Raw genomic sequence first — 51,271 nt, 5'->3', positions numbered from 1 at the left:
CGGAGTCAACCCCTTTTTTTCAGGGACTTCATCCGGCGACTCAGCTGCCTGAGTCTCCTGAACACCGCATTCCGTAAGCCGTTGTGCCGTGTCAGTGGAGGCGCATTATAGGGAGTTCTTTCTGGCTGACAAGGGCTAATTTCAAAAAAATTATCGTTCGCACTATTTTTCGTCAATTCGCTGTTATTCACGCCGATTTGACGGGATATTGCACAAATTCACGGGCGAAACGCGATACCTGCTGCCAGTCAGTGTACTCCACCTCTTTACGGCTATCGGTTTCTCCGCCGGTCATACGCATAATCAGCTGGATCATCACCCGATCAAACCAGCGATAGCGCGGATAACGCAGCGCGCCGGCAAACACGGCGCAATAGTCGGGCTGCCACGGCGACTGCTGTAAGAACTTACGCGTATAGGCGTTGGTTTGCGGCGAACGCTTTTCCGGCTTGCGCGCGGTCAGGTTCACGCAGAAAAAACCGCTGGCGCGCTGCTGCAGCGCCTGCAGATGCGTCTTAATGAATTTCGCTACGGCGGGATGAAATTTGCCGTAGCGGATCGAGGCACCAATCAACACCCGATCGTACTGCGCCCAGTCAACTGCGTCGGCGTGAAGAATGTTGATCACATCGCACGCCTGCTGCGCCTTTATCTCATTGGCAATATAAGCCGCGATTTCGCGCGTTTGCCCGTCACGGCTGGAAAAGAGAATCAACGCTTTCATCTGTACATCCCGTTGTTGCTTACTCGCGCCAGAAAGTCGGCGTAAAGAGCACTAATAAGGTAAACACTTCAAGACGGCCAAACAGCATAGTGGAGATAAGGATCCATTTTGCGACGTCATTCATTGAAGTGAAGTTGTCCGCCACTACGCCCAGGCCGGGCCCCAGGTTATTCAGGGTTGCGGCCACCGCGGCGAAGGCAGAGAAGTCATCCACGCCGGTGGCGATAATCGCCAGCATGCTGACAAGAAAGACCAGCGCATAGGCGGAGAAGAATCCCCACACCGCTTCCAGAATACGTTCCGGCAGCGCGCGGTTGCCCAGCTTAATGGTATAGACCGCGTTCGGATGCACCAGGCGTTTCAGCTCACGCGATCCCTGCTTGCAGAGCAGCAGAATACGGATCACCTTCAGCCCGCCGCCGGTTGAACCGGCCATGCCGCCGATAAAGGCGGAGCAAAGCAGCAGCACCGGCAAGAACAGCGGCCAGCGTGCGATGCTGTCGGTGGTAAAGCCCGCCGTGGTCGCCATCGACACCACCTGAAAAAAGGCCTGGTTAAGGGTCTGCCAGCCGCTGGCGTAGACGTTGTGAAACCAGAGCACCAGCGTGCAGATCACCACCAGCGTCAGCTGCACGCCGATAAAGGTACGAAACTCGGGATCGCGCCAGTAAACGCGCAGGTTGCGGTTGCTGAGCAGCGAAAAATGCAGGCCGTAGTTACAGCCGGAAATCAGCAAAAAGATGGCGATAATGGTGTTGATGGTGCCGCTGTTGAAATAGCCAATACTGGCATCATGGGTGGAGAAGCCGCCAATGGCGATAGTCGAAAAGCTGTGCCCTATCGCATCGAACAGCGGCATGCCCGCCAGCCAGAGCGCCACCGCGCAGGCCACCGTCAGCAGCACATAGATCAGCCAGAGGGTTTTTGCGGTCTCGGCGATACGCGGCCGCATCTTATTGTCTTTCAGCGGACCCGGCATCTCCGCGCGGTAGAGCTGCATGCCGCCGACGCCCAAAATCGGCAGAATCGCCACCGCCAGCACGATGATCCCCATCCCGCCCAGCCACTGCAGCATCTGCCGGTAGAAGAGAATCGCTTTCGGCATCGAATCGAGCCCCACCAGCGTGGTCGCGCCGGTGGTGGTCAGGCCGGAAAAGGATTCAAAGAACGCGTCGGTAACGGAGAGATGCGGCTGCTCGGCAAAGATAAAAGGCATCGCCCCCACGCTGCCCAGCACCGTCCAGAACAGCACCACAATCAAAAAGCCTTCGCGCGGCTTCAGCTCGGTACGCTGTTTGCGATTGGGCCACCAGAGCAGCGAGCCAATCGCCAGCGCCATCAAAAAGGTCTGGCTGAACGCGCGGCCGGCGCCATCGCGGTAAATCAACGCCACCAGTCCCGGTACAATCATGGTGACGGAAAAGAGAATGACCAGCAGACCGACAATGCGAGTAATGGCGCGAAAATGCATTCAGCCGTTCCTTAGAAGATGAGTATCAGGGTGTTAACGGGTCGAGGCTCAGCGCGCCCCGGCTAAAATCAGACAGCGTCTGTGTGAAAGCGTCGATGCCGGCATAAGGCAGCGCCAGCGTCAGCGCGATACGGTCGAGATAGACAATCTCATCAATGCGGCCGTCAAACCGGGCCAGCAGACGCTCTACGTCGCCAAGCTGCGCATAGTCGCACCTCAGCGTATAGCGCTTCATCGGCACTTTGCGCGCGCGCGCCAGCTGCTTCAACCCCTGCTGAACGCCGCCGCCGTAGGCTTTCACCAGCCCGCCGGTGCCAAGCATAATGCCGCCATAGTAGCGCACCACCACGGCGGTGATCTCGCCGATATTCGCGCCCATCAGCTGCGCCAGCATCGGCTTGCCCGCCGTGCCGGAGGGTTCGCCGTCGTCGGAGAAGCCGAGCTGCTGCGAATCGTGCGGCGCGCCGGCCACCCAGGCCCAGCAGTGGTGACGCGCATCAGGATGTTCGGCTTTCACCTGCTGTACAAAGGCGCGCGCCGCCTCCACGCCGTCGGTATGGGCCAGCAGCGTGATAAAGCGGCTTTTTTTAATCGTCTCCTCGCTGATGCTGATCGTATCAGCGGGAATATCGTAAGCGTCCATCAGGCAAGGTGCAGGTCGCGCGTCATGTTCTCGATACGGTTGGCATGGACGACGACGTTATCCTCAATGCGAATGCCGCCGTATGGCTTCAGCGCATCGATCGCCTGCCAGTTCAGATACTGACTGAACGGCCCCTCGCGCAGCGGTGCCAGCAGCGACTCGATGATATAGAAGCCGGGTTCAATGGTCAGCACCATGCCAGGCTCCAGCACGCGCGTGCAGCGCAGGTAAGGATAGCGCGCCGGCGCCGCCAGATGGGTGCCCGCGTCATCCTGCATAAAACCGGCGACGTCATGCACCTGCAGCCCGAGCGGATGACCGAGACCGTGCGGCATAAAGGGCCCGGTAATGTTTTCCGCCACCAGCGCCTCTTCGCTGATCCCCTGCGCCAGATCGAACGTCAGCAGCAGCTTCGCGATGCGCTGATGCATCTGCAGATGATAGTCGGTGTAGCGCACCCCCGCTTTCAGCGTGCCGATCAGCGCCAGCTCCTCAGCGTTCATCGCCGCCACCATGCTGGCGTACAGCGAATTCTTCTGCGCCGCGTAGCTGCGCGTCAAATCGGCGGCGTAGCCCAGATACTCCGCGCCGGCGTCGATCAAAAAGCTGTGGCGCTTCGCCGGCGGCTGGTGATCGAGCCGGGTGTAGTGCAGCACGGCGGCGTGCTCGTTAAGCGCGATGATATTGCCATAGGGCACGTCAACGTCGCGATGGCCGGTGGCCGTCAGATAAGCCAGGTTGATATCAAACTCGCTCAGGCCGGAGAAAAACGCCTCTTTCGCAGCGCGATGTCCGGCGACGGCCAGCTTCTGCGCCTCGCGCATGCAGGCCAGCTCGTAATCGGTTTTGATGCTGCGGTGGTAGTGCAGGAAATCGATCACCGCTTTCGGGTTGGTATTGGCGGCGCTGATGCCGAGCTGCGCGGCGCGCGAGACCACCGGGCCGATATAGGCGACATTGTCGCGCTGCGCGGGCAGCAGTTCGCCAATATCATCGGCGTTTTTCAGGCCGATAACCTCGACTGCGTCGGTCCAGAAGCTGTTCGGCAGCGGTTCGACGTTATGCCAGTAGTCAACCGGCGAGTAGAACCAGAGTTTCGGCTTGTTGACGCCGTCGATCAGGAGCCAGCAGTTCGGCACCTGCGTCACCGGCACCCAGGCCTTGAACTGCGGATTCACCTTAAAGGGATAGTCATGATCGTCGAGAAAAACCGTCAGCAGCTCGCCGGAATGAATCAACATCGCATCCAGTTTGTTGCGTGCCAGCACCTGCTGCGCCCGCTGTTGCAGCCTAGCGATATGCGTCTGATACAGCGTTTTCAGTGAATCCATTGCTCGCTCTCCCGTGTCGCGAAAATCGCCGCAGTGTAGCACAGCCGCTGGCTGAACGCCGCGTCCGGGAGGCTGTGATCCTGTTAGCAAATAAGCAAACTTTGGTTTGCAAAAAATTAACACCAATCCCACACTCCAGATCATCTGGTATGACCAGATCAACTTTCGCGATCAGGAGACGCACATGCTCTACCAAGGCGATACCCTTTCCCTGCGCTGGCTCGAAGACGGCATCGCTGAGCTGCAGTTCGACGCCCCCGGCTCAGTGAATAAACTCGACACCAAAACCGTCGCCAGCCTCGGCGAAGCGATTGGCGTACTGGAGCAGCAGCCTGCGCTGCGCGGCCTGCTGCTCAGCTCGGCTAAACCCGCCTTTATTGTCGGCGCCGACATCACCGAATTTCTCTCGCTGTTCGACGCGCCAACCGAAAAGCTCAGCCAGTGGCTCGCCTTCGCCAACAGCATCTTTAACCGGCTGGAAGATCTGCCGGTGCCCACTCTCGCCGCGGTTGACGGCTATGCGCTGGGCGGCGGCTGCGAATGCATCCTGGCGACCGATCTGCGCGTCGCCACGCCTGACGCGCGTATCGGCCTGCCGGAAACCCGGCTCGGCATTATGCCAGGCTTTGGCGGCAGCGTGCGTCTGCCGCGCCTGCTCGGCGCCGACGCCGCGCTGGAGATCATCGCCGCCGGTAAAGATGTTGACGGCACCGCGGCGCTGAAGCTCGGGCTGGTTGATGCCGTGGTCAGCCGCGATAAGCTGCGTGACGCCGCGCTGGTGATGCTGAAGGACGCTATCGCACAGGAGAGCTGGCGGACGCGCCGCGCGCCCAAGCTGGCGCCGCTGCGCCTTAGCCCGATTGAGGCCGCGATGAGCTTTACCGTGGCTAAAAACGTCGTGCTGCAAACCGCAGGCAAACACTATCCCGCGCCGCTCGCCGCGGTCAAAACCATTGAAGCCGCCGCCGCGCTGGGACGCGACGACGCGCTGAAGCTGGAAACCGCCGCCTTCGTGCCGCTGGCGCAGAGCGATGAGGCGCGCGCGCTGGTCGGCATCTTCCTGAACGATCAGTACGTCAAAGGGCTGGCGAAGAAACACGCCAGCGCCAGCAGCGCGCCTGAACAGGCGGCGGTGCTGGGCGCGGGTATTATGGGCGGCGGCATCAGCTATCAGTCAGCGTGGAAAGGCGTGCCGGTGAAGATGAAGGATATCCAGCCGCAGGCGCTGACGCTGGGCATGAACGAGGCAGGCAAGCTGCTGAACAAACAGCTGGAGCGCGGCAAGATCGACGGCGGTAAGCTGGCCAGCACCATCGCCATGATCCAGCCGACGCTCGACTATGCCGGCTTCGAGCGCGCCGATATCGTGGTCGAAGCGGTGGTGGAAAACCCGCAGGTCAAAGCGAAAGTGCTGGCGGAAACCGAGCAGCATCTGCGTGCGGATGCGGTGCTCGCCTCTAACACCTCGACGATCCCCATCAGCCAGCTGGCGCAGGCGCTGCAGCGTCCCGAGAATTTCTGCGGCATGCACTTCTTCAATCCGGTGCCGCGCATGCCGCTGGTGGAAGTGGTGCGCGGCGCGCAGAGCAGCGACGCCACTATCGGCAAAGTGGTCGCCTGGGCGAGCAAAATGGGCAAGACGCCGATCGTCGTCAACGACTGCCCCGGCTTCTTCGTCAACCGCGTGCTCTTCCCCTACTTCGCCGCCTTCAGCCTGCTGCTGCGCGACGGCGCCGATTTCCGCCAGATCGACAAGGTGATGGAGAAACAGTTCGGCTGGCCGATGGGTCCGGCGTGGCTGCTGGACGTAGTCGGCATCGACACCGCGCATCACGCGCAGCGCGTTATGGCGGACGGTTTCCCGACGCGCATGAGCAAAGATTATCGCGACGCCATCGACGTGCTGTTCGATGCCGGACGCTACGGCCAGAAAAACGGCAAAGGCTTTTATCGCTGGGAGACGGATCGCAAAGGCAAGGCGAAAAAAGTGCCCGACGCCGAAGTCGAGACGCTGCTTAACCCGATCTGCGCCTCAACGCGGGTTTTCAGCGACGAGGAGATCCTTAACCGCATGATGATCCCGATGCTGAACGAAGTGGTGCGCTGCCTGGAAGAGGGCATCATCGCCTCGCCGGCGGAAGCGGATATGGCGCTGGTCTACGGCCTCGGCTTCCCGCCGTTCCGCGGCGGCGCGCTGCGCTACCTCGACACGCTCGGCAACAGCAACGTCGTCGATCAGGCCAGGCGCTACGACGCGCTCGGCCCGCTCTACCAGCTGCCCGCGCTGCTGCTGCAGAAGGCGCACCAGCATGAAAGCTGGTATCCGGCGGCTCAACCCATCGACGAAGCGGCGCTGCAGAGCGCCTGAGGAGAGAAAATGGAAAATGTGGTGATTATCGATGCGCTCCGCACGCCGATGGGTCGCTCTAAGGGTGGCGCGTTTCGCCAGGTGCGCGCGGAAGATCTCTCCGCCCATTTAATGCGCGAACTGCTGAGCCGCCATCCCGCGCTGGAGGCGGCGAGCCTGGATGATGTGGTGTGGGGCTGCGTGCAGCAGACGCTGGAGCAGGGTTTTAACATTGCGCGCAATGCCGCGCTGCTGGCGGAGATCCCGCATCGCGTGCCGGCGACCACCGTTAACCGCCTGTGCGGCTCATCGATGCAGGCGCTGCACGATGCGGCGCGCGCCATTATGGTTGGCGATGCCCACGCCTGTTTGGTCGGCGGCGTCGAACATATGGGACACGTGCCGATGAGCCACGGTGTCGACTTTCATCCCGGACTGGGTCGCACGGTGGCCAAAGCGGCGGGCATGATGGGCCTGACCGCCGAGATGCTGGCGCATATGCACCATATCAGCCGCGAACAGCAGGACGCTTTCGCGCTGCGCTCGCACCAGCGCGCCTGGGCGGCGACGCAGCGCGGCGACTTCCGGCGGGAAATCGTGCCGACCTACGGCCACGACGCCGACGGCGTGCTAAAACGCTATGACTACGACGAGGTGATCCGCGAGGAGACCAGCCTCGAAGGGCTGGCGGCGCTAAAGCCGGCGTTCGATCCGGTGAACGGCACGGTAACGGCGGGCAGCTCGTCGGCGCTCTCCGACGGCGCGGCGGCGCTGCTGATCATGAGCGAAACCCGCGCGCGCGACCTCGGCCTGACGCCGCGCGCCCGCATTAAAAGCATGGCGGTGATCGGCTGCGATCCGTCGATCATGGGCTACGGCCCGGTGCCCGCCAGCCGGCTGGCGCTGAAGCGCGCCGGATTGAGCATAGAGGATATCGAGGTGGTCGAGCTGAACGAGGCGTTCGCCGCACAGACGCTGCCCTGTATCAAAGATCTCGGTTTGCTGGATCGGCTGGACGACAAGGTGAACCTGAACGGCGGCGCGATTGCGCTCGGTCATCCGCTCGGCTGTTCCGGCGCGCGCATCAGCGCCACGCTGCTGAATATTATGGAACGACGCGACGCCCGCTTTGGCCTTGCCAGCATGTGCATCGGCTTAGGCCAGGGCATCGCAACCGTATTCGAACGTCTGTAATACGTTGGATCACGTTGGCCGTTTCTTCCCGCCCGTCAGGGGCGGGTTTTTTCTGCCTGCCGCGCCTTAGATAAAGGCGAAGGCGTCACCAAACATCTGCGCCTCTTTGGCGCCGCGCTCGGCGCAGAAGCGGTCGCGCGCGATTTTCGCCATTTCAAAACGTCCGGCGATATAGATATCGTGCTCCGCCAGCGTGGCGAAATCCTGCATTACCGCGGTCAGCACCGTGCCGGAACGTCCCTGCCAGCCCGCTTCCGGCTGCTCAACCACCGGCACCACGCGCAGGTTGGGATGTTTCACCGCCAGCGCGTTCAGCTCATCCAGATCGTAGAGGTGCTGCAGTTCGCGGCCGCCCCAGTAGATGGCGATTTCGCGATCCGGCTGCTGTGCCAGCGCGGTCAGCAGAATTGAGCGCGCATAGGAGAAGCCGGTGCCGCCAGCGATCAGCACGATCGGACGGGTGCTCTCTTCGCGCAGCCAGGCGTCGCCGTGGGGAATATCCACGGTGATCTGGCGATCGTCGCGGATGCGGTCCATAACCGCCATGGCGTAGAGATTGAGATCGGAGGCGCCGATATGCAGCTCGATAATCTCTTTTTCCATCGGCGTTGAGGCGAGTGAGAACGGACGCTTGTCGCGCTCGTCCATTACTACCATCAGATATTGCCCGGCGCGAAAGGTGAAATCCGCTTCGGGGATCAGGCGAACGCGATATACGGTGTCGGTAATCGCTTCTACTGAGGTTACTTTACAGCTTAAGGTTGTCATGCGTTCCCTCTGTCGGGTCGTCATTATGGTTATGCGCGCCGTCAGCGCTGCGGCGGCTGAGTAAAGATGCCTAAGTCATCCCAGATTGCGTCGATGCGCGCCGTCACGGCGGGATCCTTCACGATAGGACGTCCCCACTCGCGCTGGGTTTCGCCCGGCCATTTATTGGTGGCGTCCAGTCCCATCTTGGACCCCAGGCCAGAAACCGGCGAGGCAAAATCCAGATAGTCGATGGGCGTGTTCTCCACCAGCACCGTATCGCGCGCCGGATCCATACGCGTGGTAATGGCCCAGATCACGTCGTTCCAGTCACGTGCGTTAACATCGTCATCACACACAATAACAAATTTGGTGTACATGAACTGCCGCAGGAATGACCAGACGCCAAACATCACGCGCTTCGCGTGGCCGGCGTACTGTTTCTTCATCGTCACCACCGCCAGGCGATAGGAGCAGCCCTCCGGCGGCAGATAGAAATCGACAATTTCCGGAAACTGCTTGATCAGGATCGGCACCAGCACTTCGTTCAGCGCCACGCCCAGCACCGCCGGCTCATCCGGCGGACGGCCGGTGTAGGTCGAATGATAGATGGCGTTTTGCCGCTGCGTCACGTGGGTTACGGTGAACACCGGGAAGTTATCCACTTCATTGTAGTAGCCCGTATGATCGCCATAGGGGCCTTCCGGCGCCATATCGCCCGGCTCGATGTAGCCTTCCAGCACGATTTCCGCGCTGGCGGGCACCTCCAGATCGTTGGAGAGGCACTTCACCACTTCGGTTTTATTGCCGCGCAGCAGACCGGCGAAGGCGTACTCCGACAGCGTGTCCGGCACCGGCGTCACCGCGCCGAGGATGGTGGCGGGATCGGCGCCGAGCGCCACCGACACCGGGAAGCGTTCGCCGGGATGGGTCTGGCACCACTCCTGATAGTCGAGCGCGCCGCCGCGATGAGAGAGCCAGCGCATAATCAGGCGGTTTTTGCCGATCACCTGCTGGCGATAGATGCCGAGGTTTTGCCGCTCTTTATGCGGTCCGCGCGTGACGGTCAGCCCCCAGGTGATCAGCGGCGCGGCGTCGTCCGGCCAGCACTTCATCACCGGAATACGCGACAGATCGACCTCGTCGCCGCTGTAGACCACTTCCTGACAGGGCGCGTTGCGCAGCCGTTTAGTCGGCATGTTCAGCACCTGTTTGAACTGCGGCATCTTGTCGAACAGATCGCGGAACCCTTTCGGCGGCTCCGGCTCTTTCAGAAACGCCAGCAGCTTGCCGACCTCGCGCAGGGCGCTGACCTCTTCCTGGCCCATGCCCATCGCCACGCGTTTCGGCGTGCCGAACAGGTTGCACAGCACCGGCATATCATAGCCTTTGGGGTTTTCAAACAGCAGCGCCGGTCCGCCGGCGCGCAGCGTGCGGTCGGCGATCTCTGTCATTTCCAGTTCGGGATCGATCGCCTGGCTAATGCGCTTTAACTCGCCGCGCTGCTCCAGCAGCGCGAGGAAGTCTCGTAAATCGTGATATTTCATGCGGCTTTCGCTTCCAGCCAATGTGAATCGGCCATTATAGGGCCGATTCTTAAGGCGTGTTGGGTTTTATGCGGCAACCTTAGTCGCAGCGAAAGGGAACCAGCGCCTGCAGCGCCGTGGCGTCGCGGCAGGCCTGGGTCGGCCGATCGTGGCGGAAAACTTTAAAATCCTCGCCGCGCACGCTGAAGTAAGCGAGCTGGTTTTCATGCACATGCAGGAAACTGCCCTCGCGCAGCGCAATCACCGACTCCTCGGGATTGACAGCGCAAAACTCCGCCAGCCGTTCGTCGCGCGTTTCGCCCATATGCCCGCTGGCGTGCGCGTCGAGATAGTGCGGGTTGATCTGCACCGGAAACAGGCCCAGCGCCGGCAGCACCACGCTGCTGCGCACCGGCATATCGTTGGTGGTGCGGATCGACGGCGTCGCCACGTTGCAGCCAGCGCTCCAGCCAACGTAGGGCACCTTGCGTTCGCGCACCGCGCGCTGAATCGCCACGATCAGCCCGGTCTCGTGCAGCATCTGATTCAGCAGCCAGCTGTTGCCGCCGCTCACCAGGATCAGCTCCGCCTGCTCAATGGCCGCCACCGGCGTGGCGAAATCCTGCACGCAGCGCACCTCAATGCCCAGCGAGGCGCCTAGCTCGTCGGCGCGCTGCTGACGATCGCCGCGAATAATGGCGTAGGGCACCAGCACCGCCGAACGGATGCCGCGCTGGGCGATCATTGCGTGCAGCTGCGGCAACGCATAGCCGAGCAAAGGGGCGTCGTCGGCCAGCTTACCGTTGCTCAATAAAAACAGTTCCATCAGCAGATCCTTTTCGCAAACGTTATGGGCAACGAGTCTGACCCAGCGCACCGCCACTCGTCAATTCTCCTGCGCGCGCCAGGTGGTTTGCGGAAACCTCAGCCACTTTCCCCGCATCCGCATCTTTCCACGCTGCGATGCGCTATAACTCTGGCAGCAGGTTTGCTATTCTTAGCGTCCATTCAATGGGAGCATTTATGGAATCCTGGTACTTACTCTATTGCAAACGTGGACAGCTGCTGCGCGCGAAAGAGCATCTTGAGCGGCAGGAGGTGCATTGCCTCAGCCCGATGATCGCTCTGGAAAAAGTAGTGCGCGGCAAACGGACCACCGTGAGTGAGCCCCTGTTTCCTAACTACCTGTTTATCGAATTCGATCCGGAAGCGATTCACACCACCACCATCAGCAGCACGCGCGGCGTCAGCCACTTCGTGCGCTTCGGCACCCTGCCGGCGACGGTGCCTTCCGCGGTGATCGAAGCGCTGCAAACCGACGCGCCGCAAACCCTGATCGATCCGGAAACGCCGCAGGTCGGCGATGAGGTGATCATCACCGAAGGCACCTTCGAGGGGCTGCGCGCCATTTTCGCCGAGCCCGACGGCGAGACGCGCTCGATGCTGCTGCTTAACCTGCTCAACAAACAGGTGATGCGCAGCGTCGACAACAAGCAGTTCCGCAAGCTTTAGGCCAGCCGAAACAAGGCGCGCGCGTTGCGATCGACCTGCGCCGCCAGCGCATCCTGCTCCTCTCCACGCCACTTCGCCACCTGCTGCACGATGTGCGGCAAAAAACAGGGTTCGTTGCGACGCGACGTCGGCCGCGGATGCATATCGCGTGGCAGCAGATAAGGCGCGTCCGTCTCCAGCAGCAGCCGCTCTGCGGGAATCAGCGGCAGCATTTCGCGCAGCGCCATGCCGCGACGCTCATCGCATACCCAGCCGGTAATCCCCACCGACAGACCCATCGCCAGACAGGCCTCCAGCTCCTCGCGCGTGCCGGTAAAGCAGTGCACCACCGCGCCCGGCAGCTTCGGCAGCCAGGGCGCCAGCACCGCGGCGAAGCGGTCGTGCGCTTCACGGCAGTGGAGGAACACCGGCATATTCAGCTCGGCGGCCAGCGCCAGCTGCGCGTCGAAGGCGTACTCCTGCTGCTCGTGCGCGGCGAGGTTGCGGTTGAAGTCGAGCCCACATTCGCCGATCGCCACCACCTGCGGCCGCTCCGCCAGGCGGCGCAGCGTGCTGGCCGTCTCGTTCGACCATTCGCTGGCGTGATGCGGATGCACGCCCGCCGTCGACCAGCAGAAATCAGGCTGACGCTCCGCCAGCCGATGCGCCTGCTGGCTCTCCAGCGCGTTGGTCCCGGTGATTAACATGCCGGTGACGCCCGCTTCGCGCGCACGCTTTACCACCTTGTCGCGGTCGGCGGCGAACTGCGTGCTGGTCAGGTTTACACCGATATCAAACATAATTTTTCCCATCGCTTATTAAACAAAAACCGCCCAGAGGGGCGGTTCGGTAAAGGGTCTACCCGCCAGGCGCGGGAAACAGACGGATAACGCGTCAGGAGTCGGTATGCTGTTCTTCTTCCTGCGCCCGCCGTCCCTTCCCGACGTAGTAACGGGAAAAGAATACGCCGACTTCAAACAGGCAGTACATCGGAATAGCGAGCAAAGTTTGCGAGAAAACGTCTGGCGGTGTGAGCAGCATCCCAACAACGAAGGCGCCGACCAGAATATAGGGACGTTTCTTTTTCAGATCTTCCGGGGTGGTAATGCCGGTCCAGCAGATCAGTACAATCGCCACCGGCACTTCAAACGCCACGCCGAACGCCATAAACAGCGTCATCACGAAGTCGAGATAGTTGGTGATGTCGGTGGCGATGGTAACGCCCTGCGGCGCGGTTTTAGCGAAGAAGCCGAACGCCAGCGGGAAGACGATAAAATAGGCGAAGGCGACGCCAACGTAGAACAGCAGCGTGCTGGAAAAGAGCAGCGGCATCACCAGCCTGCGTTCGTGGCGGTAGAGCGCCGGGGCGACGAAGGCCCATACCTGATAGAGAATGACCGGCACCGAGAGAAAGATCGACACGATGATGGTGAGCTTAATCGGGGTGAAAAACGGCGACGCGACGTCGGTGGCGATCATGCTGGCGCCTGCCGGCATCTGGCTGATCAGCGGCGAGGCGACCAGATGATAGATGTCGTTGGCGAAGTAGATCAGCGCCATAAAAATCACGAACACCGAGATAATGCAGTACAGCAGACGCTTACGCAGCTCAATCAAGTGGCTGATAAGCGGTTGGGTATCTTCAACGGCCATGGTTATCGTTCATCACTTGCAGAAGAGGAAGTTGCCGGGCTGCGCGGCGCGGCCGGTTGAGGTTCCCCAACCGGCGCAGCGTGGTTCGCATCGATTTTAGCGCCGTTCGCGGCGTCCGCGACCGGTTCAGGCGCCTGTGCGGGCGCGCTGGCCTGAGCGTGCGCCGTTGCGGGCGTCACAGACTCGGCCGGGCGCTGCTGCGGCGCGTGGATGGTGTTGGCTTCATCCTCGGCTTTCTCAATGTCGATGCTCTGCTGAACCGAGCGCTTCATGGAGTCGGCGGTTTTACGCAGCTCCTCCATCGACTCTTTCAGCTCCGGCGACATGGTGCCGCGACTCGCCTCTTCCACTTTTTTCAGGCTGTCCTGCAGCTCCTGCAGCTTCAGCTCCTGCGCCAGCTCGTGCTGCACGTTGGCAGCCAGCGAGCGCATTGCCCGGATCCAGCCCACTACGGTTTTTACCGCAACCGGTAATCGTTGCGGGCCGAGAACAATCAACCCGATGACGAACACCAATACCAGTTCACTAAAACCAATGTCGAACACGGTTTACACCTGCTTGTCGTTTTTGGATTCTTCTTTGTTAGCTGAAGTCTGTTGTTTTTCCGCCAGGGTTTTGGCGCTGAAATCAGCGTCCTGATGCGAATCAGGCTCATGCTTCTTCTCTTCGTCATCGTTCATGGCTTTTTTGAAGCCTTTGATGGAAGAGCCGATGTCGGAACCCAGATTTTTTAACTTATTGGTGCCAAACAGAAGAACAACGATGACGGCAATAATTAATAATTGCCAGATACTGATACCGCCCATGAGATAGTGCCTCTGATGTTGCGAGAGATTGAGAAGAGTAACGTCAGCCAAAAGCCCTGATGGCGCCGGGCTTAAGGCTGCGACATTACCGCGATTCAGGCGTGGCTGACAATTAGTTTGTCTTACGCCAGCCGATTAGCCAGGTGACGAAGCCCGCCGCCATTAACAGAGCCGGGAAGAAATCCCACTCCGGCCGGCTCAGCAGCACCGCCGTGCCGCTCAACAGCAGGGTGGCGCCAACGCCGAACAGATAGCGCGCCTTATGATGGCGCGTGCGCTGGGCGTGCATATCGTTGGTCAGCTTATCGACGCTGTGCTGCAAAAGTTTATGGTGCCGCATGCTTTCGTAGAACAGCTCCGGCAGCTCCGGCAGCTTCTCCGCCCAGAACGGCGCCTTATCTTTGACGGCGCGCAGCAGCGCCGGCAGGCCGATCTGATCTTTAATCCACTCTTCCAGGAACGGCTTGGCGGTTTTCCACAGGTCGAGCTGCGGATAGAGCTGACGGCCAATGCCTTCGATATAGAGCAGCGTTTTCTGCAGCAGCACCAGCTGCGGCTGCACTTCCATATTGAAGCGGCGCGCGGTGCTGAACAGGTTCAGCAGCACATGGCCGAACGAGATCTCCGCCAGCGGCTTCTCAAAGATCGGTTCGCAGACGGTGCGGATGGCGAACTCGAAATCTTCCACGTTGGTATCGGGCGGCACCCAGCCGGAGTCGACGTGCAGCTCCGCCACTTTGCGGTAGTCGCGATTAAAGAAGGCGATAAAGTTTTCCGCCAGGTAGCGCTTGTCCTCTTTATTCAGCGAGCCGACGATGCCGCAGTCGATGCCGATATATTGCGGATCTTCCGGGTGGTCATAGCTGACGAAGATATTGCCTGGATGCATATCGGCGTGGAAGAAGCTGTCGCGGAAAACCTGGGTGAAGAAGACCTGCACGCCGCGCTCGGCCAGCAGCTTCATATTGACGCCGTGCTGCTCCAGCGTCGCCACGTCAGAGATAGGAATGCCGTAGATGCGCTCCATCACCAGCATGCTTTCGCTGCAGTAGTCTGAATAGACTTCCGGCACGTAGAGCATAGGGCTCTCGTCGAAATTACGGCGCAGCTGAATGGCGTTGGCCGCTTCGCGCAGCAGGTTCAGCTCGTCGATCAGCGTCTTTTCATAGTCGCGCACCACTTCCATCGGACGCAGGCGACGGCCGTCCGGCAGCAGGCGCGGCACCCAGCGCGCCAGGCGGTAGATCAGCTTCATATCCGCTTTGATTACCGGCAGGATGTCCGGGCGGATCACCTTGATCACCACTTTTTTGCCGGTGGCTTTCAGGGTCGCGGTGTGCACCTGCGCAATCGACGCCGAGGCGAGCGGTTTGATATCGAAATCGTCGAACCAGGTTTCAACCGGCCCACCGATCGATTTTTCGATCACCTCTTTGGCTTTTACGCCGTCAAAGGGCGCGACGCGATCCTGCAGGATCGCCAGCTCGTCGGCGATCACCGGCGGAAAAAGGTCGCGACGGGTTGAGAGCATCTGACCGAACTTGATCCAGACCGGCCCCAGCTGCTCCATCGCCAGGCGCATACGCACGCCAAGCTCGACATCTTTGTGGCGGTTCGGGATCCAGAAAATACCGCGACGCCAGAGGCGCAGCGGAAGGGTAAGGCGCATGCGGGGGATCAGCTCATCAAGACCGTAGGTTAAAAAGATCCTGACGATGAAATACAAACGGCGAATTTCTCCAGGTGTCATCTCGCCTCCAGCTGCGCTAAACGCGCAGTGAGCGCATCAAGCGAACGTTCCATCGCGTCTACCTCCTCAGAAAACCACGCCAGTTCCAGCGCGCCTGGCGCGACGCGCCACTCTTCGGTTAATGCCTGCCCAAGATAGTCCTGACGACGTGCTACTTCCCCGCGCAGCAGCCGCAGCGCGCGCTGCGCGCCCTGGCTGACGCTCTGCGCGGCGATGTCGCCGATCCAGGGCGCCAGATACTCGGCCGGGTCCAGCTCCGCCAGGTCGATCAGCGCGGAAAAGCGCTGCACCACCTGCAAATCGCCCTCGACCTGCAGCTCGCCGCTGCGGATCAGGCTGGTCAGCTGCTGGCGGTCGCGCAGCTTCGGCAGGGTTTTCAGCTGCGTAATCACGGTGCAGTCGCTGCTGTCCTGCCAGTCGCTCAGCACGTCCAGCTGCTGTTCGCTGAACACCAGCACCAGCGGATGGGAAAGCTCGTCGAGACGCAGCGTCAGCACCTGGCCTGCCAGACGCTGGCGCGCGGCCTTCAGGCTGCGATCGCGATAGAGCACGCGGTTCAGCGCGGTCTCAAGACCGGCGGTAATCAAGGGCGTTAAGCGCATCACCATATCCGGTTAAAACTTAAATCCACGATGCAGCGCGACGATGCCGCCGGTCATGTTGTGGTAGGTGGTGTTCTCAAAGCCGGCGTCGTTCATCATCGCCTTCAGGGTCTCCTGATCGGGATGCATGCGGATCGACTCCGCCAGATAGCGATAGCTCTCGGCGTCCTGCGCCACCAGCTGGCCAACGCGCGGCAGGATATGGAACGAGTAGGCGTCATACGCCTTGCTGAGCGGATCGAACACCGGTTTCGAGAACTCCAGCACCAGCAGACGTCCGCCCGGCTTAAGCACGCGGAACATCGACGCCAGCGCCTTCTCTTTCTCGGTCACGTTACGCAGGCCGAAAGAGATGGTAATGCAGTCGAAATAGTTATCCGGGAAGGGCAGCGCTTCGGCGTTGGCCTGCACATAGCTGACGTTGCCGACCACGCCGAGGTTGCGCAGCTTGTCGCGGCCCATTTTCAGCATCGAGCTGTTGATGTCCGCCAGCACTACCTGGCCGGTGTCGCCTACCAGACGGGAAAACTTCGCCGTCAGATCGCCGGTGCCGCCCGCCAGATCCAGCACGCGCTGTCCACGGCGCACGCCGCTGCTGTCGATGGTAAAACGCTTCCAGATGCGATGGATGCCAAACGACATCAGATCGTTCATCACGTCATATTTCGCCGCTACGGAGTGAAACACGTCCGCGACTTTGTCAGCTTTTTCGCTTTTGGCGACGGTCTGAAAGCCAAAATGGGTAGTTTCCTGCTGTGATTCATCTGCCATCGGTTTTACCTGTTCCACAAACAATACTTCCCGAAGTGTATCAGAGTCAGGGTAGTCAGGCACGCGACGACCCGCTTATTCGTGGAGCCGCCTCACACGCGCGTCCGCGGTCTCAGAGAGATCGTCCAGCCCTTCCTCGTCGTCCCATGCCTTTTCCGGCATCGCCTGCTCCACTAACTGCGGATTAATTGAGCGTTTTACTTCAACGCCGAGGGATTTAAACGCCTCGCTCTGCGCGATCAGGTTGCCGCGCCCTTCCGCCAGCTTTTTCATCGCCTCGCGGTAGCTGTTGTGCGCCTTATCCAGACTATGGCCGATGCCGCTCATATCATCGACAAACAGCCGCATCTTGTCGTACAGGCGCGCCGCGCGCTCGGCGATACGCTGGGCGTTGCGGCTCTGATGCTCGTAGCGCCAGAGGTTGTTGATGGTGCGCAGCGCCACCAGCAGCGTGGTGGGGCTGACCAGCATGATGTTCTGCTGCAGCGCCTCGCTGATCAGCTCCGGCTGGCGATCGATCGCCAGCAGAAACGCCGGCTCCACCGGGATAAACATCAACACATAATCGAGGGAGCGTAAACCGGCCAGTTGTTGATAATCTTTTCGGCTCAGCAGACGAATATGGCTGCGCACCGCGGCGACGTGCTCCTGCAGCGCCTGCTCGCGTGTCACCTCATCCTCCGCGTTGAAGTAGCGCTCGTAGGCCACCAGCGTCATCTTGGCGTCGACCACCACATCTTTGCCCTGCGGCAGACGCACGATCACATCCGGTTGCATTCTGCCCTGCTGCTCCGACTGCAAACTCACCTGCGTCTGATACTCATGGCCTTCGCGCAGGCCCGACGCCTCCAGCACGCGGCTCAGCACCACCTCGCCCCAGTTGCCCTGAATCTTATTGTCGCCCTTCAGCGCTTTGGTCAGGTTGATCGCCTCCTGCGCCATCTGCGCGTTCAGCTGCTGCAGCTGGCGGATCTCATGCGCCAGCGTGTGGCGCTCGCGCGCCTCCTGGCCGAAGCTGTCGTGCACCTGGCGGCGAAAGCCGTCCAGCTGTTCGCGCAGCGGCGCGATGAGGCCGTTCAGGCTCTGGCGATTCTGCTCGTCGACGCGGCGGCCGCTGTTTTCGAAGATGCGGTTGGCGAGATTTTCAAACTGCGCGCTGAGGCGCTGTTCGCTGCTGGTGAGCAGACGCTGCTTCTCCTCGGCGGCGAAGCGCGTCTCTTCAAGACGGATGGTGACCTCGCGCAGCTCGGCTTCCTGCGCGCTGTTAACCTCAAGCTGGTTGCGCAGCTCGCGGTTGAGCTGTTCGCATTCGCCGCGCCAGTAGTTAAGCTGCTGCAGCCGCTCCTGCGCGCCGCTTAGCGAGCCATGCAGCTGGCGCAGCTCCTGTTCGCGCTGCTGCAGCTGCTGCTGAAGCTGTGCAAGCTGCTGCTGCTGACGCTGCTGCGCCTCCTGCTGCAAACGCCGCTCGGTGGCGAAGCTGGCGCTCTGATGGCTGGCGCGCAGCTGCGCCAGCATCCAGCCGATACCCAGTCCGGCAAGCGCCAGACAGGCGCTAATAATAATCTGCTGATCCATAATTCCCTCGCGACGCGCGTTGCTGGGAAGAAAGTAGAGTTGCCCTGTATCAATGTCCAGACTATTTTCAGCCCGGACGGGGTTTTACCGCGCGTTGACCTGCAGCTCGCCCGCTTTCCAGGCGTCGGTTAAAAAGAACGGCATCGACATGCGCCATTCACCGCCTTTTACCTGCGCCAGATAGACAACGGTGTGGCCGCCCCAGCTCAGCTCTACCGGCTGCGTCTCGCCGTCGTCGACCGTCGCCTTGCCCGCCATGCTGGCGAACCCGGCGTTGCTGCCGACGTGAAAGTTCGTCATGTTCCAGCGCACCGGCGCGTGCGGCGGCCAGGGCTGCGCCTGATGAAAATGGAAAATCGCGTCGTGGCTGAGCAGGCTCTCGCGCACCGTCGGCCAGAGCGCGACCTTAAGGAAATACTGGTCGGTAAAGCGCGCGCTGCCACTGTAGCGGGCGATAAAGTCGCGCATCGACTGCGCCAGCTGGCTGAAGATGCCGTTACAGCCACCCCACATGCCCGCCAGCAGCAGCTCGGTATGGGTAAAGTAGTCGCGCATATGGTGGAACCAGTATGGCGAGGCGAGCCAGGCGTCGACCGCCGCCGCTTCACGCTCCGACAGCAGCGAATCGGCGTCGCGGATAAGAAAGCGTTTAACGCCAGGGTCGTCCATCACCAGAAAGCGCCACAGCGTCGGGTAGATCCCCTGCTCCTGCGACATGTCGATCAGCTCGACGTGCGGCTGATTAAGGCGTTGCCACACATGCTGCGGCACGCTCTGGTCAAGATAGATGCGGCAGCGCCAGCCGGGATAGAGCGCCGGCGCCACCTCAACGTTTTTAATCAGGGTTTCGCAGTAGCGCGGCTGGCCGCCATAGAGGCTAAAGGCAATCACGTTCTGTTCGGGCTTGCCGAGATCGATGGGCTCCGGCTGCGTCGACGGAAAGGCGTAGCGCTGGCCCTGGCGGAAACGCGCGTCCGCGCCGGTAAGCGATTCCAGGCCATACTGCGCCAGCTCGTCGGTTTTGCCCATCCAGCCACACAGCTCCGCCAGCCCGTCCAGCCAGGTTTCCGAGGCGGTGGCGCGCACCGCCGGCGGCGCCTGATAGATTTTCTGATAAACCCGGTAAGACTGGCTGTAGTGGCCCAGCCGCAGCAGACAGAGCGCATAGTCGCTCAGCACCTGCATCTGATTTGGCACGATGCGCAGCACCTCTTCGCAGCAGCGGGCGGCGGCGGCGTAATCCTGCTGCGCCATATGCTGGCGAAAGCGCGCGGCGGCATTTTCGAGACGCGCCTGCATCACGGCGGGCGCGGCGGTAACGGCGGGTTTCTGTCGGGGCGGAGTCTGACGCATCGGGCGATCCTCGCTTTTGCTGCAGCGCGCGCAGGCGCGCTGCCTGAAAAGCGTTATAACAAACGGCGCGCCGCTTCGACCACAATTTTTACCGCGTCGCTTTCGGTCTGCTTCATGGTGGCCGCATCCGGGATCTCTTTCTGCGTGCGGTTGACGATCACGCCCGCGACCATACCCGCGCGCAGCCCCTGGCTGGCGCACATCGTCAGCAGCGTGGCGGACTCCATTTCATAGTTGAGCACGCCCATCTGCTGCCACTCTTTCATCGAGCCCTGGAAGCGGCTGACCACGCGGCCGGAGAAGGTGTCGTAGCGCTCCTGACCCGGATAGAAGGTGTCCGACGAGGCGGTGACGCCGATATGGGTGGTGGCGCCGCTCGCCTCTGCCGCCGCGACCAGCGCGGTGGTGCAGGCGAAGTCCGCTACGGCCGGGAACTCCAGCGGCGCGAAGTGCTGGCTGGCGCCGTCGAGTCGCACCGCGCCGGTGGTGACCAGCACGTCACCGACGTTAATGTGTGGCTGGATGGCGCCGGTGGTGCCAACGCGCAGGAAGGTGCGCACGCCAAGCTGCGCCAGCTCCTCCACGGCGATAGAGGTAGAGGGACCGCCGATGCCGGTGGAGCAGACCACCACCGGTTTGCCGTCCAGCTTCGCCAGCCAGGAGGTGAATTCACGGTGCGAAGCCAGCGGCTGGGCGTCCGCCATCAGCCCGGCAATTTTCTTTACGCGCTCCGGGTCGCCGGGAACGATAGCCAGGGTCGCGCCCTGCAGATCGGCTTTGGTCAGGCCAAGGTGAAAAACGTCAGACATAGCAAACTCCTGAACAGGGAAGTGAAGCGCGCCACTCTACTGGAGCGCAGCGCATAATTGTGTGATATCAGTCACCATCAAAAATGAATGTTACATTTTTACCGAACAATAATGAGATATGTGTCGCATATTTCATCCATTCAGAATGCCATTGCTACAAGCTGCGCGCGCAAGGCTTTGCAGCAATGTTAAAGAGAAGAGTCTTTTTGCTCGCTCCCTACTCTGTTCCCGGTCTCTGGTCCAGACGCGATCTGGCCAGGCTATAGTTACGTGATTGCGCTACTGCCAGCACGGAGAGAAAAATGAAAACCGAAGAGAATATGGCACAAAAATCCGCGACGGGCGGCTTCGCGCCGGCCGTTCAGCCGACCGCCTCCACCACCATCCACACCGACAGCCCCGATATTCAGGCAGGCGAAACGTCCGTGCCGAGCCAGGGCGAGAATATGCCTGCTTACTACGCCAGACCGAAAGAGGCGAACGGCCCGCTGCCGGTGGTGCTGGTGGTGCAGGAGATCTTTGGCGTGCACGAGCACATCCGCGATATCTGCCGTCGGCTGGCGCTGGAGGGCTACCTGGCCGTGGCGCCGGAGCTTTACTTCCGCGAAGGCGATCCCAATGAGTATCACGATATCCCGACGCTGTTCAGCGAGCTGGTCAGCAAAGTGCCGGATAGCCAGGTGCTCTCCGACCTCGACCACGCCGCCAACTGGGCCGCGCGCAACGGCGGCGACATTCGCCGCATGGGCATTACCGGCTTCTGCTGGGGCGGCCGCATCAGCTGGCTGTACGCCGCGCACAACCCGCAGCTGCGCGCCGCGGTGGCCTGGTATGGCCGCCTGATCGGCGAAAAAACCATGAAGCAGCAGAAGCATCCGATTGATATCGCGGTGGATTTAGGCGCGCCGGTGCTGGGCCTGTACGGCGGCCAGGATGAGGGCATTCCGCTGGAGAGCGTGGAGCAGATGCGCCAGGCGCTGCACGCCGCCAACGCCAAGGCGGAGATCGTGGTCTATCCCGACGCCGGTCACGCCTTCAACGCCGACTATCGCCCGAGCTACCACGCCGAGTCGGCGCAGGATGGCTGGGCGCGCATGCTGACGTGGTTTAAGCAGTTCGGCGTCGTCTGATCGGCCATTAAAAAGGGGCGCCGTGGCGCCCCCGTTTTACCGCCTGTTCAGGCGATCTCGCCGCGCAGCCGCCTCGCCGCTTCCACCATGTTCGCCAGCGCCTGTCGGGTTTCCGGCCAGCCGCGCGTTTTAAGGCCGCAGTCCGGGTTCACCCACAGCCGCGCTGCCGGGATGCTTTGCGCCGCCTTCCGCAGCAGATTTTCCATCCACTCCACGCTCGGCACGTTAGGCGAGTGAATATCGTAGACGCCTGGACCGATTTCATTGGGGTAGTCAAACACCTTGAAGGATTCCAGCAGCTCCATGTCGGAGCGTGAGGTTTCAATGGTGATCACGTCCGCATCCAGCGCCGCGATAGCGTCCATGATGTCGTTGAACTCGCAGTAGCACATATGGGTGTGGATCTGCGTCTCCTCTTTCGCCACGGCGGCATTCAGACGGAAGGCGTCCACCGCCCACTTCAGATAGTCCGCCCATTCGGACTGGTGCAGCGGCAGCCCTTCGCGCAGCGCCGGTTCGTCAATCTGGATAATGCCGATGCCGGCCGCTTCCAGATCCGCGACCTCGTCGCGCAGCGCCAGCGCGATCTGCTTCGCGATGGTTTCGCGCGACACGTCTTCGCGCGGGAATGACCAGCAGAGAATGGTCACCGGACCGGTCAGCATTCCTTTCACCGGCTTGTCGGTGAGCGACTGCGCATAGGTCGCCCACTCCACGGTAATCGGCTGCGGACGGCTGACGTCGCCGACGATCACCGGCGGCTTGACGCAGCGCGAACCGTAGCTCTGCACCCAGCCGTTCTGGGTGAAAACGAAGCCGTCGAGGTTCTCGCCGAAATACTCCACCATATCGTTGCGCTCCGCTTCGCCGTGCACCAGCACGTCAAGACCGAGGCGCTCCTGCTCGACGATCGCCTGTTTAATATGCTGCGCAATGCCGGTGCGGTAGCTGCCGCCGTCGATATGGCCTTTTTTGAAGTCGAGACGCAGAGCGCGGATCTCGGTGGTCTGCGGGAAAGATCCGATGGTGGTGGTCGGCCAGGCGGGCAGGTTAAAGCGTTTGCGCTGCGCGCGGGCGCGTTCGGCATAGCCGCTCGCCCGCTCGGTATCCTGCGCGGAGATCGCCGCCAGACGCCTGGCGACCGCGGCGTTATGCACGCGGCTGGAGTGCGCGCGCTGGCGGATCGGCGCGCTCCAGGCCTCCAGCGAAGCCGCGTCGTTATGGTTAAGCGCAGCGCTCAGCAGCTTCAGCTCGCCGCATTTTTGCAGCGCGAAGGCGAACCAGCTTTTCACTTCGTTATCGAGCCGGGTTTCGCTCTCCAGATCGATTGGGCTGTGCAGCAGCGAACAGGAGGTGCCGATCCACAGCTGGTCGCGCGTGCCCACCAGCGGCTGCAGACGTGTGAACCAGCGGCTCAGGTCGGCGCGCCAGACGTTGCGGCCGTTGATCACGCCGAGCGACAGCAGCCACGCCGCGGGCAGTTGTCCGTTCAGCCAGGCGAGGTCGTCATCGCCGTGCACCAGATCGACATGCAGCCCCTGCACCGGCAGGTCGCGGATAACGTCGAGATTGTGGCCGATGCTGTCAAAATAGGTGGTCAGCAGCAGCTTCACGCTGCCCTGCAGCGCCTGGTAAGCGGGCCTGAACGCCTCGCGCCACGCCTGTGGCAGCTCCAGCGCCAGCGCCGGCTCGTCAATCTGCACCCATTCGATATCGCGCTTCTTCAGCTCGGCCAGCACCTGCTGATAGATCGGCAGGATCTCCGACAGCAGCGACAGGCGGTCGAACGGCTCGCCTTTCACTTTGCCCAGCCAGATATAGGTCACCGGGCCGAGCAGCACCGGCTTCACCTTGTGGCCCAGCGCCAGCGCCTCGTCGACTTCGTCCAGCAGCTGCGTCCAGGCGAGTTTGAACAGCTGGCCCTTCGTGAACTCCGGCACGATGTAGTGATAGTTGGTGTTAAACCATTTGGTCATCTCGGCGGCGGCGGCCGGTTCGCCGCTCGGCGCGCGACCGCGTCCGATGCGGAACAGCGTGTCGAGATCGACAGAGCCGTCGCTGTTCTGATGGCGTGCCGGGACGTTGCCCAGCATCAGGCTGGTGGTCAGCACATGATCATACCAGGCGAAGTCGCCAACCGGCAGCAGATCTACGCCCGCCGCTTTCTGCTGCTGCCAGTGACGGGCGCGCAGTTCGCGGCCCACGGCCAGCAGCGCCTGCTGAGTCGTCTTGCCCGCCCAGTAGCTCTCCTGCGCTTTTTTCAGTTCACGATGCAGGCCGACGCGCGGAAAGCCAAGGGTGTGGTTCAGAATGGTCATATGCTGTTCTCCAGATAATCTCTCTCTTGGGCTTCGCCTGGAAGCCAAAGATGTTTAGCCGTCCAGATGTTTACACCGCTATATTCTGCGGGTAGTGTATGTTCCTCAAGCGCAAATTGTTCAATCTCGATGTGAAGGACTCTCATGATCGAACTCAAGCACCTGCGGACGCTTCAGGCTCTGCGTAATACCGGCTCGCTGGCCGCCGCCGCCGCGCAGCTTCATCAGACGCAATCCGCGTTGTCGCATCAGTTCAGCGATCTCGAACAGCGGCTGGGATTCCGCCTGTTCGTGCGTAAAAGCCAGCCGCTGCGCTTCACCCCGCAGGGCGAGATCCTGCTGCAGCTGGCGGAGCAGGTGCTGCCGCAAATCCAGCAGGCGCTGCAGGCGTGCCACGAGCCGCATCAGGCAACGCTGCGCGTCGCTATTGAGTGCCACAGCTGCATTCAGTGGCTGACGCCGGCGCTGGATAAATTTCGTCAGAGCTGGCCGCAGGTGGTGATGGATTTCAAATCGGGCGTGACATTCGATCCGCAGCCCGCGCTGCAGCAGGGCGAACTGGACGTGGTGCTGACCTCGGATATCCTGCCGCGCAGCGGCCTGCACTACACGCCGATGTTCGACTTCGAGGTGCGGCTGGTGATGGCGCCGGATCATCCGCTGGCGCAGCGGACGCAGATCGCGCCGGAGGATCTGGCGCAAGAGGTGCTGATGATCTATCCGGTGCAGCGCCAGCGTCTCGATATCTGGCGTCATTTTCTGCAGCCGGCGGGCGTCAGTCCGGCGCTAAAAAGCGTCGACAACACGCTGCTGCTGATCCAGATGGTGTCGGCGCGCATGGGCATCGCCGCCCTGCCGCACTGGGTGGTGGAGAGTTTTGAAAAGCAGGGGCTTATCGTCACCAAAACCCTGGGCGAAGGATTATGGAGCCGCCTCTACGCCGCGGTGCGCGACGGCGAACAGCGTCAGCCGGTGCTGGAGGCCTTCACCCGCTTCGCACGTCAGCACGCCTGCGAGCATCTGCCGTTTGTGCGCGACGCAGCGCAGCCGGGCGCGATTTTGCAACGCTGAGCCGCAATTTCCCCTATAATGCGCAGCCTGTTAAACGACCATGAGAAAATCTCACCATGACCAATAACGATATTCTGCGCAGCGTGCGCTTTATGCTGAATTTAAGCGATGCCAAAGTGGTGGAGATTTTCGCGTTGACCAACTGTGAAGTGGTGCTGGAAGACGTGCAGGCGTGGTTAAAAAAAGAGGATGACGCGGCATTTAAGCCGCTGCCGGACGTGCTGATGGGCTATTTCCTTAACGGCCTGATCTTCTTCCGCCGCGGCAAGAGCGAAGAGATGCCTGCGCCCTCGATCGAGCGCCGTATGAACAACAATATTTTTATGAAAAAACTGCGCATCGCTTTCGATCTGAAAACCACCGATATTCCGGCGGTGCTGGCTAAGGCCAACTTTACCGTTTCTCAGGCGGAAATCGGCGCGATCTTCCGCAAGCCGGATCATAAAAACTATCGCGAATGCGGCGATCAGATTATGCGTAACTTTTTAAAGGGCCTGACGATGACGCTGCGCCCGACGCAGCCGGCGAAAACCAGCCCAACGCAGGCAGCGAAATCCGCGCCGTCGCAGACGGCGAAACCCCGCCCGGCCCAGCCGCCGAAAGCCAGAAAATAGTCCCACCGCAGGGCGACCATTGCCGCCCTGACCGATGACGCGCCTCAGCGACTGCGCAGCACCCAGCGTTTGTGCACGTAGAGCGAGGCGAAAATCACCAGCGCGCCGGCGATAAAGCTGGGCCAGTGCGGCTTCTGCTGCCAGATCGCCAGATTGACCAGCAGGCCGGCCGGCACGTGCATATTGTTCATAATGCCCAGCGTGCCCGCGTCGACCTGCGTCGCGCCGTAGTTCCACATAAAGTAGCCCAGCCCCGACGCCGCCACGCCCAGCCAGACCAGAATGCCCCACTGCAGCGAGGTGGTCGGCAGCTTCGCCGGATTGCCCCAGAGAAACCAGGCGACAATCGCAATCAGCACCGCGCCGAGATAAAACCAGGAAAAGGCGGTGTGCTGCGGCATCGGCCGGGTCTCCTGCAGACGCTTGTAGCCCACCATCCCCACGGCAAAGCAGAGGTTGGCCAGCTGCACCAGCAGCAGCCCGAACCAGAAATGGTCGCTGACTTTGTCATAGCGAATAATCGCCGCGCCCGCCACCGCCAGTAGCGCGCTGAAGGCGTAGCCGATGCGCAGCGGCCGTTTGCTGATCAGGTCATAGATCAGGGTAACGTAGAGCGGCGTCATCACGGTAAACAGCAAAAACTCCGACACGCTGAGGTAGAGATAGGCCTCAAAGCTGATCAGGTACATGATGCCGAGCTGCAGCATCCCCACCAGCATATAGAGCAGCAGCGTCGAGGGACGATAGCCGCGCCAGCGCAAAAAAGGTAAGAACACCAGCGCCGCCAGCGCCAGACGCATCAATACCGAGAACCAGGTGTCCACCTGCCCCGCCAGATATTCTCCAATCAGGCTAAAGGAGAACGCCCAAAGAATAGTGGTAACGATCAGTAACAGCACAGCGTCGATCCTGCATAAAAAAGGAGGCCGCTAGTGTAATCAATGTACTGCGGCGACGCGGCGCTTTCTGGTTGACAATTGATCATAAAAGCAACGCTCAGCGCAGGCATAAGTGAAGGTTTTATAAGCGATGCGCGATTAACACCATTTTGTGAAATTAACCTGCCGTTATTGTCATAAAAGTGTAACAAATGTGTCAACTATCACAGCTCCCATGCGCGAAAAACGCCAGAATAGACGCGAAAAGGAACATCGCGGCGACCTCTGGAACGCGCCGCACCTTTGCATAACAACGACAAGACGCCTGGGAGGGCAGCTATGCTGAGTATCTTTAAACCCGCGCCGCATCGACCGCAGGTCGCGGAAGATCAGGTTGATCCATTATATCGTCGTCTGCGCTGGCAGATCTTCTTCGGCATCTTTTTCGGCTACGCCGCCTACTATCTGGTGCGTAAAAACTTCGCGCTGGCGATACCCTATCTGGTGGAGCAGGGCTTTTCGCGCGGCGATCTCGGCTTTGCGCTTTCTGGCATCTCGATTGCGTATGGCTTCTCGAAATTCATTATGGGCTCGGTGTCGGATCGCTCGAATCCGCGCGTCTTTCTGCCCGCCGGGCTGATCCTCGCCGCCGCGGTGATGCTGTTTATGGGCTTTGTGCCCTGGGCGACCTCCAGCATTATGGTGATGTTCGTTCTGCTGTTTCTCTGCGGCTGGTTTCAGGGCATGGGCTGGCCGCCGTGCGGGCGCACCATGGTGCACTGGTGGTCGCAGAAAGAGCGCGGCGGCATCGTGTCGGTGTGGAACTGCGCCCATAACGTCGGCGGCGGCCTGCCGCCGCTGCTGTTTCTGCTCGGCATGGCCTGGTTCAGCGACTGGAAAGCGGCGCTTTATATGCCCGCCTTCGCCGCTATCGCCGTGGCGCTGATCGCCTTCGCCCTGATGCGCGATACGCCGCAGTCGTGCGGCTTGCCGCCCATCGAGGCGTATAAAAACGATTACCCGCCCGACTATAGCGCCACGCACGAAGAGGAGCTGACGGCGAAGCAGATCTTTATGCAGTACGTGCTGCCCAACAAGCTGCTGTGGTATATCGCGCTGGCCAACGTCTTTGTCTATCTGCTGCGCTACGGCATTCTCGACTGGTCGCCGACCTATCTGAAAGAGGTAAAGCACTTCACGCTCGATAAGTCGTCATGGGCCTATTTTCTCTATGAGTACGCCGGTATTCCCGGCACGCTGCTGTGCGGCTGGATGTCGGACAAGGTGTTCAAGGGGAATCGCGGTGCGACCGGCGTCTTCTTTATGACGCTGGTGACCATTGCTACCGTGGTCTACTGGTTCAATCCGGCGGGTAACCCCGGCGTCGATATGGCCTGCATGATCGTCATCGGCTTTTTAATTTACGGCCCGGTGATGCTGATCGGCCTGCACGCGCTGGAGCTGGCACCGAAGAAAGCGGCGGGCACCGCGGCGGGCTTTACCGGCCTGTTCGGCTATCTGGGCGGCTCGGTCGCGGCCAGCGCCATCGTCGGCTATACCGTCGACTTTTTCGGCTGGGACGGCGGCTTCCTGGTGATGGTGGTGGGCTGCGTGCTGGCGGTGATCCTGCTGCTGTTGACCATGATCAACGAACGCAGGCACAAGCAGCAGCTGGCGTCATAACGAAGCGGGCCGGCATCGCGCCGGCCCGTTGCCGTCAGGAGAGAAACAGCGTGCGCAGCGTATGCGGCACGGCGTCTTCCCCGTTGCTGCCAATCACTTCCAGATCCGGCAGCGTATCTTTCAGCCGCTGGTGGGCGTTGCGCATAATGCAGCCTTTGCCCGCCATGCTCAGCATCTCCACGTCATTCATGCCGTCGCCGAAGGCAATGCACGATTTTAAGGAGTGGCCAAGCTGTCGCGCCACCGCGTCCAGCGCGTGGCCTTTCGATACGCCGCCCGCCATCACTTCCAGACAGGTCGGCAGCGAGAAGCTGACGTTGACGCGATCGCCCCAGCGCGCCTGCAGCGCCAGCTCGAGCGGGATCAGCGCTTCGGGATCGTCGCTGGTGAAAAAGACCTTGCTGATGTTATCGCCGGGCAGCATGCCTGGCTCATAGACCTGATAGTGGAACACCGACTCGCGAAAATAGTCCTGCTCCGCCGGATGGGTGCGGCTCATAAACCATTCGTCGTCGCGGTAAACGTGGGTCAGGATCGCCGGATTGGCGTAGTGCAGCCCGTAAAGCTCCAGCGCGATATCTTCGTCGAGGTTGTGGCTGAACACCAGTTCGCCTTCCGCGTTGTGCACGCGCGCGCCGTTCGAGGTGATCATATAGGCGGGAATGCCCAGCTTATCGCGCATCTGTCCCACGTCGATATAGTGGCGTCCGGTGGCGAAGACAAAGTGGATATCGCGCGCCACCAGCTGTTGCAGAATATCGTGGGCGTAAGGGGTCAGGCGATGTTCGGGAGAGAGCAGCGTGCCATCCAGGTCGGATGCGACGATTTGAAACATGAAAACCTCAGGTAATGTTTTAGGCCGAAGCCGGTAAGGTAAGTATTCGAATTAAGGGTGTGCCTCAAAAAAATCGACCAGCGCGTTCAGCGCCTCGGCGCGCATCGCATCTTTTTCAAACAGGATCTCATGACGCGCCTCGTTAATCACCCGCGCCTCGCAGGGATGGCCCGCCTGCGCCATCGCCGCGCAGAAGAGATCCTGCGACCGGTTATCCACCACGCGATCGTCGCCCGCCTGCAGCAGCAGGATGGGCGTTGTGATGGTGCTGGCCAGGCTCAGGATATTGCGCCCGGCGTGGATGCCTTCGCGCACCCAGTGATAGGTCGGGCCGCCCACGCGGATCGCCGGATCGTCGGCGTAAAAGCGCAGGCTGCGGCGATAGCGCTCGGCGCTGTGCGTCAGGCGATTGATGCCGAAGGGATGGGCGCGCCAGCGGCCGGTGCCGAGGGCGTAGCCATCGCGCATCGCCGGGCGCTTTTCCGCCCAGTCGAGAATGCGGTTCGCCAGAAATGCGGGCATCGGCAGCGCAATGCCGAACATCGGCGCCACCAGTGTCACGGCGTGAAACGCCTGTGGCTGACGCGCCAGAAACAGCGTCAGGATCGCGCCGCCCATGGAGTGCGCCAGCGCATAGCGCTGCTGATAATGGCCGCTGACGATCTCTTTCAGGTAGAGCGTTTCCAGATCGTCCACATAGTGCATGAACTCCGCGACGTGGCCGCGATGCGTATCCTGCAGCAGGCGATCGGAGCGTCCCTGGCCGCGATGATCGAGGATGACGACGTCAAAGCCGCAGTGAAACAGGTCATACGCCAGCTCGGGATATTTGACGTAGCTTTCGATGCGTCCGGGTACGATAAGAATAACGCGCTTATGTTGCGGCGCAGTGAAGCGCACATAGCGCAGCGTGACGTTTTCCACGCCGACAAATTCGCGCTCTTCGCGGCGCTGCCAGAAGTCGAGCAGCGGACCGTGCGCAAAGGCGGCAAAGGCTTTTTCCCGTTTGAGCCAGCTCGCTTTATGTCGTTCCATCTTTCCCCCTGCAGAGGCGCGACAGGCCTGTCGCAAGCCGCGCATGCGGCCCGTAGCGTCGCGCTTGTTTCTGGCGTATTGTGTCATATTTCCGCCCAGACAGGGAGCGCAACCCATGACCACTGAATGGTGGCTGACCTACCTTCTTACCACCACAATCCTGAGCCTGTCGCCTGGTTCCGGCGCCATTAACACCATGAGCACCGGCATTAGCCACGGCTATCGCGGCGCGGCGGCCTCAATCAGTGGTTTGCAGCTCGGCCTGGCGATCCATATCCTGCTGGTGGGTATCGGGCTGGGCGCGCTGTTTTCGCAGTCGCTGCTGGCGTTCGAGGTGCTGAAGTGGGCCGGCGCCGCCTATCTGGTGTGGCTCGGCATTCAGCAGTGGCGCTCTGCGGGCGCTATCGATCTGGACGCCGTCTCCCGCGCGATGCCGCGTCGTCGCCTGTTCAAGCGCGCGGTGCTGGTGAATCTCACCAATCCGAAAAGCATCGTGTTTCTCGCCGCGCTGTTTCCGCAGTTTATTCTGCCGCACCAGCCGCAGGCGATGCAGTATCTGGTGCTCGGCGCCACCACCATTGTGGTCGATATCATCGTGATGATTGGCTACGCCACGCTGGCCACGCGCATTGCGGGCTGGATCAAGGGACCGAAGCAGATGAAGCGGCTGAACCGTATCTTTGGCGGGCTGTTTATGGCGGTTGGCGCGTTACTGGCAAGCGCACGCAGAATAGCATAAGACTGTTGGCACGCATGCTCAGGCCGTCGGCGGCGCAGCCAGATTGCGGGCGGCCAGCGCGCAGTCACCGCAGCGTACAGTAGTACGTGAGGATGACGAGCACTGCCCAACCGCAAGCTGGCAAGTAAGCCAGGCCTTAACGAGAAATGATGAGGTGGATGCCGAAACCGGCGAACAACACTCCTGCTACGCCATCCACCCACTTCGCCGCGCGCTGATACTTATCCCGCATCCACGGCAGCGCGAAGATCGCCGCCACCAGCGTAAACCACGCAAAGGTCTCACCGACGATCAGCAAAAACAGCCCCCAGCGCTCCAGCGCGCCAACGTCGTTGCCGACGAACAGCGAGAAGACGCTGCCGAAATAGATAATCGCTTTCGGGTTCGACAGGTTGGTAAGAAAACCTTTAAGAAAGCTTCTGCCCTTTTTCGGCAGCTCGACCACCGGCGCGTCCTGCACCGGCTGCTTATGGCGCTGACGCGCGGAGCCGAGCAGCTGCCAGCCCATCCACAGCAGATAGAGACCGCCGCCAACCATAATGATCTGATGCAGCCACGCCATCTTCTCCAGGATCAGATGCAGCCCCATCAGCGCCACGCCCGCCCAGATCACAATGCCCAGCGTAATGCCGAACACCCCCATCATCGCCTCTTTGCGCGAGCGGCTGGCGGCGGTTTGCGACACAAAAAAGAAGTCCGGGCCGGGACTCATCAGCGCGACCAGATGCACCAGCGCGACCGTAGCGAATAACATCAGCATGGGGAGTTTCCTTTACTCTTCATCATCAAGGTGCTCTTTGATCATCACCAGGAAGGGTTTGCCAAAGCGCTCTAGTTTTCGATGGCCGACGCCGTTGACGCTCAGCATCTCCGACGCCGTCACCGGCATCTGCTCCGCCATCTCAATCAGCGTGGCGTCGTTAAACACCACGTAGGGCGGGATATTCTCTTCGTCAGCAATCGCTTTACGCAGCTTGCGCAGCTTGGCGAACAGCTTGCGATCGTAGTTGCCGCCGTAAATTTTCGGCGAGCTGCTGCTTTTCGGCTTCGCCGCGTTAAGGCGCGGCACCGCCAGCATCAGCGGCACTTCGCCGCGCAGCACCGGACGCGCCGCTTCCGTCAGCTGCAGGGCGGAGTGCATAGCGATATTCTGCGTCACCAGCCCCAGATGGATCAGCTGGCGCAGCACGCTGACCCAGTGCTCATGGCTCTGCTCGCGGCCAATGCCGTAAACCGGCAGTTTGTCATGGCCCTGGTCGCGGATGCGCTGGTTATTGGCGCCGCGCAGCACCTCGACCACATAGCCCATGCCGAAACGCTGACCGACGCGATAGATGCTGGAGAGCGCTTTCTGCGCCTCTACCAGGCCGTCATAGCGCTTCGGCGGATCGAGGCAGATATCGCAGTTGTCGCACGGCTGCTGACGCCCTTCGCCGAAATAGTTCAGCAGCACCAGACGGCGGCAGGTCTGCGCCTCGGCGAACGCGCCCATGGCGTTAAGCTTGTGACGCTCGATATCCTGCAGCGGACCGGGCGCTTTCTCTTCCAGACATTTGCGCAGCCACGCCATATCCGCCGGATCGTAAAGCATCATCGCCTCGGCCGGCAGGCCGTCGCGTCCGGCGCGGCCAGTTTCCTGGTAGTAGGATTCGATATTGCGCGGAATGTCGAAGTGCACCACGAAGCGCACGTTGGGCTTGTTAATGCCCATACCGAACGCCACCGTCGCCACCACGATCTGCAGGTCGTCGCGCTGGAAGGCTTCCTGCACGCGGGCGCGCTGCGCGCTGTCGATACCGGCGTGATAGGCGCCGACGCTCAGCCCGCGGCTTTGCAGACGCGCGGCGGTGTCTTCTACCTTGGCGCGGCTGTTGCAGTAGATAATGCCGCTTTTGCCGCGCTGATCCTGAACGTAGCGCAGCAGCTGCTCGGTGGGCTTGAACTTCTCCACCAGCGTATAGCGAATATTGGGGCGATCGAAGCTGCTGATCTGAATCAGCGGATCCTGCATATGCAGCAGATGCGCGATGTCGTTGCGCGTGGTTTCGTCGGCGGTGGCGGTCAGCGCCATTACCGGCAGCTGCGGGAACCGCTGGCGCAGCTGGCCCAGCGCGCCATATTCAGGACGGAAGTCGTGACCCCACTGCGAAATACAGTGCGCTTCGTCGACCGCCAGCATCGCCGGCTGCCAGTGCGCCAGACTGTCGAGGAAGTTATCCATCATCAGACGCTCGGGCGCGATATAGAGCAGCTTCACGCGGCCGGTGCGGCAGTCCGCCATCACCTGCTGCTGCTGCTCGCGCGTCATGGTGGAGTTGAGGCACGCCGCCGCCACGCCGTTCGCCAGCAGCTGATCCACCTGATCTTTCATCAGGGAGATGAGCGGCGACACCACCAGCGTCAGCCCCTCTTGCACCAGCGCCGGGATCTGATAACAGAGCGATTTACCGCCGCCGGTGGGCATGACGACCAGACAATCCCGTCCGCTCAGCGCCGCATTGATAATGGTTTGCTGACCGGGACGAAAATGCTGATAGCCGAAGGTATCCTGCAATACCTGCTGCGCCAGCGATACCTGATTATGTACTGCCGAGATTGCCACTGTAATCCTGTTGTTTTCCGGAGAGTCAGAACAGATCGTTTAGCATCACGCCGACGCCGACACGCGTCTGGCGATGGTTGTAGTCGATAAGCGACTCGCCATAACCGCTAAACACCTGGGTATAGAAACGAACGTGTTCGCTGATCGGGTAGCTCCAGCCCAGCGTTGCGCCGCCAAAACCGGTATTCCAGTTGTAGTTGCCTTCCACGCTGAAGATATTCTCGCCCGCGATATAGCCCAGCTTCAGGCGGTAGTAGCCCATATATTTGGTGATATCCGGGTTATCGTCTTCGCTGTCCGGTATGCGGTACCAGGGTTTTACTTCGGCGAGGAAATTGCCGTTCTGCGCCATCAGGCGCGCATAGACGCGGTTCCAGCTGCGCGACGTCGGATCGCTGCGGCCGTTGGACTGATGATTGACGCCCACTTCCACATCACGCAACGTCCAGCCGGCGAAGTCGTAATCCGTTGCCCAGCCGAGGAACAGCTGCGGCTCATAGTTGGTTTCGCGGAACGGAGAGGACTCGCCGCGGTTCGACAGCTGCCACCAGGAGCGTTGCGTATAGGAAGCCGCCAGCACGGAGTTGTCACCCAGAATACCGCGCCACAGCGGAAATGCCAGACTGAGCTGAAATTTCACCTCATCTTTGCGCGCGTTGTTCCCCCAGTTATAGGAGGAGATCGCCTCTTTATTGATGTCGCTGGTGTAGGTATAGAGCAGATAGTTGCTCTCATACGGGTAGAGCACAAACGGGTTGTCGTGCTTCTCCAGCAGGTTGGCGATAATGCTGCCGCGCACCTGAGGGGTGTCATGGACATCTTTTACGGTGGCTTCCTCTGCCTGCGCCAGTGCAGGAAGTAACAGGGCGGCTGCTAACAAGGCGCGATGCTTGCGCATAACATTCTCCGGTGAAGGCTGCGTGTCAAATTAATGGGGAGTCACAAAAAGGAGGCCATTCTACACGCAAAAGTCGGTGAAGATGAGCGCTGATTTCTGAAACTGGAAAGCCCCTCGCGCGCGGCTTAGAATACACAATTCGTTAACATTCCACGCCGCTCAGGGCGTGTTCGCAGGATAATCATTATGTCTTCAGCGCTGCTGTCTCAGCAGGAAGCCCGCCGCATGGTGGGCGAAATTTTTATTTATCACATGCCGTTTAATCAGGCGCTCGGCCTGGAGCTGGATCGGCTGGAGAGCGACTACGCCGAAATCAGCTTCGCTAACAAAACCATGCTGGTGGGCAACGCCGCGCAGCAGATCCTGCACGGCGGGGTGATCGCCTCGGTGCTGGACGTCGCCGCCGGCATGGTCTGCGTCAGCAACGCGCTGACGCGCGCGGAGAGCATCAGCGAAGAGGAGCTGCGTCAGCGCCTGTCGCGCATGGGCACCATCGATATGCGCGTCGACTATCTGCGGCCCGGCCGCGGCGAGCGCTTTACCGCCACCAGCAGCCTGCTGCGCGCCGGAAACAAAGTGGCGGTGGCGCGCGTTGAGCTGCATAACCAGCAGGGCGACTATATTGCCACGGCGACGGCGACCTATTTGATTGGTTAATCGCCGACACCGTGCGAGAATTCATTTTTTTCCGGACGCTTTTTTATGGATACGCAACAGACTCGCCAGGGCATTGGCTTCGCGCTCGGCGCCTACTTTATCTGGGGCATCGCTCCAGCCTACTTCAAGCTGGTGAAAACCGTTCCCCCAACAGAAATCATGACCCACCGCGTCATCTGGTCGGCGCTTTTTATGCTGGTGCTGATCAGCCTGAGCCGCAGCTGGACGCAGGTGCGCAGCGTGCTGGCGCAGCCGAAAAAGGTGCTGCTGCTGGCGCTGACCGCCGTGACCATCGGCGGCAACTGGCTACTGTTTATCTGGGCGGTGAATAACCAGCATATGCTGGAAGCGAGCCTCGGCTACTTTATCAACCCGCTGATTAACGTGGTGCTCGGCATGCTGTTTCTGCGCGAGCGCTTTCGCCGCCTGCAGTGGCTGGCGGTGCTGCTGGCGGCAATTGGCGTGCTGGTGCAGCTGTGGCAGTTCGGCTCGGTGCCGCTGATCGCGCTCGGGCTGGCGCTGAGCTTCGCCTTTTATGGGCTGGTGCGTAAAAAGATTCAGGTCGATGCGCAGAGCGGCATGCTGATCGAGACGCTGTGGCTGTTTCCGCTGGCGGCGATCTATCTGTTCGGCGTTGCCGATACCCCGACCAGTCACCTGAGCGCCAACCCGCTGAGTCTGAACCTGAAGCTGGTGGCGGCGGGCATCGTAACCACCATTCCGCTGATGCTGTTTGCCGCCGCCTGTACGCGGCTGCGCCTCTCTACCGTCGGCTTTTTCCAGTATCTTGGCCCGACGCTGATGTTCCTGCTGGCGGTGCTGTTTTACGGCGAGACCATCACGCCCGACAAGATGGTAACGTTCGCGTTTATCTGGCTGGCGCTGGCGGTATTTATTTTTGATGCGGTGGTGGCGACGCTGCGTAGCCGACGCGCGATAAAGCGGACTGCTTAGTCTGTTAGTTTGGTGCCTGCGCGCATGGCATGGCCCGATCGCAAAGTCGCTTTACGCATCCCTGCTCGCTCGGCCCGCGCGTATACGCACCTCATCCCTGAGGTGCGCCCGTGTCCGGGCCAACGCTTTGCGTTGTTCAAAAACGCTCCCGGCGTTTTTGTCCTTGTCGCGGGACGCTTTGCTCTTCGGGCCAGGCCATTCGCTCGTTAACGTCTCTGCGGCCTGTAAGATTAGGCCGTGCGGTTTGAGACGTTACAGCCAGTTCTTGCGTTTGAAATAGAGATAAGGCGCCAGGCCGGCGAGGATCATCAGACCAATCGCCGCCGGATAACCAAAGCTCCACTTCAGCTCCGGCATAAACTCGAAGTTCATCCCATAGCTTGACGCTACCAGCGTCGGCGGCAGAAACACCACCGATACCACCGAGAAGATCTTGATAATGCGGTTCTGCTCGATGTTGATAAAACCCATCGCCGCCTGCATCAGGAAGTTGACCTTCTGGAACAGCGATTCGTTATGCGGCAGCAGCGACTCGATATCGCGCAGGATCTCGCGCGCCTGCTCCAGCTGGTTGTTCGGCAGACGCGCCTTGCGCACCAGGAAATTGAGCGCGCGCTGGGTATCCATCAGGCAGAGACGCACCTTCCAGCCGATATCTTCCAGCTCGGCGAGACGCGACAGCGCCTGGTCATACTCTTCGCCCTGCTGCCCTTCCATAATCACGCGGCTGAGCTTCTCCAGCGCGCTATAGATATTCTCGATCTCATCCGCCAGCTGCTCGATTTTGGTCTCGAACAGATCCAGCAGCAGCTCAAAGGCGTTGCCGTCGATCAGCGTCTGGTTGCGGGCGCGCATGCGATAAAGGCGAAACGCAGGCAGCTCACGCTCGCGCAGCGTATAGAGACGCCCTTCGCGGATGGTGAACGCCACGGTGGAGTTGCCGGCGTGATCTTCCGCATCTTCGTAAAAGAAAAAAGAGTGAATATGCAGACCGTCTTCATCTTCGAAGAAACGCGCCGAGGCTTCGATATCCTCCAGCTCGGGACGCGTCGCCAGGCTCTGCCCCAGCTCGCTCTGCACGCGGTCGCGCTCGCCCTCTTCCGGCTCGATCAGATCGACCCAGACCGAGGTGGTCAGTTTGTCGTTTTGGTCTTCCAGCTCCAGACGCGTCAGGCGGCTGCGATCCAGTTTAAATGCGCTCAGCATAGCAATACTCCCCATTGCAGACTAAATGGGACAAGGCCGTTGGCCGATCGGCCACGGCAACGCCTGAACACGGAAACGCTCGTTCAAAAGGTGAATCAGTGCTGACTCGTGCGACGGGATACAAAAGGGAGGTCGCTGATAACCGCTAAGGCTACCAGCAAAAAGAGGTAGCCTTAGATGTTATTCCTGGTAACCAGGTGACTGAGCCAGCATCGACTGGGCGTATCCAAGGCATTGTCCTCTCTTGATAATAGTGCGCGCATGTTACGCTGAGACGAAAAAGTCGTCAACCGGTGACTAAGCGGTTTCCAGCTTCGCATAAGCGGCCACCAGCCACTTGATGCCCTGCCCCTGAAATGCCACCTGCACGCGGCTGTGTTCGCCGCTGCCTTCCAGATTGATGATGGTGCCTTCGCCGAATTTGGCATGTTTGACGCGCTGGCCCAGCGAGAAGCCGCTGTCGCTTTTCGTTACCGGCGTGCCCATGCGCTGATGGCTGACCGGACGGCTAACGCTGGCGCGCAGACGCACCTCTTCGATGCACTCTTCCGGCAGCTCGCCGATAAAGCGCGACGGCCGATGATAAACCTCTTTGCCGTAGAGTCGACGCGACTCGGCGTAGGTCAGCGTCAGCTTCAGCATGGCGCGCGTCACGCCGACATAGGCGAGACGGCGCTCCTCTTCCAGACGGCCGCCCTCGTCAATCGACATCTGGCTCGGGAACATGCCCTCTTCCATGCCGACGATAAAGACCTGGCTGAACTCGAGCCCCTTCGCCGAGTGCAGCGTCATCAGCTGCACCGCGTCCTGCCACTTGTCAGCCTGGCCTTCGCCCGCTTCCAGCGCGGCGTGCGACAGAAACGCCTGCAGCGGCATCAGATCTTCATCTTCATCCTGATAGCTGAACTGGCGCGTCGCCGTCACCAGTTCCTCAAGGTTTTCGATACGCGCCTGGCCCTTTTCGCCTTTCTCCTGCTCATACATCACCCACAGGCCAGAGTCTTTGATCACGCGGTCGGTCTGCACATGCAGCGGCATCTCGGCGGTTTCGCCTGCCAGCGAATCGACCAGCTCGCAGAAACGCTGCAGCGCCGAGGCGGCGCGCCCCGCCAGCGCTTTGGTTTGCAGCAGCTCGCGCGTCGCCTGCCACAGCGTCATCTGCCGTTCGCGGGCGGTCTGCCGCACCACGTCGAGCGTGCGATCGCCCACGCCGCGCGTCGGCGTATTGACCACGCGCTCGAAGGCGGCGTCGTCGTTGCGGTTGGCGATCAGGCGCAGATAGGCGAGCGCATCTTTGATCTCCTGACGCTCGAAGAAGCGCATGCCGCCGTAAATGCGGTACGGCATGCTGCTCTGCAGCAGCGCCTCTTCCAGCACGCGCGACTGGGCGTTGCTGCGGTAGAGAATGGCGCAGTCCTGCAGGGCGTTGCCATTTTCCTGCCAGGTTTTGATGCGGTTGACCACGAAGCGCGCTTCGTCCAGCTCGTTAAAGGCGCAGTAGATAGAGATAGGATCGCCATCGCTGCCGTCGGTCCACAGCTCTTTGCCGAGACGGCCGTTGTTGTTGGCGATCAGGGCGTTGGCCGACTTCAGGATATTGTTGGTGGAGCGATAGTTCTGCTCAAGGCGGATGGTCTCCGCCGCCGGGAAATCCTGCAGGAAGCGCTGGATGTTCTCGACCTGCGCGCCGCGCCAGCCGTAGATCGACTGATCGTCGTCGCCGACGATAATTACCCGGCCGCTGTCGCCCGCCAGCATGCGGATCCAGGCGTACTGAATGTTGTTGGTGTCCTGAAACTCATCCACCAGAATATTGCTGAAGCGCTCGCGATAGTGATTGAGAATATGCGGCTTATGCAGCCACAGCTCATGGGCGCGCAGCAGCAGCTCGGCGAAATCGACCAGCCCGGCGCGGTCGCATGCTTCCTGATACGCCTGATAGATACGCAGCCAGGTCTGCTCCACCGGGTTGCCGTAGCTTTCGATATGCTTCGGGCGCAGCCCTTCATCTTTCTTGCCGTTGATGTACCACATGCCCTGACGCGCGGGCCACTGCTTCTCATCCAGATTCATCGCCTTAATCAGGCGCTTCAGCAGGCGCAGCTGATCTTCGCTGTCGAGGATCTGGAAATCCTGCGGCAGGCCGGCGTCGAGATGGTGCGCGCGCAGCAGACGATGAGCAAGGCCGTGAAAGGTACCGATCCACATACCGCCCTGGCTGGTGCCGATCAGCTGTTCGATACGGTGACGCATCTCCGCCGCCGCTTTGTTGGTAAAGGTTACCGCCATAATCGAATAGGGCGAGCAGTTCTCTACCGACAGTAGCCAGGCGATACGGTGCACCAGGACGCGTGTTTTTCCGCTGCCTGCGCCTGCCAGCACCAGCAGGTTGCTGCGCGGCGCCGCCACGGCTTCGCGCTGTTTGTCATTCAAACCGTTAAGCAGATCAGAAACGTCCATAGGCACCGTCTATCTAAGAAAACAAAAAGCGCGCCCTGAATCATTCGGCTTGCGGCAAGGCGCATGACTCAGGGCACGACTGGATAAATCTACAGCCATTATAACAGTGAGGTCAGGGATGCCAATCGCGAAATTTCGACATGCGGCAACAGACGCGCGTCGGCAATCTGCATCAGGTTGCCGCCGCGCAGGTTGATCCAGCACGCCTGCATGCCGCAGCGCAGCGCGCCGGCCACGTCGGTGGTGAGATCGTCGCCCACGTGCAGGATCTGCTCCGGCGCCAGACCGAGCCGCTGCGCGGCGAGATGGTACATATCCTGATAAGGCTTCGCGCGGCCGTCCGGCCCGGCGCGCAGCGCAAACTGAAAGTAGTCGGCAATGCCGAGCTGCTCCGGGCGCGCGTTGCCGTTGGTGATCGCCACCAGCGGAACTTTCGCGCCGAGCGCCTTCAGCGTCTCATGCGTCTCTTCCGGCATCGCCACCTGACTGCGCCAGTGATGGAAGACGCCCATGATCTCCTCCGCGCCCGCCGTCGCCTGCTGCGCCGTAAGGCCGGCGTTGAGCAGCGCCAGTTCGACCGAGCGTCGACGCCACTCCGACACGTCGTGGTAGATATCCGGCTCGCGAGCCAGCAGCTCGTCGCGCAGCGCCTGATAATCGCGCGGCGTGAATTCGCGCAGCGACGGATGGTAGGCCTGCAGCGCCGCGTGCGATTCGGCGGTGGTTTTGCGGATCACCGGATAGTTGTCGTAGAGCGTATCGTCGAGATCGAAGGTGATCGCCTTCACGGCGCGTAACGGACGGTAAAACTTCATTCGTTCTTTCCTCGTTTGGCACGTGGGTGCGCAGCGTCATACACCGTCGCCAGATGCTGGAAGTCGAGATGGGTATAGATCTGCGTGGTCGACAGACTGGCGTGGCCCAGCAGCTCCTGCACCGCGCGCAGATCGCCGCTCGACTCCAGCAGATGGGTGGCGAACGAGTGGCGCAGCTTGTGCGGATGGATATGGCTGGCGACGCCCTGCTTCACGCCCCATTCGGCGAAGCGCTTCTGCACGTTGCGCGCCGAAATGCGGCGGCCGCGGCTGGAGAGAAACAGCGCGTCATCCTCGCCGCCGAAGCTGGCGCGCAGCGGCAGCCAGCGTTCCAGCCAGGCGACGGCGGTGCGGCCGATCGGCACGCGCCGCTCTTTGCTGCCTTTGCCGGTGACCCAGACCTCGCCCGCCTCGAAGTCGACGTGGCGGCAGTCTATATTCACCAGCTCCGACAGGCGCAGCCCGCCGCCGTACATCACCTCCAGCATCGCGCGGTCGCGCACCGCCAGCGGATCGTTAAGGTCGATCTCCAGCAGCTGATTGACCTCGTCGACGTCGATATTTTTCGGCAGATGACGCGCGTTGCGCGGCGTGGTGACCCCTTTGGCGGGATTAGCAGAGAGTTTGCCCTGGCTGACCTGCCAGTCGAGAAAACTGCGCAGCGCCGAGAGGCGCAGCGCAAGGCTGCTGGCGCCTAACCCGGCGCGGCGACTGCGCGACGCCATGCTGCGCACCTGCGCAGGCTCCAGCGCCGCCCAGCTGCTGAGCTTCATCTCTTCCGCCATCTCCGTCAGCGTCGCCAGCTGGCGCGCGTAGTTTTCCTGCGTCAGCGGGCTGAGCTGACGCTCGACCCTGAGATAGCGCAGGAATTCGTCGACGACGGCCTGCAGCGCGCTCATGCGCGTTCTACCCAGCGCAGCAGCAGCTCTGGCATCATCTGCGCCAGATGCTGCAGCAGTAGCGTGCCCATCCCGGCCTGATAGTGCTGGCTGTCGCGGCTGCTGAAGATCAGCACGCCCAGCTCGCCGCGTTCGCCCATCAGCGACATCGCCACGGAGCCGATCGCCTTGGCCTGCGGCAGCAGCAGCAGCAGCTCCGGGCCGTTCAGGCTGCCGAGAAAATGGTGTTGCTGGCCGAAACGCTGGATGCGCAGCGGCTCGAACGCCTGGCGCGACAGGCCGAGCTGGACGAACTCCGAGGGCGCGCCCAGCCGCCATTGATCGGCGAACAGACGCAGGTTGGCGCCCGCCAGTCCCAGATCGCGCGCCCAGCGCTGCAGGCGATTAAGCATATCCTGCAGCGAGCCGGCCGCAGCCAGATGCCCCTGCAGCGCCAGCAGCCGATCAAACAGCTCGTGATTGGCGCTCGCCTGCTCCATCAGCAGCGTGATCTCCTCCTCCAGCCGCTGAATATGGTTGCGCTGGCGCGCCATATGCCACTCCACCAGCGACACGCTGCCGCGCACCGGATGCGGCACCGCCATCTGTTCAACCTGGCGGGCGTTGCGGATAAAGAAGTCGGGATTTTGCTGCAGATAGAGGTTAACAGCCTGATCGTCCAGCAGGAGCGTGTTGTCAGCCTGCTCTTCGATATTTTTCATAGATGAATAAACCCATCGTAAACGTGTGTGGCGGGGCCGGTCATAAACAGCGGCTGACCGGCGCCTTTCCAGGCGATATGTAGCGTGCCGCCCGGCAGATCGACGCGCACTTTCGGCGACAAAATGCCCTGCTGGACGCCGCAGGCAACCGCGGCGCAGGCGCCGCTGCCGCACGCCTGGGTTTCGCCCGCGCCGCGCTCGTAGACGCGCAGGCGAATATGCTCCGGCGAGACCACTTCCATAAAGCCGACGTTGACGCGCTCGGGAAAGCGTTCGTGGCTCTCCAGCGACGGGCCCAGGGTCTCGACCGCGGCGGTCTGCACGCTGTCGACCTGGATCACGCAGTGCGGATTGCCCATCGACACCGCGCCAAACATCACCGTCTGTTCGGCGACGCGCAGCAGATAGAGATTTTCCGCTTTATTGGCGCGGAACGGCACCTGCTGCGGCTCGAAATTCGGCTCGCCCATATTGACGCGCACCAGTTCGTCCGGCGTCACGCTCAGCACCATGCGTCCGGTCTGCGTGCTGACGCGGATCTCGCTTTTGTTGGTCAGCCCTTTTAGCCGCACAAAACGGGCGAAACAGCGCGCGCCGTTGCCGCACTGCGCCACTTCGCTGCCGTCGGCGTTGAAAATGCGATAGTGAAAGTCGAGATCGGGATCGTAAGGCGGTTCGACGATCAGCAGCTGATCGAAACCGATCCCCAGATGGCGATCCGCCAGCCGGCGAATCAGCTCCGGCGAAAAAAAGACGTTTTGCGTCACGGCGTCGACCACCATAAAGTCGTTGCCAAGACCGTGCATTTTGGAGAACTGCATTTTTTGCTCCGCCGGGTGCGCCATTACGATTAGTCTGCTGACATGCTGGCGTTGCCGCCGCTCACCAGTCCTTTGGTATCGGCCTGCGCCGCGCGCTGCTGCTGCTGCTGTTTCTGCTGCTCAGCCTGCTGAGGCGTTTGCGTCTTTGGCTGTTCGGCGGGCGGGAAGTAAAGCGGTCCTTTTAGTCCACAGCCTGCCAGGCTCGCGAGCGCCAGCGCCATTGCCAACAGGCTTTTTACTCTCTTCATCTTTTCTGCTCTTCTGTCCTTAACCTGGTTGCTTATCATCGCAGTTGAAGATGGAAAAGCAACAGGAAATCCCCGCATTTCACGTGCGCGCGGTGACAGTTCAATAAGGAAAGGGCCGCGCGGCGAGCGCGGCGTCAGTGCACCTGATAGCGCGGCTGATAGTCGCCGTTATCGTTATCCGGCTGCGTCGCGCAGAGCTGGGTCAGCGTCTGGCTGCGGAACGGGATCACCTGGAAGCGATCGCCGGTGTTCACGATCTGGTAGAACTGCGGCAGATTGAAGTTGATAAAGCTCGAGCCGTAGGTAAAGCGATCGTGCGACGAGGAGTAGAACCGGCTGACGTCGCGCACCAGCTCCTCTTTACTGCCTTCGCAGTGGTGATAGACCTCGACGCGGTTGGTTTCATCCAGAATATAGATGTTGAACCCCTGCTCGTTGGTGGTCTCTTCGAAGAAGAACTGAATAATGCCTTCGCTGGCGTAGCCGTTTACCACCGGCGGCAGCGGCGTCTGGTTCGATTCCACTTTGATCGACAGGCCGTGCAGCTTGTTGTTGGAGATGGCGCCGTAAAACTCCACCGCGTTCTCCAGCTTCTGCACCGAGACGCTCATGCGTTCGAAGAAGAGTCCCCACGTCTGGCCCGCCATGCGCAGCGCCTTAAAGCGGCCCGGCTCCTGACGCGTGCTGGAGAGACGCAGCTCAATGCATTCAGACACCAGCTGCTGAACGCGGGTGCGGATCAGCCCGCGCAGGTGCTGGCTGTAGCAGAAGACCTCTACCGTGTCCGGCGGCGCGGCGTCCTGATGCATTTTGCCCAGAATGGTCTTCAGCGCTTCGATCATCGCCTGTTCGCCGCTGAAGTGCAGCGTGCGCACCTCATTCCACGAGTTGCGGTAGAGCAGATCGATGCTGCCGATCAGGCACTGCTGCTGCTGGCCGAAGCTAAAGACGTCGAGCTTGCGGAAGTCGAAGTGCACCACCTGATTGCGGAAAGCGGCGGTCGGGTCATGCTCAAGGTTGACGATAATCGCCAGATGGCGGATTTCGCACGGGCTGTAGAGCGCCTTTGGCGTCGGCGCGGGCAGACGCAGCGGAAAGTGAGAGGAGACGTCGTTCACCAGCTCCTGCAGGCGCGCCAGATCGCAGATCTCGTTGCCTTTGATATGCAGCCGCGTTTTGCTGGTCAACAGGCCGTTGAACCACGCCCAGGCCACCAGCTTATTCAGGTAGCGGTTATACTCCAGCGGCTGATGGCTGATGATCGAACTCATGTCCGGCGCCTGGTTATAGAGATACCAGCCTGAGCGATTGGCGCGGCCCGCCGGCACATGAATAAAGGTGAGGTTCTCTTCCGACAGGTCGGGCGAAATCTGCGGGTTGACCAGCGTGACCTTGCCCGGCAGCGCTTCGAACGCGGCGTACAGTTTACGCGTCAGCACGCCGATATCCTGCGGACTCGCGCTGACGCTTAAATTGTTGCGGCGTGCGAAGCGGATCAGGTTGCGATAGCTCTGCATCATCGCATCCAGCAGCTCGTTATGCGCTTCGCGCACGCGTTCGATTTTCCAGCCGCCGCGGTTGTCGAGGATCGCCAGTTTCTCTTCGTCCCAGCCCCACTCTTTTACCAGCTGCGACAGGATCTCGCGGCGCCAGCCTGAGCGGCTGCTGTTTTCGTCGGCGCTCAGCTTCTCGCACACTTTCAAATAGAAGCAGCGGCGTACCAGATCGAGGCGCGGCTGATCGTCCACGCTGGTCAGGTAGTGCGTCACGCGCTCCAGCATCATGCAGTAAGGATCGAGGCCGAAGCTGACGATTTCACCGTCGTGCAGTCGTTGTTTGATATCCATCGCCAGCAGCTGCGTGTTGGGATATTCCCAGCTGTAGGCTTCCAGCAGCAGGGTTTTCAGCACCGCCTTATAGGGCGAGTCGATGCTTTTATAGAGCTGCCACAGGCTGGCACCGAAATACTCTTCCGCCGACAGCGTGCCCAGGCCGCCCAGGTCGAGCCACTCGTTGGGCGTCAGCACGCCCTGCGCATAGAGCGACATCACATAGTCGTCGTAGTGATGTTCCTCTTCGCACGGCACCATATTCCACAGAATGCGTTTGCCCGCCATGCGCACGGCGGTGCGGTAGAACTCGTCCAGCAGCAAAATATGCTGCGTCGAGCCGCAGTCTTCCGCGCCCAGGCTGCCGCTTTCATTATGGCGGAAGCGGTTTTCATCAATCAGAAAGAAGCTGACTTCCACGCCCATCGAGACGCACCACTTCTGCAACAGCGTGCACTTGCGCTGCAGGTTGAGGCGCTCTTCATTGTCGAGCCAGGATTGATGGCAGACCCAGATATCGAGATCGGAGACGCTGTTCTGCCCCACCGACGAGGTGCTGCCCATCGAATAGATAGCGGTGATTGGCATTTCGCCGCTGCGCGACACGTCCAGCGTCAGCTCATGGCTGCCCGCCAGCTCGCGCATCAGCGCCAGCTGATTTTCTTCAGGCGTGAAGAAGCTGATGCCTCGGGGAACGTTACCGTCAAAGTAACCTGGCATCAGCGGGTGATGATAATGTAGTAAGGTCGGCAGCAGACTGTATACGTGCTGGAAAGCAGGTCCCATCGCAGCCAGCGCGCGATCGACGCGCAGCTGATTAATGGCATCCAGTCTCTGTTTCAGTGTCTCAATGTAGAGGTACAAGACGTTTCGCCTGATTGTCCCAGTGTTTAAGCAACCTGTTTCCGAAACCTGCCGCTTTGTAATCGAAAAAGTTGGGCAGATTATTGCTGGAAACGTGATCAATCTAACACCTGGCAGATTGACCGTAAAGAAAGTTGCGCTACTTAACAGTTTAGCACGTTCCTGTTCGCGTCCTGCGCTTTCGGACGCCGCTTGCCGCGTTATCCTCTTCTGCCGGGTGCCTGTTGCCGCTATCCCGGTCAAATAATCCGTTGAAACTGTCAGCCATCAGCCGACAATGATAGGATATTCGGTGAACGATCAAAATGGTTAACAGCATGTTAGACAAAATTTTCAGAATTGCTACAAGACAAAGTCCCCTTGCGCTCTGGCAGGCACATTATGTCCAGCGGCGCCTGATGGCCGCGCATCCGGGCCTGCGCGTAGAGCTGGTGCCGATGGTGACCAAAGGCGACATTATTCTTGATACACCGCTGGCGAAAGTGGGCGGCAAGGGATTGTTTGTCAAAGAGCTTGAGCTGGCGATGCTGGAAAATCGCGCCGATCTCGCGGTGCATTCAATGAAGGATGTGCCGGTCGCGTTCCCTGAGGGATTAGGGCTGGTCACGATTTGCGAGCGCGAAGATCCGCGCGACGCCTTCGTCTCAAACCACTACGACTCGCTGGACGCCCTGCCGCAGGGCGCGGTGGTCGGCACCTCCAGCCTGCGTCGCCAGAGCCAGATTAGCGAGCGCCGACCGGATCTGGTGATCCGTTCGCTGCGCGGCAACGTCGGCACCCGCCTGTCGAAACTCGACGCGGGCGACTATGACGCCATTATCCTGGCGACCGCCGGACTGAAGCGCCTGGATCTTGAATCACGCATCCGCCAGTCGCTGCCGCCGGAAATCTCCTTGCCCGCCGTGGGCCAGGGCGCGGTCGGCATTGAGTGCCGTCTCGACGACAGCGAGCTGATCGGCCTGCTGCAGGCGCTCAATCATGACGACACCGCCATCTGCGTGAAGGCGGAGCGCGCCATGAACACGCGGCTGGAAGGGGGCTGTCAGGTACCGATCGGCAGCTTTGCGCTGCTGGAAGGCGACCAGCTCTGGCTGCGTGGCCTGGTTGGCGCGCCGGACGGCAGCGTCATGGTGCGCGGCGAACGTCGCGGCCCGCGCGCCGAGGCGGAAGCGATGGGCGTTTCGCTCGCCGAAGAGCTGCTCGGCAACGGCGCACGCGATATTCTGCGCGAGGTTTATCAAGGGCAGCCGCCTGCATGACTATCCTGGTCACGCGCCCGGAACCCGCCGCCAGCGAGCTGGCGACCCGCCTGCGCAGCCTCGGCCGCGAGGCGTGGACGCTGCCGCTGATCGAGTTTGCGCCGGGCAGTGATCTTGATCGCCTGCCGCAGCAGCTGGCCGCGCTGCGCGCCGGCGACCTGGTGTTTCTGCTCTCGCAGCAGGTGATCCGCCATGCGCAGCCCGCGCTGGCGCGTCACAACGCAGCGTGGCCCGCAGACGTAGACTATTATGCAATTGGTCGCAGCACCGCGCTGGCGTTTCACACCGCCAGCGGTCGACACGTCGACTATCCGCACGCGCAGGAAACCAGCGAAGCGCTGATCAACCTGGCGGCCTTGCAGCGGGTTTCTGGTAAGAAAGCGCTGATTTTAAGGGGAAATCCTGGGCGCGAACTGCTGGCGGAAACGCTTTCCGCGCGCGGCGCCGAGGTCACGTTTAGCCAGTGCTATCAGCGCTGTCACAAACACTACGACGGCGCTATTGAAGGTCGACGCTGGCGCAACCGCGGCATCACAACGCTGGTGGTCAGCAGCGGCGAAATGTTACAACAGCTGTTTTCTCTGTTCCCCGCGGTCGATCGCGAGGAATGGTTATTGCGCTGTCGACTGATTGTCGTCAGCGAACGTTTGGCTACGCTGGCCAGTGAACTGGGCTGGCAGGATATTCAGGTAGCTGATGGGGCCGATAACGACGCGCTGCTGCGCGCGTTACGCTGAACTTAATCATGGGATGTGCCACAGATGACGGAACAAAAAGCGACCTCCGCCACGGTTGAAGAGACGACGCCAGCGGCAGACACTTCGCCCTCTTCCCGCCCGCAACCGCCGCGCGACAAAAAGAGCGGCGGCATGGTGCTGGGCGCGGTGGCGATTATTATCGCGCTGGCGACCGGCGCGGGTTTATACCTTAACGGAAAACATCAGGCTGAACTTCAGGCGCAGGCGAATCAAAGCCTGAGCGATAAGCTGAACGCTTTGCAGCAGCAAGCGGGCAGCGACAAACAGCAGCTGGCGCAGCAGCTGAGCAGCGCGCAAAACGCGCTGAACGACGCGCGCACTCAGCAGGCCGCGACGGCGAAAGAGCTGGAAACCCTGCGCGAAAAGGTCGCCACGATCTCCGGGAATGACGTGCACGCCTGGCTGGTATCGCAGGCGGACTACCTGGTGAAACTGGCGGGCCGCAAGCTCTGGAGCGATCAGGACGTCACCACCGCCGCCGCATTGCTGAAAAGCGCCGACGCCAGCCTGGCCGATATGAACGATCCCAGCGTCACGAGCGTGCGCCGCGCGCTGACGCAGGATATCAGCACGCTTTCGGCCATCGACCAGATCGATTACGACGGCATCATTCTCAAGCTGAACCAGCTGTCGAATGGCGTCGACAACCTGCGCCTGGCTGACAACGACAGCGACGACGCGCCGATGGACAGCGATGGCGGCGAGCTGACCTCTTCACTGCGCGAATGGCGTCAGAATCTGGTGAAAAGCTGGCATAACTTTATGGATGACTTCATCACCATTCGCCGTCGCGACAACACGGCGCAGCCGCTGCTGGCACCGAACCAGGACGTTTATCTGCGCGAAAATATTCGCTCGCGTCTGCTGATCGCCGCCCAGGCGGTGCCGCGTCACCAGGATGAGATCTATAAACAGTCGATCGACACCGTCTCCAGTTGGGTGCGCGCCTGGTATGACACCAACGATCCGGCGACCAAAGCCTTTCTGGCGCAGCTGGATGAACTGAGCCAGCAGAGCATTAATATGAACCTGCCGGACAATCTGGAAAGTCAGCCGCTTATCGATAAGCTGATGCAGACGCGCGTGCGCAATCTGATTGCGCAGCCTTCCGTCGCAGCTGACCAGCCGCAAGGAGGCTAAGCGCATGCTTAAGGTATTTATCCTGTTCGTTCTGCTGATCGCCGGCATCGTGGTCGGTCCGATGATCGCCGGCCATCAGGGCTATGTGCTGATTCAGACCGACAACTGGAATGTGGAAACCAGCGTCACGGGCCTGGCGATCATTCTGATTATCAGCCTGCTGATCATTCTTGGCGTGGAGTGGCTGCTGCGCCGCCTGTTTCGCACCGGCGCGCGCACCCGCGGCTGGTTTACCGGCCGTAAGCGTCGCCGCGCGCAGCGCCACACCCAGACCGCGCTGATGAAGCTCGCCGAAGGCGATCATCGCCAGGTTGAGAAGCTGCTGTCGAAAGACGCCGATCACGCCGACGTGCCGGTGGCCAACTACCTGCTGGCGGCCGAGGCGGCGCAGCAGCGCGGCGATGAAATCCGCGCTAACCAGCATCTTGAACGCGCCGCCGAGCTGTCGGACAACGACGTGATCCCGGTTGAAATCACCCGCGCGCGCATTCTGCTGGCGCGTAATGAAGATCACGCCGCGCGTCACGGCATCGATCGCCTGCTGGAAGTCGCGCCGCGTCACCCGGAAGTGCTGCGTCTGGCGGAGCAGGCTTACCTGCGTACCGGCGCCTGGAGTTCCCTGATCGACATTCTGCCGGCGATGGAAAAGTCGCAGGTGGGCGATGAGCAGCATCGCGCCGATCTACAGCAGCAGGCGTGGCTGGGTCTGATGAATCAGGCGATGGCCGATCAGGGCAGCGATGGCCTGAAGCGCTGGTGGTCGAATCTCAGCCGTAAAACGCGTCAGCAAACGGCGCTGCAGGTGGCGATGGCGGATCATTTGATTGAGTGCGACGATCACCAGACCGCGCAGGAGATCGTTCTCGACGGCCTGAAGCGCCACTATGACGATCGTCTGGTGCTGCTGATGCCGCGCATTAAGAGCAGCAATCCGGAAGCGCTGGAGAAAGCGCTGCGCCAGCAGATCAAGCAGCACGGCGCGACGCCGCTGCTGCACAGCACGCTGGGCCAGCTGCTGATGCGCCACGGCGAATGGCAGCAGGCCGCCGAGGCGTTCCAGCAGGCGCTGGCGCAGCGTCCCGACGCGTTCGACTATGCGTGGCTGGCGGATGTCTACGACCGTATGCATCGTCCGGAAGAAGCGGCGAAAATGCGCCGCGAAGGCTTACTGCTGACGCTGAAAAACAACCCGAATGCTTAATGTTGTTGTTACTTGTTTACGCCGGGCTTGCCCGGCTTTTTTTTGCCCATTATCTGGCGCAAAAAAAAACACCTGCCAGAAGCAGGTGTAAGATCAGGTCGGTAAGACAACCCTGAGGTACCCGACTCAACGGTATGTCTGTTGATCCTGTAAGGCGAGAGCGATACAGGCAGGCAGACAACGGGTACCCAAAAGTGGCTCTGCGTCATTCCCAGGTTTATGCAGCATCAGCAGACATAAGAGGTGGAATGAGCATCTACGCTATAATTATTGCACAAGGCGTGCCAGGTTGCTGAAAATATAGTAAAGCCTTTATTTTCAATAGCATGAAATTACTTAGCCTGCGCGACATCGTTTAAATTGTCGGGGACAGACGACAAACGATCGATTGGCTGTCTCAATTTTGAGACAGCCAAAATCTATTGCTTATAAAAGCATTCAAATCAACCCTTTAATTGTCTCTATAAAACGACAAACCGGCAGCGCTTCAGCTAAAACGCGAATGGCATGGACGGAAGAGCAAAGCGTCCCGCGACAAAGCCAAAAACGCCGGGAGCGTTTTTGAACAACGCGCAGCGTTGGCCCGTTTAGGGCGCACCTCAGGGATGAGGTGCGTAATACGCGGGCCGAGCGCGCAGGGATGCGTACAGCGACTTTGCGATCCGTCCATGTCATGCGCGTCGGCACAAAGCTCACAGCCCACGGCCCTATTTTCTACAGACGAAAAAAACCTGCTTTTTCAAGCAGGTTTATAAAATGGTCGGCGAGAGAGGATTACGCTTATCTTCGATAAGCGCCCTTCGGGCCGTTGCTGCGCAACGTTGTCTCGCTACGCTCGGCGCAAACCTCCTTCGGAGGTTCTC

Annotated in this window: 45 protein-coding genes, 1 other RNA gene and 1 pseudogene; 14 read left to right on the top strand and 33 right to left on the bottom strand. The window is 60.8% G+C overall.

Going from position 1 to position 51,271, the window contains the following annotated elements; translation table 11 throughout:
- Nucleotides 1–187: 187 nt before the first annotated feature.
- The 4 genes from hemG to pepQ are packed head-to-tail and all read right to left on the bottom strand — an operon-like array spanning nt 188 to nt 4,169.
- A complete protein-coding gene (hemG, locus tag B2J69_RS07750) occupies nt 188–724 on the bottom strand; it encodes a menaquinone-dependent protoporphyrinogen IX dehydrogenase (RefSeq protein ID WP_081137993.1) in 537 nt (178 codons plus the stop codon).
- A gap of 19 nt (nt 725–743) precedes the next feature.
- On the bottom strand, nt 744–2,195 hold the full coding sequence (trkH, locus tag B2J69_RS07745) for a Trk system potassium transporter TrkH (protein ID WP_081137991.1): 1,452 nt from the start codon (nt 2,193–2,195) through the stop codon (nt 744–746).
- A gap of 25 nt (nt 2,196–2,220) precedes the next feature.
- On the bottom strand, nt 2,221–2,838 hold the full coding sequence (locus B2J69_RS07740; protein ID WP_081137989.1) for an IMPACT family protein: 618 nt from the start codon (nt 2,836–2,838) through the stop codon (nt 2,221–2,223).
- Nucleotides 2,838–4,169 carry a Xaa-Pro dipeptidase gene (gene pepQ / locus B2J69_RS07735; protein WP_081137987.1) on the bottom strand — a complete coding sequence of 444 codons (1,332 nt, stop codon included), beginning with the start codon at nt 4,167–4,169 and terminating at the stop codon, nt 2,838–2,840. The genes B2J69_RS07740 and pepQ overlap by 1 nt, the downstream gene beginning before the upstream one ends.
- Nucleotides 4,170–4,353: 184 nt before the next feature.
- Here pepQ and fadB point away from each other — a divergent pair, with 184 nt between their 5' ends.
- Nucleotides 4,354–6,537, top strand: coding sequence for a fatty acid oxidation complex subunit alpha FadB (gene fadB / locus B2J69_RS07730; RefSeq protein ID WP_081138005.1), 2,184 nt, complete (start codon nt 4,354–4,356; stop codon nt 6,535–6,537).
- Nucleotides 6,538–6,546: 9 nt separating this feature from the next.
- Nucleotides 6,547–7,710 (top strand): acetyl-CoA C-acyltransferase FadA, encoded by a 1,164-nt coding sequence (gene fadA, locus B2J69_RS07725; protein WP_081137985.1) that lies wholly within the window; start codon nt 6,547–6,549, stop codon nt 7,708–7,710.
- Between the two features lie 66 nt (nt 7,711–7,776).
- Here the strand turns inward: fadA and fre are convergent, their stop codons facing one another.
- The 3 genes from fre to pepE all read right to left on the bottom strand — a co-directional run bounded on the left by fre (nt 7,777) and on the right by pepE (nt 10,809).
- Nucleotides 7,777–8,478 carry an NAD(P)H-flavin reductase gene (gene fre / locus B2J69_RS07720; RefSeq protein ID WP_081137982.1) on the bottom strand — a complete coding sequence of 234 codons (702 nt, stop codon included), beginning with the start codon at nt 8,476–8,478 and terminating at the stop codon, nt 7,777–7,779.
- A 41-nt stretch (nt 8,479–8,519) separates the two neighbouring features.
- Nucleotides 8,520–10,004 carry a 4-hydroxy-3-polyprenylbenzoate decarboxylase gene (ubiD, locus tag B2J69_RS07715; RefSeq protein ID WP_081137979.1) on the bottom strand — a complete coding sequence of 495 codons (1,485 nt, stop codon included), beginning with the start codon at nt 10,002–10,004 and terminating at the stop codon, nt 8,520–8,522.
- Between the two features lie 79 nt (nt 10,005–10,083).
- Nucleotides 10,084–10,809: a dipeptidase PepE gene (gene pepE / locus B2J69_RS07710; protein ID WP_081138003.1), complete on the bottom strand. Its 726-nt coding sequence runs from the start codon at nt 10,807–10,809 to the stop codon at nt 10,084–10,086.
- 197 nt (nt 10,810–11,006) lie between these two features.
- On the opposite strand from pepE, the gene rfaH reads away from it, so the two are divergent.
- A complete protein-coding gene (gene rfaH, locus B2J69_RS07705; RefSeq protein ID WP_081137977.1) occupies nt 11,007–11,495 on the top strand; it encodes a transcription/translation regulatory transformer protein RfaH in 489 nt (162 codons plus the stop codon).
- Here rfaH and tatD read toward each other — a convergent pair.
- The 10 genes from tatD to udp all read right to left on the bottom strand — a co-directional run bounded on the left by tatD (nt 11,492) and on the right by udp (nt 20,793).
- The gene (gene tatD / locus B2J69_RS07700) at nt 11,492–12,274 is read right to left on the bottom strand and encodes a 3'-5' ssDNA/RNA exonuclease TatD (RefSeq protein ID WP_081137975.1); all 783 of its coding nucleotides are present in this window, start codon (nt 12,272–12,274) and stop codon (nt 11,492–11,494) included. The genes rfaH and tatD overlap by 4 nt on opposite strands.
- Before the next feature lie 94 nt (nt 12,275–12,368).
- Nucleotides 12,369–13,127 (bottom strand): Sec-independent protein translocase subunit TatC, encoded by a 759-nt coding sequence (gene tatC / locus B2J69_RS07695; protein ID WP_081137973.1) that lies wholly within the window; start codon nt 13,125–13,127, stop codon nt 12,369–12,371.
- Between the two features lie 2 nt (nt 13,128–13,129).
- On the bottom strand, nt 13,130–13,672 hold the full coding sequence (gene tatB / locus B2J69_RS07690; RefSeq protein ID WP_081137971.1) for a Sec-independent protein translocase protein TatB: 543 nt from the start codon (nt 13,670–13,672) through the stop codon (nt 13,130–13,132).
- A 3-nt stretch (nt 13,673–13,675) separates the two neighbouring features.
- Nucleotides 13,676–13,933, bottom strand: a complete 258-nt coding sequence (tatA, locus tag B2J69_RS07685) for a Sec-independent protein translocase subunit TatA (RefSeq protein ID WP_081137969.1) — start codon at nt 13,931–13,933, stop codon at nt 13,676–13,678.
- Nucleotides 13,934–14,045: 112 nt separating this feature from the next.
- A complete protein-coding gene (gene ubiB, locus B2J69_RS07680; protein WP_081137968.1) occupies nt 14,046–15,683 on the bottom strand; it encodes a ubiquinone biosynthesis regulatory protein kinase UbiB in 1,638 nt (545 codons plus the stop codon).
- A complete protein-coding gene (ubiJ, locus tag B2J69_RS07675; RefSeq protein ID WP_081138001.1) occupies nt 15,680–16,285 on the bottom strand; it encodes a ubiquinone biosynthesis protein UbiJ in 606 nt (201 codons plus the stop codon). The genes ubiB and ubiJ overlap by 4 nt, the downstream gene beginning before the upstream one ends.
- A gap of 12 nt (nt 16,286–16,297) precedes the next feature.
- A complete protein-coding gene (ubiE, locus tag B2J69_RS07670; protein WP_081137966.1) occupies nt 16,298–17,056 on the bottom strand; it encodes a bifunctional demethylmenaquinone methyltransferase/2-methoxy-6-polyprenyl-1,4-benzoquinol methylase UbiE in 759 nt (252 codons plus the stop codon).
- Nucleotides 17,057–17,131: 75 nt separating this feature from the next.
- Nucleotides 17,132–18,631, bottom strand: a complete 1,500-nt coding sequence (gene rmuC, locus B2J69_RS07665; RefSeq protein WP_081137964.1) for a DNA recombination protein RmuC — start codon at nt 18,629–18,631, stop codon at nt 17,132–17,134.
- A gap of 84 nt (nt 18,632–18,715) precedes the next feature.
- Nucleotides 18,716–19,984: a tetratricopeptide repeat protein gene (locus tag B2J69_RS07660; protein ID WP_081137962.1), complete on the bottom strand. Its 1,269-nt coding sequence runs from the start codon at nt 19,982–19,984 to the stop codon at nt 18,716–18,718.
- A 53-nt stretch (nt 19,985–20,037) separates the two neighbouring features.
- Nucleotides 20,038–20,793, bottom strand: coding sequence for a uridine phosphorylase (gene udp / locus B2J69_RS07655; RefSeq protein ID WP_081137960.1), 756 nt, complete (start codon nt 20,791–20,793; stop codon nt 20,038–20,040).
- Between the two features lie 302 nt (nt 20,794–21,095).
- Here udp and B2J69_RS07650 point away from each other — a divergent pair, with 302 nt between their 5' ends.
- The gene (locus B2J69_RS07650) at nt 21,096–21,923 is read left to right on the top strand and encodes a dienelactone hydrolase family protein (RefSeq protein WP_081137959.1); all 828 of its coding nucleotides are present in this window, start codon (nt 21,096–21,098) and stop codon (nt 21,921–21,923) included.
- 47 nt (nt 21,924–21,970) lie between these two features.
- Here B2J69_RS07650 and metE read toward each other — a convergent pair whose 3' ends face one another.
- Nucleotides 21,971–24,241, bottom strand: a complete 2,271-nt coding sequence (gene metE / locus B2J69_RS07645; protein ID WP_081137958.1) for a 5-methyltetrahydropteroyltriglutamate--homocysteine S-methyltransferase — start codon at nt 24,239–24,241, stop codon at nt 21,971–21,973.
- Nucleotides 24,242–24,385: 144 nt separating this feature from the next.
- Between metE and metR the strand changes: the two genes are divergently transcribed.
- Nucleotides 24,386–25,312 (top strand): HTH-type transcriptional regulator MetR, encoded by a 927-nt coding sequence (metR, locus tag B2J69_RS07640; RefSeq protein WP_081137957.1) that lies wholly within the window; start codon nt 24,386–24,388, stop codon nt 25,310–25,312.
- Nucleotides 25,313–25,368: 56 nt separating this feature from the next.
- Nucleotides 25,369–25,827, top strand: a pseudogene (locus B2J69_RS07635) (DUF1456 family protein); the annotation flags it as partial.
- A gap of 143 nt (nt 25,828–25,970) precedes the next feature.
- On the opposite strand, the gene B2J69_RS07630 reads toward B2J69_RS07635, so the two are convergent.
- Nucleotides 25,971–26,825 carry a carboxylate/amino acid/amine transporter gene (locus tag B2J69_RS07630; protein ID WP_081137955.1) on the bottom strand — a complete coding sequence of 285 codons (855 nt, stop codon included), beginning with the start codon at nt 26,823–26,825 and terminating at the stop codon, nt 25,971–25,973.
- A gap of 318 nt (nt 26,826–27,143) precedes the next feature.
- Between B2J69_RS07630 and glpT the strand changes: the two genes are divergently transcribed.
- A complete protein-coding gene (glpT, locus tag B2J69_RS07625) occupies nt 27,144–28,487 on the top strand; it encodes a glycerol-3-phosphate transporter (protein WP_081137954.1) in 1,344 nt (447 codons plus the stop codon).
- 34 nt (nt 28,488–28,521) lie between these two features.
- Here glpT and yigL read toward each other — a convergent pair whose 3' ends face one another.
- Both yigL and pldB read right to left on the bottom strand, forming a co-directional pair.
- On the bottom strand, nt 28,522–29,322 hold the full coding sequence (gene yigL, locus B2J69_RS07620; RefSeq protein WP_081137953.1) for a sugar/pyridoxal phosphate phosphatase YigL: 801 nt from the start codon (nt 29,320–29,322) through the stop codon (nt 28,522–28,524).
- Nucleotides 29,323–29,373: 51 nt separating this feature from the next.
- Entirely contained in the window at nt 29,374–30,357 is a 984-nt protein-coding gene (gene pldB / locus B2J69_RS07615) for a lysophospholipase L2 (protein ID WP_081137952.1), read from the bottom strand.
- Between the two features lie 115 nt (nt 30,358–30,472).
- Here pldB and rhtB point away from each other — a divergent pair, with 115 nt between their 5' ends.
- Entirely contained in the window at nt 30,473–31,096 is a 624-nt protein-coding gene (rhtB, locus tag B2J69_RS07610) for a homoserine/homoserine lactone efflux protein (protein ID WP_081137951.1), read from the top strand.
- A 136-nt stretch (nt 31,097–31,232) separates the two neighbouring features.
- Here the strand turns inward: rhtB and rhtC are convergent, their stop codons facing one another.
- The 3 genes from rhtC to pldA are packed head-to-tail and all read right to left on the bottom strand — an operon-like array spanning nt 31,233 to nt 34,596.
- Entirely contained in the window at nt 31,233–31,856 is a 624-nt protein-coding gene (rhtC, locus tag B2J69_RS07605; protein WP_081137950.1) for a threonine export protein RhtC, read from the bottom strand.
- A gap of 12 nt (nt 31,857–31,868) precedes the next feature.
- Nucleotides 31,869–33,698 carry an ATP-dependent DNA helicase RecQ gene (gene recQ, locus B2J69_RS07600; RefSeq protein WP_081137949.1) on the bottom strand — a complete coding sequence of 610 codons (1,830 nt, stop codon included), beginning with the start codon at nt 33,696–33,698 and terminating at the stop codon, nt 31,869–31,871.
- A 25-nt stretch (nt 33,699–33,723) separates the two neighbouring features.
- Entirely contained in the window at nt 33,724–34,596 is an 873-nt protein-coding gene (pldA, locus tag B2J69_RS07595) for a phospholipase A (RefSeq protein WP_081137947.1), read from the bottom strand.
- 186 nt (nt 34,597–34,782) lie between these two features.
- Here pldA and B2J69_RS07590 point away from each other — a divergent pair, with 186 nt between their 5' ends.
- Both B2J69_RS07590 and rarD read left to right on the top strand, forming a co-directional pair.
- Complete coding sequence (locus B2J69_RS07590) at nt 34,783–35,253, top strand: thioesterase family protein (protein WP_081137945.1); 471 nt, start codon at nt 34,783–34,785, stop codon at nt 35,251–35,253.
- 45 nt (nt 35,254–35,298) lie between these two features.
- Nucleotides 35,299–36,207 carry an EamA family transporter RarD gene (gene rarD, locus B2J69_RS07585; RefSeq protein WP_081137943.1) on the top strand — a complete coding sequence of 303 codons (909 nt, stop codon included), beginning with the start codon at nt 35,299–35,301 and terminating at the stop codon, nt 36,205–36,207.
- 252 nt (nt 36,208–36,459) lie between these two features.
- On the opposite strand, the gene corA is transcribed toward rarD, so the two are convergent.
- From corA to B2J69_RS07545, 8 genes are all read right to left on the bottom strand, one after another.
- A complete protein-coding gene (corA, locus tag B2J69_RS07580; RefSeq protein ID WP_081137941.1) occupies nt 36,460–37,413 on the bottom strand; it encodes a magnesium/cobalt transporter CorA in 954 nt (317 codons plus the stop codon).
- A gap of 297 nt (nt 37,414–37,710) precedes the next feature.
- Nucleotides 37,711–39,873: a DNA helicase II gene (uvrD, locus tag B2J69_RS07575; RefSeq protein ID WP_081137939.1), complete on the bottom strand. Its 2,163-nt coding sequence runs from the start codon at nt 39,871–39,873 to the stop codon at nt 37,711–37,713.
- Nucleotides 39,874–39,971: 98 nt separating this feature from the next.
- Nucleotides 39,972–40,688, bottom strand: coding sequence for a 5-amino-6-(5-phospho-D-ribitylamino)uracil phosphatase YigB (gene yigB / locus B2J69_RS07570; protein ID WP_081137937.1), 717 nt, complete (start codon nt 40,686–40,688; stop codon nt 39,972–39,974).
- Entirely contained in the window at nt 40,685–41,587 is a 903-nt protein-coding gene (gene xerC / locus B2J69_RS07565; RefSeq protein ID WP_081137935.1) for a tyrosine recombinase XerC, read from the bottom strand. Before xerC ends, yigB begins: the two co-directional genes overlap by 4 nt.
- Entirely contained in the window at nt 41,584–42,288 is a 705-nt protein-coding gene (locus tag B2J69_RS07560; protein ID WP_081137933.1) for a DUF484 domain-containing protein, read from the bottom strand. The genes xerC and B2J69_RS07560 overlap by 4 nt, the downstream gene beginning before the upstream one ends.
- Nucleotides 42,285–43,109 (bottom strand): diaminopimelate epimerase, encoded by an 825-nt coding sequence (dapF, locus tag B2J69_RS07555; RefSeq protein ID WP_081137999.1) that lies wholly within the window; start codon nt 43,107–43,109, stop codon nt 42,285–42,287. Before dapF ends, B2J69_RS07560 begins: the two co-directional genes overlap by 4 nt.
- Before the next feature lie 29 nt (nt 43,110–43,138).
- Complete coding sequence (gene lptM / locus B2J69_RS07550; RefSeq protein ID WP_081137931.1) at nt 43,139–43,357, bottom strand: LPS translocon maturation chaperone LptM; 219 nt, start codon at nt 43,355–43,357, stop codon at nt 43,139–43,141.
- A 134-nt stretch (nt 43,358–43,491) separates the two neighbouring features.
- Nucleotides 43,492–46,050: a class I adenylate cyclase gene (locus tag B2J69_RS07545; RefSeq protein ID WP_081137929.1), complete on the bottom strand. Its 2,559-nt coding sequence runs from the start codon at nt 46,048–46,050 to the stop codon at nt 43,492–43,494.
- A 317-nt stretch (nt 46,051–46,367) separates the two neighbouring features.
- Between B2J69_RS07545 and hemC the strand changes: the two genes are divergently transcribed.
- From hemC to hemY, 4 genes are read left to right on the top strand one after another with little or no spacing between them, the layout of a single operon-like run.
- The gene (hemC, locus tag B2J69_RS07540; protein WP_081137997.1) at nt 46,368–47,309 is read left to right on the top strand and encodes a hydroxymethylbilane synthase; all 942 of its coding nucleotides are present in this window, start codon (nt 46,368–46,370) and stop codon (nt 47,307–47,309) included.
- Nucleotides 47,306–48,046, top strand: a complete 741-nt coding sequence (gene hemD, locus B2J69_RS07535) for a uroporphyrinogen-III synthase (protein ID WP_081137926.1) — start codon at nt 47,306–47,308, stop codon at nt 48,044–48,046. Before hemC ends, hemD begins: the two co-directional genes overlap by 4 nt.
- Before the next feature lie 24 nt (nt 48,047–48,070).
- Nucleotides 48,071–49,207, top strand: coding sequence for a uroporphyrinogen-III C-methyltransferase (gene hemX, locus B2J69_RS07530; RefSeq protein ID WP_081137924.1), 1,137 nt, complete (start codon nt 48,071–48,073; stop codon nt 49,205–49,207).
- Nucleotides 49,208–49,211: 4 nt separating this feature from the next.
- On the top strand, nt 49,212–50,408 hold the full coding sequence (gene hemY, locus B2J69_RS07525) for a protoheme IX biogenesis protein HemY (protein WP_081137922.1): 1,197 nt from the start codon (nt 49,212–49,214) through the stop codon (nt 50,406–50,408).
- A 757-nt stretch (nt 50,409–51,165) separates the two neighbouring features.
- Here the strand turns inward: hemY and B2J69_RS07520 are convergent.
- Nucleotides 51,166–51,271, bottom strand: a non-coding RNA gene (locus B2J69_RS07520) — RtT sRNA; the annotation flags it as partial.

The organism is Pantoea latae, from assembly GCF_002077695.1.
In the GTDB taxonomy this organism is placed as follows: Bacteria; Pseudomonadota; Gammaproteobacteria; order Enterobacterales; family Enterobacteriaceae; genus Pantoea; species Pantoea latae.
Note: the sequence above shows the minus strand (reverse complement) of the source record. Positions and strands in the feature narration are given on the sequence as shown.

Coding starts and splice junctions, on each gene's coding strand:
- ubiB (WP_081137968.1), bottom strand. CDS start 15,683: ATGACACCTGGAGAAATTCGCCGTTTGTATTTCATCGTCAGGATCTTT.
- trkH (WP_081137991.1), bottom strand. CDS start 2,195: ATGCATTTTCGCGCCATTACTCGCATTGTCGGTCTGCTGGTCATTCTC.
- yigL (WP_081137953.1), bottom strand. CDS start 29,322: ATGTTTCAAATCGTCGCATCCGACCTGGATGGCACGCTGCTCTCTCCC.
- ubiD (WP_081137979.1), bottom strand. CDS start 10,004: ATGAAATATCACGATTTACGAGACTTCCTCGCGCTGCTGGAGCAGCGC.
- xerC (WP_081137935.1), bottom strand. CDS start 41,587: ATGAGCGCGCTGCAGGCCGTCGTCGACGAATTCCTGCGCTATCTCAGG.
- tatA (WP_081137969.1), bottom strand. CDS start 13,933: ATGGGCGGTATCAGTATCTGGCAATTATTAATTATTGCCGTCATCGTT.
- pepQ (WP_081137987.1), bottom strand. CDS start 4,169: ATGGATTCACTGAAAACGCTGTATCAGACGCATATCGCTAGGCTGCAA.
- rmuC (WP_081137964.1), bottom strand. CDS start 18,631: ATGGATCAGCAGATTATTATTAGCGCCTGTCTGGCGCTTGCCGGACTG.
- metR (WP_081137957.1), top strand. CDS start 24,386: ATGATCGAACTCAAGCACCTGCGGACGCTTCAGGCTCTGCGTAATACC.
- B2J69_RS07650 (WP_081137959.1), top strand. CDS start 21,096: ATGAAAACCGAAGAGAATATGGCACAAAAATCCGCGACGGGCGGCTTC.
- rfaH (WP_081137977.1), top strand. CDS start 11,007: ATGGAATCCTGGTACTTACTCTATTGCAAACGTGGACAGCTGCTGCGC.
- B2J69_RS07660 (WP_081137962.1), bottom strand. CDS start 19,984: ATGCGTCAGACTCCGCCCCGACAGAAACCCGCCGTTACCGCCGCGCCC.
- rhtC (WP_081137950.1), bottom strand. CDS start 31,856: ATGCTGATGTTATTCGCTACGGTCGCGCTGGTGCATCTGGTCGCGCTG.
- rhtB (WP_081137951.1), top strand. CDS start 30,473: ATGACCACTGAATGGTGGCTGACCTACCTTCTTACCACCACAATCCTG.
- corA (WP_081137941.1), bottom strand. CDS start 37,413: ATGCTGAGCGCATTTAAACTGGATCGCAGCCGCCTGACGCGTCTGGAG.
- glpT (WP_081137954.1), top strand. CDS start 27,144: ATGCTGAGTATCTTTAAACCCGCGCCGCATCGACCGCAGGTCGCGGAA.
- lptM (WP_081137931.1), bottom strand. CDS start 43,357: ATGAAGAGAGTAAAAAGCCTGTTGGCAATGGCGCTGGCGCTCGCGAGC.
- yigB (WP_081137937.1), bottom strand. CDS start 40,688: ATGAAGTTTTACCGTCCGTTACGCGCCGTGAAGGCGATCACCTTCGAT.
- ubiE (WP_081137966.1), bottom strand. CDS start 17,056: ATGGCAGATGAATCACAGCAGGAAACTACCCATTTTGGCTTTCAGACC.
- rarD (WP_081137943.1), top strand. CDS start 35,299: ATGGATACGCAACAGACTCGCCAGGGCATTGGCTTCGCGCTCGGCGCC.
- fadB (WP_081138005.1), top strand. CDS start 4,354: ATGCTCTACCAAGGCGATACCCTTTCCCTGCGCTGGCTCGAAGACGGC.
- pldB (WP_081137952.1), bottom strand. CDS start 30,357: ATGGAACGACATAAAGCGAGCTGGCTCAAACGGGAAAAAGCCTTTGCC.
- tatD (WP_081137975.1), bottom strand. CDS start 12,274: ATGTTTGATATCGGTGTAAACCTGACCAGCACGCAGTTCGCCGCCGAC.
- metE (WP_081137958.1), bottom strand. CDS start 24,241: ATGACCATTCTGAACCACACCCTTGGCTTTCCGCGCGTCGGCCTGCAT.
- pldA (WP_081137947.1), bottom strand. CDS start 34,596: ATGCGCAAGCATCGCGCCTTGTTAGCAGCCGCCCTGTTACTTCCTGCA.
- pepE (WP_081138003.1), bottom strand. CDS start 10,809: ATGGAACTGTTTTTATTGAGCAACGGTAAGCTGGCCGACGACGCCCCT.
- tatC (WP_081137973.1), bottom strand. CDS start 13,127: ATGGCCGTTGAAGATACCCAACCGCTTATCAGCCACTTGATTGAGCTG.
- B2J69_RS07590 (WP_081137945.1), top strand. CDS start 34,783: ATGTCTTCAGCGCTGCTGTCTCAGCAGGAAGCCCGCCGCATGGTGGGC.
- hemX (WP_081137924.1), top strand. CDS start 48,071: ATGACGGAACAAAAAGCGACCTCCGCCACGGTTGAAGAGACGACGCCA.
- ubiJ (WP_081138001.1), bottom strand. CDS start 16,285: ATGCGCTTAACGCCCTTGATTACCGCCGGTCTTGAGACCGCGCTGAAC.
- fre (WP_081137982.1), bottom strand. CDS start 8,478: ATGACAACCTTAAGCTGTAAAGTAACCTCAGTAGAAGCGATTACCGAC.
- dapF (WP_081137999.1), bottom strand. CDS start 43,109: ATGCAGTTCTCCAAAATGCACGGTCTTGGCAACGACTTTATGGTGGTC.
- uvrD (WP_081137939.1), bottom strand. CDS start 39,873: ATGGACGTTTCTGATCTGCTTAACGGTTTGAATGACAAACAGCGCGAA.
- B2J69_RS07560 (WP_081137933.1), bottom strand. CDS start 42,288: ATGAAAAATATCGAAGAGCAGGCTGACAACACGCTCCTGCTGGACGAT.
- udp (WP_081137960.1), bottom strand. CDS start 20,793: ATGTCTGACGTTTTTCACCTTGGCCTGACCAAAGCCGATCTGCAGGGC.
- fadA (WP_081137985.1), top strand. CDS start 6,547: ATGGAAAATGTGGTGATTATCGATGCGCTCCGCACGCCGATGGGTCGC.
- hemC (WP_081137997.1), top strand. CDS start 46,368: ATGTTAGACAAAATTTTCAGAATTGCTACAAGACAAAGTCCCCTTGCG.
- hemG (WP_081137993.1), bottom strand. CDS start 724: ATGAAAGCGTTGATTCTCTTTTCCAGCCGTGACGGGCAAACGCGCGAA.
- hemY (WP_081137922.1), top strand. CDS start 49,212: ATGCTTAAGGTATTTATCCTGTTCGTTCTGCTGATCGCCGGCATCGTG.
- hemD (WP_081137926.1), top strand. CDS start 47,306: ATGACTATCCTGGTCACGCGCCCGGAACCCGCCGCCAGCGAGCTGGCG.
- B2J69_RS07740 (WP_081137989.1), bottom strand. CDS start 2,838: ATGGACGCTTACGATATTCCCGCTGATACGATCAGCATCAGCGAGGAG.